General features: G+C 69.9%; 57 protein-coding genes (1 of these 57 running past the window's edge). 26 read left to right on the forward strand and 31 right to left on the reverse strand.

Annotation, left to right across the window (positions count from 1 at the left end):
* The 11 genes from ABZ348_RS18735 to ABZ348_RS18785 all read right to left on the reverse strand — a co-directional run.
* A partial coding sequence (locus ABZ348_RS18735) for a beta-ketoacyl synthase N-terminal-like domain-containing protein (protein ID WP_358934331.1) occupies positions 1–1,883 on the reverse strand: 1,883 nt, incomplete at its 3' end.
* Positions 1,884–2,039: 156 nt separating this feature from the next.
* Positions 2,040–2,936 carry an alpha/beta hydrolase gene (locus tag ABZ348_RS18740; RefSeq protein WP_358934333.1) on the reverse strand — a complete coding sequence of 299 codons (897 nt, stop codon included), beginning with the start codon at positions 2,934–2,936 and terminating at the stop codon, positions 2,040–2,042.
* A 2-nt stretch (positions 2,937–2,938) separates the two neighbouring features.
* Entirely contained in the window at positions 2,939–3,133 is a 195-nt protein-coding gene (locus ABZ348_RS18745; RefSeq protein ID WP_358934335.1) for a ferredoxin, read from the reverse strand.
* Between the two features lie 48 nt (positions 3,134–3,181).
* Entirely contained in the window at positions 3,182–4,408 is a 1,227-nt protein-coding gene (locus ABZ348_RS18750; protein WP_358934337.1) for a cytochrome P450, read from the reverse strand.
* Positions 4,405–5,574, reverse strand: a complete 1,170-nt coding sequence (locus tag ABZ348_RS18755; RefSeq protein ID WP_358934339.1) for an acyltransferase — start codon at positions 5,572–5,574, stop codon at positions 4,405–4,407. Before ABZ348_RS18755 ends, ABZ348_RS18750 begins: the two co-directional genes overlap by 4 nt.
* 66 nt (positions 5,575–5,640) lie before the next feature.
* Positions 5,641–7,329, reverse strand: a complete 1,689-nt coding sequence (locus ABZ348_RS18760; RefSeq protein WP_358934341.1) for an ABC transporter ATP-binding protein — start codon at positions 7,327–7,329, stop codon at positions 5,641–5,643.
* A complete protein-coding gene (locus tag ABZ348_RS18765; RefSeq protein ID WP_358934343.1) occupies positions 7,326–8,213 on the reverse strand; it encodes an ABC transporter permease in 888 nt (295 codons plus the stop codon). Before ABZ348_RS18765 ends, ABZ348_RS18760 begins: the two co-directional genes overlap by 4 nt.
* Positions 8,210–9,160, reverse strand: coding sequence for an ABC transporter permease (locus ABZ348_RS18770; RefSeq protein WP_358934345.1), 951 nt, complete (start codon positions 9,158–9,160; stop codon positions 8,210–8,212). Before ABZ348_RS18770 ends, ABZ348_RS18765 begins: the two co-directional genes overlap by 4 nt.
* Complete coding sequence (locus ABZ348_RS18775; protein WP_358934347.1) at positions 9,160–10,800, reverse strand: ABC transporter substrate-binding protein; 1,641 nt, start codon at positions 10,798–10,800, stop codon at positions 9,160–9,162. Before ABZ348_RS18775 ends, ABZ348_RS18770 begins: the two co-directional genes overlap by 1 nt.
* A 56-nt stretch (positions 10,801–10,856) precedes the next feature.
* Positions 10,857–11,909, reverse strand: coding sequence for an LLM class flavin-dependent oxidoreductase (locus ABZ348_RS18780; RefSeq protein ID WP_358934349.1), 1,053 nt, complete (start codon positions 11,907–11,909; stop codon positions 10,857–10,859).
* A 155-nt stretch (positions 11,910–12,064) separates the two neighbouring features.
* Positions 12,065–13,513, reverse strand: a complete 1,449-nt coding sequence (locus tag ABZ348_RS18785; RefSeq protein WP_358934351.1) for a DHA2 family efflux MFS transporter permease subunit — start codon at positions 13,511–13,513, stop codon at positions 12,065–12,067.
* A gap of 79 nt (positions 13,514–13,592) precedes the next feature.
* Between ABZ348_RS18785 and ABZ348_RS18790 the strand changes: the two genes are divergently transcribed.
* Positions 13,593–14,264, forward strand: a complete 672-nt coding sequence (locus tag ABZ348_RS18790) for a TetR/AcrR family transcriptional regulator (protein ID WP_358934353.1) — start codon at positions 13,593–13,595, stop codon at positions 14,262–14,264.
* Here the strand turns inward: ABZ348_RS18790 and ABZ348_RS18795 are convergent.
* From ABZ348_RS18795 to ABZ348_RS18830, 8 genes are all read right to left on the reverse strand, one after another.
* On the reverse strand, positions 14,254–14,754 hold the full coding sequence (locus ABZ348_RS18795; protein ID WP_358934355.1) for a flavin reductase family protein: 501 nt from the start codon (positions 14,752–14,754) through the stop codon (positions 14,254–14,256). The genes ABZ348_RS18790 and ABZ348_RS18795 overlap by 11 nt on opposite strands.
* Positions 14,751–15,836: an alpha/beta hydrolase gene (locus ABZ348_RS18800; RefSeq protein ID WP_358934357.1), complete on the reverse strand. Its 1,086-nt coding sequence runs from the start codon at positions 15,834–15,836 to the stop codon at positions 14,751–14,753. Before ABZ348_RS18800 ends, ABZ348_RS18795 begins: the two co-directional genes overlap by 4 nt.
* A complete protein-coding gene (locus tag ABZ348_RS18805; RefSeq protein ID WP_358934359.1) occupies positions 15,833–16,618 on the reverse strand; it encodes a 2-oxo acid dehydrogenase subunit E2 in 786 nt (261 codons plus the stop codon). The genes ABZ348_RS18800 and ABZ348_RS18805 overlap by 4 nt, the downstream gene beginning before the upstream one ends.
* A complete protein-coding gene (locus ABZ348_RS18810) occupies positions 16,615–16,842 on the reverse strand; it encodes an acyl carrier protein (protein WP_358934361.1) in 228 nt (75 codons plus the stop codon). The genes ABZ348_RS18805 and ABZ348_RS18810 overlap by 4 nt, the downstream gene beginning before the upstream one ends.
* Positions 16,839–18,833 (reverse strand): HAD-IIIC family phosphatase, encoded by a 1,995-nt coding sequence (locus tag ABZ348_RS18815; RefSeq protein ID WP_358934362.1) that lies wholly within the window; start codon positions 18,831–18,833, stop codon positions 16,839–16,841. Before ABZ348_RS18815 ends, ABZ348_RS18810 begins: the two co-directional genes overlap by 4 nt.
* Before the next feature lies 1 nt (position 18,834).
* Complete coding sequence (locus ABZ348_RS18820) at positions 18,835–19,869, reverse strand: 3-oxoacyl-ACP synthase III family protein (RefSeq protein ID WP_358934364.1); 1,035 nt, start codon at positions 19,867–19,869, stop codon at positions 18,835–18,837.
* A gap of 25 nt (positions 19,870–19,894) precedes the next feature.
* On the reverse strand, positions 19,895–20,299 hold the full coding sequence (locus tag ABZ348_RS18825; RefSeq protein ID WP_358934366.1) for a hypothetical protein: 405 nt from the start codon (positions 20,297–20,299) through the stop codon (positions 19,895–19,897).
* Positions 20,300–20,362: 63 nt separating this feature from the next.
* Entirely contained in the window at positions 20,363–23,056 is a 2,694-nt protein-coding gene (locus ABZ348_RS18830) for a DUF6531 domain-containing protein (RefSeq protein WP_358934368.1), read from the reverse strand.
* Positions 23,057–23,367: 311 nt separating this feature from the next.
* Between ABZ348_RS18830 and ABZ348_RS18835 the strand changes: the two genes are divergently transcribed.
* Complete coding sequence (locus tag ABZ348_RS18835; protein ID WP_358934370.1) at positions 23,368–26,244, forward strand: AAA family ATPase; 2,877 nt, start codon at positions 23,368–23,370, stop codon at positions 26,242–26,244.
* Here the strand turns inward: ABZ348_RS18835 and ABZ348_RS18840 are convergent.
* From ABZ348_RS18840 to ABZ348_RS18855, 4 genes are read right to left on the reverse strand one after another with little or no spacing between them, the layout of a single operon-like run.
* On the reverse strand, positions 26,181–26,894 hold the full coding sequence (locus ABZ348_RS18840; RefSeq protein WP_358934371.1) for a 4'-phosphopantetheinyl transferase superfamily protein: 714 nt from the start codon (positions 26,892–26,894) through the stop codon (positions 26,181–26,183). The two genes, ABZ348_RS18835 and ABZ348_RS18840, sit on opposite strands and share 64 nt — an antisense overlap.
* 22 nt (positions 26,895–26,916) lie before the next feature.
* A complete protein-coding gene (locus tag ABZ348_RS18845) occupies positions 26,917–27,750 on the reverse strand; it encodes a metallophosphoesterase (protein ID WP_358934373.1) in 834 nt (277 codons plus the stop codon).
* Positions 27,747–28,490, reverse strand: coding sequence for an alpha/beta fold hydrolase (locus ABZ348_RS18850; protein WP_358934375.1), 744 nt, complete (start codon positions 28,488–28,490; stop codon positions 27,747–27,749). The genes ABZ348_RS18845 and ABZ348_RS18850 overlap by 4 nt, the downstream gene beginning before the upstream one ends.
* Before the next feature lies 1 nt (position 28,491).
* The gene (locus ABZ348_RS18855; protein ID WP_358934377.1) at positions 28,492–29,187 is read right to left on the reverse strand and encodes an AfsR/SARP family transcriptional regulator; all 696 of its coding nucleotides are present in this window, start codon (positions 29,185–29,187) and stop codon (positions 28,492–28,494) included.
* A 477-nt stretch (positions 29,188–29,664) separates the two neighbouring features.
* On the opposite strand from ABZ348_RS18855, the gene ABZ348_RS18860 reads away from it, so the two are divergent.
* From ABZ348_RS18860 to ABZ348_RS18870, 3 genes are all read left to right on the forward strand, one after another.
* Positions 29,665–30,324 (forward strand): helix-turn-helix domain-containing protein, encoded by a 660-nt coding sequence (locus ABZ348_RS18860; protein ID WP_358934379.1) that lies wholly within the window; start codon positions 29,665–29,667, stop codon positions 30,322–30,324.
* 297 nt (positions 30,325–30,621) lie between these two features.
* A complete protein-coding gene (locus tag ABZ348_RS18865) occupies positions 30,622–31,518 on the forward strand; it encodes a universal stress protein (protein WP_358934381.1) in 897 nt (298 codons plus the stop codon).
* Between the two features lie 31 nt (positions 31,519–31,549).
* On the forward strand, positions 31,550–32,569 hold the full coding sequence (locus tag ABZ348_RS18870; protein ID WP_358934383.1) for a zinc-dependent alcohol dehydrogenase: 1,020 nt from the start codon (positions 31,550–31,552) through the stop codon (positions 32,567–32,569).
* A gap of 53 nt (positions 32,570–32,622) precedes the next feature.
* Here the strand turns inward: ABZ348_RS18870 and ppk2 are convergent, their stop codons facing one another.
* Positions 32,623–33,441: a polyphosphate kinase 2 gene (ppk2, locus tag ABZ348_RS18875; RefSeq protein ID WP_358934385.1), complete on the reverse strand. Its 819-nt coding sequence runs from the start codon at positions 33,439–33,441 to the stop codon at positions 32,623–32,625.
* 413 nt (positions 33,442–33,854) lie between these two features.
* On the opposite strand from ppk2, the gene ABZ348_RS18880 reads away from it, so the two are divergent.
* Both ABZ348_RS18880 and ABZ348_RS18885 read left to right on the forward strand, forming a co-directional pair.
* Positions 33,855–35,066 carry an MFS transporter gene (locus ABZ348_RS18880; protein WP_358934387.1) on the forward strand — a complete coding sequence of 404 codons (1,212 nt, stop codon included), beginning with the start codon at positions 33,855–33,857 and terminating at the stop codon, positions 35,064–35,066.
* A 307-nt stretch (positions 35,067–35,373) separates the two neighbouring features.
* On the forward strand, positions 35,374–36,120 hold the full coding sequence (locus ABZ348_RS18885) for a class E sortase (protein ID WP_358934389.1): 747 nt from the start codon (positions 35,374–35,376) through the stop codon (positions 36,118–36,120).
* 47 nt (positions 36,121–36,167) lie between these two features.
* Here ABZ348_RS18885 and ABZ348_RS18890 read toward each other — a convergent pair whose 3' ends face one another.
* Together ABZ348_RS18890 and ABZ348_RS18895 are read right to left on the reverse strand one after the other, a co-directional pair.
* Positions 36,168–36,563 carry a VOC family protein gene (locus ABZ348_RS18890; RefSeq protein ID WP_358934391.1) on the reverse strand — a complete coding sequence of 132 codons (396 nt, stop codon included), beginning with the start codon at positions 36,561–36,563 and terminating at the stop codon, positions 36,168–36,170.
* Between the two features lie 73 nt (positions 36,564–36,636).
* A complete protein-coding gene (locus ABZ348_RS18895) occupies positions 36,637–37,680 on the reverse strand; it encodes a PHP domain-containing protein (protein WP_358934393.1) in 1,044 nt (347 codons plus the stop codon).
* Positions 37,681–37,967: 287 nt separating this feature from the next.
* Here ABZ348_RS18895 and ABZ348_RS18900 point away from each other — a divergent pair, with 287 nt between their 5' ends.
* The 11 genes from ABZ348_RS18900 (at position 37,968) to ABZ348_RS18950 (ending at position 44,797) form a co-directional block, all read left to right on the forward strand.
* Entirely contained in the window at positions 37,968–38,288 is a 321-nt protein-coding gene (locus ABZ348_RS18900) for a gas vesicle protein (protein WP_358934395.1), read from the forward strand.
* A gap of 116 nt (positions 38,289–38,404) precedes the next feature.
* Positions 38,405–38,860, forward strand: a complete 456-nt coding sequence (locus ABZ348_RS18905) for a gas vesicle structural protein GvpA (RefSeq protein ID WP_358934397.1) — start codon at positions 38,405–38,407, stop codon at positions 38,858–38,860.
* Complete coding sequence (locus ABZ348_RS18910; protein WP_358934399.1) at positions 38,857–39,573, forward strand: GvpL/GvpF family gas vesicle protein; 717 nt, start codon at positions 38,857–38,859, stop codon at positions 39,571–39,573. Before ABZ348_RS18905 ends, ABZ348_RS18910 begins: the two co-directional genes overlap by 4 nt.
* Before the next feature lie 3 nt (positions 39,574–39,576).
* Positions 39,577–39,822, forward strand: coding sequence for a gas vesicle protein GvpG (locus ABZ348_RS18915; RefSeq protein ID WP_358934401.1), 246 nt, complete (start codon positions 39,577–39,579; stop codon positions 39,820–39,822).
* Positions 39,819–40,439, forward strand: coding sequence for a DNA primase (locus tag ABZ348_RS18920; RefSeq protein ID WP_358934402.1), 621 nt, complete (start codon positions 39,819–39,821; stop codon positions 40,437–40,439). Before ABZ348_RS18915 ends, ABZ348_RS18920 begins: the two co-directional genes overlap by 4 nt.
* Entirely contained in the window at positions 40,432–41,628 is a 1,197-nt protein-coding gene (locus ABZ348_RS18925; RefSeq protein WP_358934404.1) for an SRPBCC family protein, read from the forward strand. Before ABZ348_RS18920 ends, ABZ348_RS18925 begins: the two co-directional genes overlap by 8 nt.
* Positions 41,628–42,002: a gas vesicle protein gene (locus ABZ348_RS18930; protein ID WP_358934406.1), complete on the forward strand. Its 375-nt coding sequence runs from the start codon at positions 41,628–41,630 to the stop codon at positions 42,000–42,002. The genes ABZ348_RS18925 and ABZ348_RS18930 overlap by 1 nt, the downstream gene beginning before the upstream one ends.
* The gene (locus tag ABZ348_RS18935) at positions 41,999–42,853 is read left to right on the forward strand and encodes a GvpL/GvpF family gas vesicle protein (protein WP_358934408.1); all 855 of its coding nucleotides are present in this window, start codon (positions 41,999–42,001) and stop codon (positions 42,851–42,853) included. The genes ABZ348_RS18930 and ABZ348_RS18935 overlap by 4 nt, the downstream gene beginning before the upstream one ends.
* Positions 42,850–43,056 carry a gas vesicle protein gene (locus tag ABZ348_RS18940; protein ID WP_358934410.1) on the forward strand — a complete coding sequence of 69 codons (207 nt, stop codon included), beginning with the start codon at positions 42,850–42,852 and terminating at the stop codon, positions 43,054–43,056. Before ABZ348_RS18935 ends, ABZ348_RS18940 begins: the two co-directional genes overlap by 4 nt.
* Positions 43,053–43,334, forward strand: a complete 282-nt coding sequence (locus ABZ348_RS18945; RefSeq protein ID WP_358934412.1) for a gas vesicle protein K — start codon at positions 43,053–43,055, stop codon at positions 43,332–43,334. Before ABZ348_RS18940 ends, ABZ348_RS18945 begins: the two co-directional genes overlap by 4 nt.
* A 230-nt stretch (positions 43,335–43,564) precedes the next feature.
* Positions 43,565–44,797: an aromatic acid exporter family protein gene (locus ABZ348_RS18950; protein ID WP_358934414.1), complete on the forward strand. Its 1,233-nt coding sequence runs from the start codon at positions 43,565–43,567 to the stop codon at positions 44,795–44,797.
* An 82-nt stretch (positions 44,798–44,879) separates the two neighbouring features.
* Here ABZ348_RS18950 and ABZ348_RS18955 read toward each other — a convergent pair whose 3' ends face one another.
* Entirely contained in the window at positions 44,880–47,522 is a 2,643-nt protein-coding gene (locus ABZ348_RS18955; RefSeq protein ID WP_358934640.1) for a SpoIIE family protein phosphatase, read from the reverse strand.
* Positions 47,523–47,733: 211 nt separating this feature from the next.
* On the reverse strand, positions 47,734–48,129 hold the full coding sequence (locus tag ABZ348_RS18960; RefSeq protein WP_358934416.1) for an ATP-binding protein: 396 nt from the start codon (positions 48,127–48,129) through the stop codon (positions 47,734–47,736).
* A 600-nt stretch (positions 48,130–48,729) separates the two neighbouring features.
* On the opposite strand from ABZ348_RS18960, the gene ABZ348_RS18965 reads away from it, so the two are divergent.
* The 3 genes from ABZ348_RS18965 to ABZ348_RS18975 all read left to right on the forward strand — a co-directional run bounded on the left by ABZ348_RS18965 (position 48,730) and on the right by ABZ348_RS18975 (position 50,051).
* Complete coding sequence (locus ABZ348_RS18965; RefSeq protein ID WP_358934418.1) at positions 48,730–49,125, forward strand: STAS domain-containing protein; 396 nt, start codon at positions 48,730–48,732, stop codon at positions 49,123–49,125.
* 11 nt (positions 49,126–49,136) lie between these two features.
* The gene (locus ABZ348_RS18970; RefSeq protein ID WP_358934420.1) at positions 49,137–49,601 is read left to right on the forward strand and encodes an ATP-binding protein; all 465 of its coding nucleotides are present in this window, start codon (positions 49,137–49,139) and stop codon (positions 49,599–49,601) included.
* A 279-nt stretch (positions 49,602–49,880) separates the two neighbouring features.
* Positions 49,881–50,051 carry a hypothetical protein gene (locus tag ABZ348_RS18975; RefSeq protein ID WP_358934422.1) on the forward strand — a complete coding sequence of 57 codons (171 nt, stop codon included), beginning with the start codon at positions 49,881–49,883 and terminating at the stop codon, positions 50,049–50,051.
* Between the two features lie 140 nt (positions 50,052–50,191).
* On the opposite strand, the gene ABZ348_RS18980 is transcribed toward ABZ348_RS18975, so the two are convergent.
* Positions 50,192–50,629, reverse strand: coding sequence for an ANTAR domain-containing protein (locus ABZ348_RS18980; RefSeq protein WP_358934423.1), 438 nt, complete (start codon positions 50,627–50,629; stop codon positions 50,192–50,194).
* Between the two features lie 286 nt (positions 50,630–50,915).
* Positions 50,916–51,719, reverse strand: a complete 804-nt coding sequence (locus tag ABZ348_RS18985; protein ID WP_358934425.1) for a VOC family protein — start codon at positions 51,717–51,719, stop codon at positions 50,916–50,918.
* Between the two features lie 331 nt (positions 51,720–52,050).
* Here ABZ348_RS18985 and ABZ348_RS18990 point away from each other — a divergent pair, with 331 nt between their 5' ends.
* Both ABZ348_RS18990 and ABZ348_RS18995 read left to right on the forward strand, forming a co-directional pair.
* Positions 52,051–52,308: a DUF6158 family protein gene (locus ABZ348_RS18990; protein ID WP_358934427.1), complete on the forward strand. Its 258-nt coding sequence runs from the start codon at positions 52,051–52,053 to the stop codon at positions 52,306–52,308.
* A gap of 247 nt (positions 52,309–52,555) precedes the next feature.
* Positions 52,556–52,780 (forward strand): DUF6458 family protein, encoded by a 225-nt coding sequence (locus ABZ348_RS18995; protein ID WP_358934428.1) that lies wholly within the window; start codon positions 52,556–52,558, stop codon positions 52,778–52,780.
* Positions 52,781–53,155: 375 nt separating this feature from the next.
* On the opposite strand, the gene ABZ348_RS19000 is transcribed toward ABZ348_RS18995, so the two are convergent.
* Entirely contained in the window at positions 53,156–53,326 is a 171-nt protein-coding gene (locus tag ABZ348_RS19000) for a hydrophobic protein (RefSeq protein ID WP_358934429.1), read from the reverse strand.
* A 278-nt stretch (positions 53,327–53,604) separates the two neighbouring features.
* Here ABZ348_RS19000 and ABZ348_RS19005 point away from each other — a divergent pair, with 278 nt between their 5' ends.
* From ABZ348_RS19005 to ABZ348_RS19015, 3 genes are all read left to right on the forward strand, one after another.
* Entirely contained in the window at positions 53,605–54,393 is a 789-nt protein-coding gene (locus ABZ348_RS19005) for a SigB/SigF/SigG family RNA polymerase sigma factor (RefSeq protein WP_358934430.1), read from the forward strand.
* A gap of 67 nt (positions 54,394–54,460) precedes the next feature.
* Entirely contained in the window at positions 54,461–54,982 is a 522-nt protein-coding gene (locus ABZ348_RS19010) for a DUF6328 family protein (RefSeq protein ID WP_358934431.1), read from the forward strand.
* Between the two features lie 340 nt (positions 54,983–55,322).
* Positions 55,323–55,421, forward strand: the start of a protein-coding gene (locus tag ABZ348_RS19015) for a carbonic anhydrase (RefSeq protein WP_358934433.1). 390 nt of this gene lie beyond the right edge of the window; only the first 99 of its 489 coding nucleotides appear in the window; it begins with the start codon at positions 55,323–55,325; its stop codon lies beyond the right edge, outside the window.

Here is a 55,421-nt window from a genome sequence, read left to right on the forward strand (position 1 = left end):
AAGAGGGCGGGTTGGGTGTATTGGGTTTGGTTGAGTTGGGTGGGGTCGGGGTTGAAGATGATGGTGTGGAGGGGTTGGTCGAGGTGGGGGTCGAGGGCTGCGCAGGCTTGGTCGAAGGCGTGGGCGTAGGCGGGGTAGGTGTCGTAGAGTTCCCGGCCCATGTTGGCCCGCTGGCTGCCCTGACCGGTGAAGAGGAAGGCGATCTTCGGCGGTGTCGATGCCTTCCCCCGCACCACACCCGGATGCTCCAGCCCCTCAGCCAGGGCAGCGGTCGCCGCGATCAGTTCCGCTCGATCGGCGCCGACCAGTACGGCCCGCTCGTCGAAGTGGGTCCGATGCGTCGCCAACGAGTGGGCCGTGTCCACGCCTCGACGGCCCTCACCCGCCCGTTCCGCAGCGACTTCCCGCTCGTGGAGCCGGGCGGCCTGCTCCCGCAACGCCGCCTCCGAGCGCCCGGACACCACCCAGGCCAGCGGGCCGCCGCCCGGATCTGCCTCCTCCACGGACGGACCGGATGGCCCCGATGGACCAGACGGTACGAAGCCCGTACCGGACGAGCCGGCGAGGTCCACGGTCGACCGGCCCGGGGAAACCGACTCCTCGTCGGGTTCGCCGGGACGGACCGGGGCGTGGTCCGCCACCACCACATGGCAGTTCGTGCCGCCCATGCCGAACGAACTGACTCCGGCGATCAGCCCGTCCGGCCCGGGCCAGTCGCTCTCCTGCGTCTGCACCCTCAGCCCGAGTTCGGCCAGCGGAATGGCAGGGTTGGGCTCCCGGTAGTTCAGGCTCGGCGGGATCCTGCGCCGGGACACCGCCAGGGCCGTTTTGAGCAGGCCCACCAGCCCGGCCGCGCCCTCCAGATGACCCACATTGGTCTTCGCGGAACCCACCAGCAGGGGTGCGGCCGGGTCTCGACCCGCACCCAGCACGGCCCCCAACGCCGATGCCTCGATCGGGTCCCCCACCGGTGTACCGGTGCCGTGCAGTTCCACGTACTGCACGGCGGTCGGTTCGGTGCCCGCCCGGCGGTGCGCTTCCCGCAACACGGCTTCCTGCGCTGCCCGGTCCGGGACGGTCAACCCGTCCGATGCGCCGTCGTTGTTGACCGCGCTCCCCAGAATGACGCAGTGCACCCGGTCCCCGTCGGCGACGGCCCGGTCGAGCGGCTTCAGGACGACCGCCACCCCGCCCTCGCCCCGCACATAGCCGTTGGCCCGCGCGTCGAACGTGAAGCACCGTCCGTCGGGTGACAACGCTCCGAACTGCGTACTGTCGGCGCTGCTGCCGGGTGAGAGGATCAAGTTCACCCCACCCACGATCGCCAGATCGGCATCGCCGTGCCGCAGGCTCTCGCAGGCGAGGTGCACGGCCACCAGGGACGACGACTGGGCGGCATCGACCGTCAGGCTCGGCCCGTTCAGACCGAGGACGTAGGAGAGCCGATTTGCCAGGATGCCGCGGTGCAGACCGGTGACGGAGTGCCGGCCGGCAGCGGCCTCACCCCGCCGGTGGTGCAGTGCGGCGTAGTCGTCCCAGATCGCACTCGCGTACACCGCGGTTCGGCTGCCGGCCAGCGTCGACGGGACGACGCCCGACTCCTCCAGGGCCTCCCAGCCCAGTTCGAGCAGCAGCCGCTGTTGTGGATCCATCGCGGCGGCCTCCCGTGGGGAGATCGCGAAGAACTCGGCGTCGAAACGGTCCACACCGTCGAGGAAGCCCCCGTGTGCGGGAGCCCCGGTGGACCAGCGGTCCGCCGGGGGTTCACCGATGGCGTCCTCCCCGCGCTGGAGCAGCTGCCAGAACCCGGCGGGATCGGGCGCCCCCGGCAGCCGGCAGGCGAGTCCGACGACGGCGATCGGTGCGGAGTGGGGCTTGACCATGGTCTGTCAGTACTCCCTCGTCGAGGACGAATGCAGGACCAGGCTCACCACCTGCTCTAACGGGGCTCTTTCGGCGTTCTAAATCCGTTCCACCCAAGCGCCCCGTCCCGATTCATGCAGGCCCCCGAGCCGTCTCACGCAGGACCCTGGTCCGATTCACGAAGGTCCCCACAGCCCGTCGCGCAGCACGGTGAGGTGTTCGACGGCAACCCTTCGCTGCTCCTCGGGTGTCAATCCGCCCCCGAACGCATGGAACGCACCCGGAAAGTTGTGCACTTCGGTGGGCACACCCGCCTGGCTCAGCCGTAGGCCGTACAGCAACCCCTCGTCGCGCAGTGGATCGAGCCCCGCCGTGGAGATGTACGCGGCGGGCAGCCCGGTGAGGTCCCCGGCCCGGGCCGGTGCCGCGTACACCGAGCGTTGCCCGTCGCGTGCGCCCGCACCCAGATAGAGCTCCCAACTCTCCGCTGCCAGCCGGCGGTTCCAGACCGGTGTGTCCGTGAACACCGCCATTGAGGCGGTCTCCAACCGATCGTCCAACACCGGCGTGCTCAGATGCTGGAAACACAACGAGGGCCCACCGCGGTCACGGGCCAGCAGGGTCAGCCCGGCCGCCAGGGCGCCGCCCGAGCTGGCCCCCGCGACCGCGATCCGGGCCGCGTCCACACCGAGCTCGGCGGTGTTCCCGGCCGTCCAGGCCAGTGCCGCCCAACAGTCATCGAGCCCGGCCGGGAACGGATGCTCCGGAGCGAGCCGATAGGACACCGCCACCACCAGGGCCGACGCACTCACCGCGGCCTGCGCCGCACCCCCGTGCACCGAGTCCACCGTGCCCAGACAGAAGCCACCGCCGTGGATCCACACCACCGCGGGCAACAGCGAGGTGACCTGGCGCGGCCGATAGACCCGCACGAGCACCTCGGGTGCCCCCGACACTCCCGGGATCCGGCGTTCCTGAACCACGACGTCAGGTACCGGGGGCAGCTCGTCGAGGCGACACAGCCGTCCGCGGTGGTCGGCCAACGCGTCGACCAGACGTCCCTTCACCGGCATGGTCAGACCTCCAGAGCGAGTGCTTGGGAAGGACACAGGGCCACGGTCTCGCGTGCCCGGGCCTCCTCCGACGAGCCGTCCACCTCGCCCTCCAGGACGAGGACGATCCCCTCGTCCGACTGGTCGAAGCGATCGGGGTCGGACAGGACGCACTGCCCCGCGCCCAGACACCGTTGGGTGTCAGCGGTGATGCGCATGATCCTTGCGCTCCTTCTCTCTTGTGCCGCGCCCTCGATGGCGTCGGCTCACCAACTCACCGGCAGCTTCCAGATGCCCTGGACACCGCCGGGTTCCTTGAGCGGAAGTTCTTCCGCGGGTACGGCGAGCCGCAGCCCGGGCAGCCGTCTGAAGAGGGTCGACAACGCGATTTCCATCTCGGCCCGCGCCAGGTTCTGCCCGATGCACTGGTGCACGCCGTGGCCGAAGGAGATGTGATGGCGCGCACCCCGTGCCACGTCGAACGAGTCCGCACCGGGGAAGGCGCTCTCGTCCCGGTTGGCGGTGGAGATCACCACGATCACACCGTCCCCTGCCCGTATCCGATGACCGCCCAACTCGGTGTCACGAGTGGCGAAGCGGGCGACGCCGTCGGCGATGGCCGTGTAGCGGAGCAACTCCTCAACCGCGCCCGGCAGCAAGGCGCTGTCGGCACGCAACGCGGCCAGTTGGTCCGGGCTCTCCAACAGGGTCAGCACCCCGAGCGCGATCGCGCTGGCCGTCGTCTCGTGGCCCGCGACGAGCAACAGCAGGGCGATGTCCACCAGATCACGGTGCGAGAGGTGCCCGGGAGTGAGCTGCTCGGCGATCAGTGTGTCGAGGAGACCGTCGTCGGGGCTCTGCTCCTTGCGTCGGATGAGTTGGTCGAGATAGCTGCTGAGCTGGGCGAACGCATCGACGCTGTCTTCGAGGGAGGTGGTGCCCGTGACCACCCGGCGCGACTGCTGCTCGAAGAAGGCGTGGTCCGAGTACGGCACTCCCAGCAGCTCGCAGATCACGATGGATGGAACGGGCAGCGCGAAGTCAGCCACCAGATCGGCGACGGGTCCCTTGGCTTCGAGGCCATCGATCAGTTCGTTGACGAGCCGCTCGATGCCCGGCCGCAGCGCCTGCACCTTCTTGACGGTGAAGGTGGACAGCAGCATCCGGCGCTGAACGGTGTGTTCCGGCGGGTCCATGCCGATGAAGTTGCGGACCTTGCGGGCCGCTTCGAAGCGGGGAGCGGTGGCCGGGTAGTGCGGATGCACCCGGTCGGAGGAGAAGGTCTCCGCATCGAGCAACACCTTGCGGGCCTCCGCATGGCCGCTGACGGCCCACACCCGGCGCCCGTTGTAGAGCTCCACCAGGGAGACCGGGCCCTCCTCGCGGTAGCGCTGGTAGCCGGTGGGCGGCTGGTAGGGGCATCCGCGAGCCTGCGGATAGGCGGCGAGCGGCCGGGTGGATCCGGCCGTGTCGATGCTGTCGGCTGTGGTCATTCCTTGGCCTCCAGTGCGGGTACGGGCGCGGCCGTTGTGACCGGCGGGAGCGGTACGGGGCGGGGCGAGCCGAATCTGCGGACGAAGGGCGACTCCACCCAGCGGAACAGGACGTACGCCAGGGCCAGGCTCACCAGCAGTGCTGCGAGGAGCAGTGCGGGTCCGGCCGGGGTGGGCAGTGCCTTGCCGGCCACGAGCCAGCGATGGCCGTAGCCGACGACCAGCCCGTGGAGCATGTAGAAAGCGAAGGAGAGTTCCCCGAGCCGGACCAACACCCGTCCACGGAACGGTGACCACGTCCCGTCGCGATCCGCCGTCGCAGCCGCGGCCACCAGCGGAGTGAGCCAGAGGGCGGCCGTCCCGGCGATGCCCAGGAGATACGGCACGTTGGAGTTCACGACGTATCCGACGGCGGCTAGCGCTGCGGCCGGCAGGACACCGACCCGGGGCCATATGCCCTCGATCACCAGGCGCGCGGCCACCATCCCGAGGACGAACTCCAGCGCCCGCACCGGTGGGAAGAAGTACACGAACCAGATCTGCTCGAAGGACAGGGTCCCGTCGTCGATGAACGGCAGCGGCGTACCCGTGATGGCGTACTGACCCACCAGTGGTGCGACGACGGTGAACACACCGAGGGCCGCCGCGAGGGGACACAGTCGGTGCACCGGTACCCGGGACAGTCCTCGCCACAACAGGGGGAAGCTCAGATAGAAGAACAACTCGACCGAGAGCGACCAACTGACCGCGTTCATGGTGTTGGGGACGGTGAGGTCGGGGAACCACGCCTGGACCAGGAAGAGGTTGGCGAGTGTCCCCTTGGCGGTGAACGGGTCCGCGGCGATCCACATGACCACCCCGGCGAGGACGAAGGTGACCAGGTGGTTGGGGTAGATCTTGGCCAGTCGGCGGCGCCAGATGCGGGGAGCGCTGTCGTCGGAACGCGCTGACCAGGTCAGGACGAAACCACTGAGGACGAAGAAGAAGCTGACACCGTAGAAACCCGCGTTGGCGAAGGCGTCCGCCAGTGGCTCGGACGCCTCGCCCTCGATGTAGCGGGTCTGCCAGGTGGTGTGGAAGGCGAAGACGAGCAGGGCCGCGATGAATCGCAGCCCTGTCAGTGAGGGAAGCCTGACGGCGCCCGTCGGTGCTGGCGGCAGGTGCATGAGCGGTGACCTCCGGCTGTGCGAGCAGTGGGAGCGTCCAGGCTGGCTGCGCCATGTTGACCGGATCTAAAGCCGCTCTTGTGTCAGCTCGCCGCCCGTGCGCGGGACGGGCCCGCCGTCCCGCGCCGTGCCGCGCACCCGACTGGGCACCGCTTCCAACAGGGTGCGGGTGTATGGATGCGAGGGCGTTGCGAACACGTCCTCCACCGGCCCCTCCTCCACGACCTGCCCGTCTTTCATCACCAGCACGCGCGCACAGACCTCCCGCACCACCGCCAGATCGTGGGAGATGAAGAGCAGGGCCAAGCCAAGGGACTCCTGGAGTTCCCTCAAAAGTCCGAGGACCTGCGCCTGTACGGACACGTCGAGGGCCGACACCGGCTCGTCGCACACGAGTAGTTTCGGCCGCGGTGCGAGGGCCCGGGCGATGGCGACCCGCTGCCGCTGCCCACCGGACAGCGCGAGCGGACGGCGTTCCAGGTGTTCCGGGCCGAGCCCCACCCGTTGGAGCAGTTCCACCGTTCGGGCGTGCTGCCGGGCGTGGCCGAGCCCGGCGGGTGCCATGCCCTCGGCGATGATCCGCGCCACGTCCCAACGGGGATCGAAGGCGCTGAGCGCATCTTGGGGAACGAGTTGGATGTCGTGCCGTCGGGCCCGCCGGTCCCGTTCGCGCACCGAGCTCCACGGCGCGGAAGCGAGCCGGATGTCACCGCTGTCGGGTGGAGTGAGCCCCAGGATCATCCTGGCCAGTGTCGACTTGCCCGATCCGGATTCGCCGACCAGCCCCAGGGCCTCACCGGGCCGCAGATCGAGCGAGACATCGGCAACGGCAGTGCGTCGGGTCCCCCGCGGGCCCGGGAACACCTTGTCGACGCTGCGCACCTCCAACAGGGGTGCAACATCGGCCGGCGTCGCGGCCGGTGTGCGCACCCGGGCGCCGTTGCCGGGCACGCTGGCCAACAGCGCCTTCGTATACGGGTGCCGGGGGTGGTCCAGCACCTGTGCGGTCGCGCCGGATTCCACCATCCGCCCGTCCTTCATCACCGTCACCTCATCGGCGAGTGCCTCCACCACGGCGAAGTCATGGCTGATCAGCAGGAGCGCGGTACCGGCTTCCTTGAGTTCGCCGAGAAGGGCGAGGATGCGGGCCTGTACGGAGGCGTCCAGAGCGGTGGTGGGTTCGTCGGCGATCAGCACTCCGGGGCCGGCGGCGAGAGCGGAGGCGATGAGCGCCCGTTGGCGTAACCCCCCGGAGAGTTGGTGCACATGACTTGCCGCCCGCTCCCGCGGTTCCGGTACGCCGACCCGCTCCAGCAACTCCACCACGCGATCGGCCACGGCGGCCCGCGGTACAACACGATGGGTGAGCAGCGGTTCCGCGATCTCCTTGCCGATCGGGCGCAGTGGGTCGAGTGCGACCAGTGCGTCCTGGGCGACCAGTCCGATCCTTCGCCCCCGTACCGACCGCCACTGTCGGTCCCGAAAGCCGCGGGCGTCCCGGCCGAACAGCTCCAACCGTTCGGCGGTGACGACGGCGGTCGGACCGGTGAGCCCCAGCAGGCTGCGGGCGAGGGCGCTCTTGCCGGACCCCGATTCGCCGACCAGCGCCAGACAGCGGCCCGGTGCCAGGGCCAGGGAGGCCCCGCGCACCGCATGGACCTGGCGGGGGCCCGATCCGAAGCGCACGTCGAGTCCGCTGACTTCGATCAGCGGCGGGCCGCCGTTCGGGTCGGTCACGGTCGTGCCCTGTGTCATGAGGCGGCCCGTCTTTCGGCGTGGGTCTGTAGATGGCGGCCCACCACCGTGACGGCGAGGACCGTCGTCAGCAGCAGCAGTCCGGGGAACAGGGCGATCCACCACGCCTGGTCGAGGAAGCCCTGGCCTTCGGTGAGCATCGCCCCCCACTCGGGTGTCGGCGGTTGGGCGCCGAGCCCCAGATAGCTGAGCGCGGCTCCCGTCGAGATGGACGCCCCCAGGGTCACGGTCGCCAGCACCACCACCGGCCCGAGCGTGTTGGGCAGGACGTGGCGTACGACGATCAGTGCGCGCGGCACCCCGAGGGCGACCGCTGATTCCACATAGCCGGATCTGCGGACCACCAGTGCCTGCGCCCGCACCACACGGGCGAGTCCGGGCGCGGTCCCCACGGCCACGGCCGTGGTGGTGCCCGCGACCCCCTTGCCCGCGATCAGGATCACGAGCAGGGCCAGCAGCAGCCCCGGCAGGGCGAGGAGGACATCGGCGAAACGGGTGAGCAGGGCATCGCCCCACCGCCCCGAGAGCGCCGCGGCCAGGCCCCAGACGACGGCCAGGGCGACTCCGGCGCCCGTGGCCGCGGCCCCGATCGCCAGGGAGTACCGGGTGCCGTGCACCACCCGGGCGAACACGTCCCGGCCGAGTTGGTCCGTACCGAACCAGTGGGAGCCGTCGGGGCCGCGCAGGGCGTTCAGCGGATCGGTGTCGGTGGGGCCCGTCGATGTGAGTGCTTCGGGTACCGCTGCCGCCAGCAGGATCAGCAACAGGACGCCGCCGGCCAGGGTCACTCCGGGACGCGCTCCGAGAACGGCCGCCCCGGCCGCCTTGGCCCGGGCCCCGACACGGGTTTCGGCACGCGTTTCGGTGTGTTGTTGCCCGCTCATGCGGCCGTCACCCCCGTCCTCCTGCGCAGACGGGGATCCGCGACGGCGTACAGCGCTTCGACCATGGCGCCGATCGCGACGAATGCCACCGCGGAGAGCGTCACCACGCCTTGGACCACCGGCAGGTCCCGCCCGGTCACCGCGTCCAGCGCCACCCGCCCTATGCCGGACCGTGCGAACACGCTCTCCACCACCACGGCACCGCCGAGGAGGGTCCCGGTGAACCAGCCGGCCAGGGTCAGTGCGGGCAGCGCGGCATGGCGGAGCGCATGGCGCGAACGCACGGTGTGTTCCTTGAGCCCCCGGGCCCTGGCCGTCAGGGCGAAGGGCTGCTCCAGTGCCGCCAGGAGGCCCTCGCGCATCACTTGGGTGAGCACGGCCGCGATCGGCAGGGCCAGGGTGATCACGGGCAGGACCAGTGAGGCGGGGTCACCGCTGTCGGAGACGGGGAACCAGCCGAGGCGGAAGGAGAACACCGTCAGCAGCATGATCCCGAACCAGAACGACGGGGTGGAGACCACGACGAGTTCCAGGAGCTCCGCTAGCCGGCGCGGCCACCGGGCCCGACCGGACGTGAGCACCGTGACCGCCACCGACAACACGATGGACAGCACCGTTGCGTACAGGGCCAGCTCAAGTGTCGGCGTGAGCTGTTCGGCGAGCACTGCGGAGACCGGCTGCTGCAACCGGTACGAGTCGCCGAGGTCGCCGGCCGCCAACCGGCCCAGATAGGAGGCGTACTGGACCAGCAGCGGATCGTCCAGGCCGTAGCGGTGCCGGATCTCCTCGCGCTGGTCGGCGTCGACGAGCGTGTTGCCGCCGACCACCGCGTCGACCGGGTCGCCCGGCACCAGTTGCAGCACCAGGAAGGCACAGGTCGCCGCACCCCAGACGACCAGCACCGCCGCGAGCAGTCGGCTGCCGGCGTAGCGGAGTGCCACGGGCATCAGCGGGCCTCGACCCAGGCGCCGTAGAACTCGGGCCAGCCGGAGATGGAGAGCCGGAGACCGTGGACGCGCTGGTGCACGCCGACCGTCGACTTCTCAACGTAGGCCGGGACGACGGCTGCCTGGTCCAGCGTCCACTTCTGCACCTTCTCGTAGGCGATGGCGCGCTTCTCGGGGTCCTGTGCCGCCTGGGCTTCCTTCAGCCAGGCGTCGACCTGCGGATTGGCGACCCGGGAGAAGTTGTGACCGCCGCCCACGGAGGTCTCGGTGGAGAGGAAGAAGTGGGTCAGGATGTCACCGTCGGCCCGTGCCCAGGACGTTTCGACCACGTCGTACCGTCCGCTGTCCAGCCGGCCGGACACCTCGACGGCGTCGGTGGAGGCGGCAAGGTCGAGCTTGATCCCGGCCTTCTTCAACTCTCCCTGATACGCCTGCGAGAAGACGCTGGCCTTGCCGTACACGGGTGCGACGACGGTGAGTACCTTGCCTCCCTTGGTGCGGTACCCCTCGGCGTTGCGACCGGTCCAGCCGGCCTGGTCCAGCAGTTGCGCCGCGCGCTTCGGGTCGTGCGGCCAACTCTTCTCCAGCGAGGCGGCGTAGCTGTTCGGAGTGGCGGGGGAGAGCGTGCTCCAGGCGCGGGTTCCGGTGCCCTGGAAGACCGAGGCGACGACGGCGTCGAGGTCCACGGCCAGTTGGAAGGCCCGCCGCACCCGTACGTCCGAGAACAGGGCTCCCGTCGTATTGAGGTAGAAGGCGTCGACGGCCCCGGGAATGTCCTTGGTGACCAGCGAGAGCTTTCCGTTGCGCTTCACCAGTGCGGTCTGCTGCGGCGGAACCGCGGCGGCGGCGTCGACCTGACCGGAGGTCAGGGCCCCGACACGGGTGGCGTCCTCGCCGATGAACCGGAGGGTGAAGGAGCCGAGTCGGGTGCTCCCGGTGTGTCCTGCGCCCTGGGGAGCCCAGGCGTAGGCGGGGTTCTTGGCGTAGGTGCGCTGCTGACCGCGGGTGTAGGCGCCCGCTTTGAAGGGACCGCTGCCCACCGAGTCGCTGCCCGCGCAGAGCTTGTCCGCGCCCGCCTTGAGGGAGGCGGGCGCGGCGATGCCCAGATAGGTGGTGCTGGCCGCCTGGAGGAACGGCGCGTACGGACGGGTGAACCGCACCTCCACCGTGCGCGGGTCCTTGACGGTCGTGCTCTGGTACGGGCCGAGGAGCCCGGCCGCGTACTGCGATTGGGTCGCCTTGTCGGTGATGTGGTCGAAGTTCGCCTTCACGGCTGCGGCATCCAGTCGGCTGCCGTCGTGGAAGGTGACGTCGTCGCGGAGGGTGAAGGTGTAGGACTTGCCGCCCTCGCCGGTCTTCCAGGACTCGGCCAACCACGGCTTCAGGTCACCGTCGGGCGTCTGGTAGAGGAGCGAGTCGAACACGGGCCGCTGGACGAAGGCGGTCACGTCCTGGGCGCTCGTGTGCGGGTCCCAGCAGTCCGGTTCCTGCTCCGATGCGTAGGTGAGGCTGCCGCCCGACACCGGTTTGGTGCTCGCCCCCGTGCTGCCCGGGTCGTTCGAGGTGCAGGAGGTGACGGCGGTGAGAACGAGGGCGGTGACGGACAGGACGGCTCTGCGTGGGGTACGGCGCGAGTGCAATGCGGGCTCCGAAGAGGCTGGGAGGAGCGGGAACCTGCCCACCTTCAGCGCCTCGACTAAAGCGGAACTGAAGCTTCCGATTCGCTGTCGGACCGTAGCTCCGAAGCCGCTGCCGCCAACAGTTCGAAGGAACGCAGCCGCTCCTCCTGGCCGTGCACCACCGTCAGGGCCATGACCTCGTCGGCACCCGTGCGCGCCAGCAGGGCCGACAGCTTCTCGCGGACCGTCTGCGGCCCGCCGATCAGCTGGGGTTCGGCCAACTCGTCCAGGAAGCGGCGCTCGGCCGTGCTGTAGGGGTGGGCGAGCGCGGTGGCAGCGGTGGGGAAGGAGGTGAACCGACGAGAGGTGCGCATCAGTATCTTCCCGAGCAGATAGGGCGCGGCCACCTCGAAGGCCGCCTGATCGCTCTCGGCGACCGTGGCCAGCACGGCGATCAGGGTCCGCGGCCGGGCGAGATGGGCCGAGGGGCGAAACGCACTGCGGTAGAGCTCCAGGGCGTACGCCGAGGCATCGGGGTTGATCTGGTGCGCGAAGGCGTACGGAAGCCCCAGTGCGCCGGCGGCCTCCGCGCTCGCCGGGCTGGAACCCAACATCCACAACTCGGGCCTGGCGTCCGCCGCGGGCACTGCGGTGATGCCGGAGTCCGGATCGCCGGGCGCGAAGTAACCGTCGAGCTCCGCGATCTGCCGGGAGAAGTCGTCCGGTCCCCGCTCCGGCGAGCGGCGCAGGGCGCGTGCGGTGAGGGAGTCGGCACCCGGTGCCCGACCGAGCCCGAGGTCGATCCGGCCCGGGTGTAGTGCCTCCAGGGTGCCGAACTGCTCCGCCACCACCAACGGCGCGTGGTTGGGCAGCAGCACGCCGCCGGAGCCGACCCGCAGGGTGTCGGTGACCGCCGCCAACTGTCCGATCAGGATGCCCGGCGCGGAGGTGGCGAGGCTGGGGGTGTTGTGGTGTTCGGCCACCCAGTAGCGGTGGTAGCCGAGTGCTTCGATGCGCGGCGCGATCGCGACGGTGTCACGCAGCGCGCCCGTGGCCGAGCCGTCCTCGAAGACGGGCACCACGTCGAGCACGGAGAGCGGAACGCCGGTGGAGCGGGAGTGGGTGGTCATGGTCAGGCCCTGTCCTTGTCCCAGTCGGTTGGGTGGAACGGTCGGTTGGATGGAGCGGTCGGTCGGCTGGAGGGCCGGCCGTCCGTGGAGACGGCCGGCCCGATCGGGAGCGGTGCCGCGGCACGCCTGGGGGAGCAGGGGTGCCGCGACACCGCTCAGGCGGTGACGTCGGCGGTGTCGACCGTCTCCGTTGCCGGTGTGGCCTGGACCTTTCCCGGCAGGAGCAGTCCGGCCAGGAAGACCACGACCCCCGCGGCAACGACCCACCAGAAGGCGTTCGCGAACGAATCGGTGGTGGGCGTCGCCCCCGAACCGCCGCCCTGGAGGATGAGTGCGACCACGGCGATGCCGAGCGAGGCACCGATCTGATTGAGGATGAAGACCGCTCCGGTCGCCCCGGCCACCGCGTCCCCGGGTACCGTTCGATACACCGACCCCATCGTCGGCGCACCCACCAGACCCATGCCGAAGCCCGCCACGAATTGGGCCACGGTGAGCACGAGTTGTGAAGTGTCCGGTCCCGACTGGGTGAAGACCAGTGCACCCGCCCCGATCAGGAACGCACCTGTGGGGACCAGCCGCCGCGCACCGAACTTGTCCGCCAGATTGCCGGCCACCGGCATGCCGATCAGTGTGCCGAGACCCAACGGGGCCAGCAGCAGACCCGACTGGAGCACGCTGTGGTCATGGACCTGTTGGTAGTAGAGGGGGAGCAGGAAGAGCAGGGAGAACAGACCACCGCCCAACAGGAACATGGTCGCCACACTGGCGCTGAAGCCCCTGTTGTTGAAGAGTCGCAGATCCAGCAGCGGAGTCTTGGTCGTCCGCAGCGCGTGCACGGCGTACGCGGTGAACAGGGCGATCCCCACCAGGAGTCCCACCACCACCCGCGGGTCGCCGAAGCCGTGGCCGCCGGCCTGGGACAGCGAGTAGACCAGCGCGGCGAAGCCGGGCGAGAGCAGGGCGACACCCACGGCGTCCAGGGGGACGGGCTCACCGCTGGGCGGTGGATCGGCGGGCAGGATCTTCACCGCCAACACGATGGCGGCGAGGGCGAACGGAATGTTGACCAGGAACAGCCACTCCCAGGAGAGGTTCCCGAGCAGCAGCCCGCCGACGATCGGACCGACCACCGGTCCGAGCGTGATGGGTACGGAGATGAGGCCCATCACCCGGCCGATCCGCTCGGGTCCGGCCGCTCCCGCCACGATGGTCATCATGATCGGGTCGACCATGCCGCCGCCGAGGCCCTGGATCACTCGGAAGGCGATCAGCGACTCGGTGTTCCAGGCGAAGGCGCACAGGGTGGAGCCGATGAGGAACAGCGTCAGCCCGAGCAGCCACATCCGTTTGGCGCCGAACCGTGCGAGCGCCCAGCCGGCGACCGGGATGGCCAACGCCACGGCCAGCAGATAGCCGGTCGTCACCCATTCGATGGTGCCGAGCGTGGCGTTGAACTCCCCGCTCAGGGTGCTGATTCCGACGTTGACGATGGTGGCGTCCAGATAGGACATCATCCCGCCGAGCACCATGACGCCGATGAGCGTGAGTAATCCGGCGTCGAGCCGCGCGGGCCCGTCCTTCGCCGCCTTCGTTACAGACACGGCAACTCCTTTGAACCCAGTCGCTTATTAATTTGAACTAGGTAGTTCATTTTGATGGGTGGGACGGTAGCATGACGGCATGAGTGGTGGCGAGACCCCGAAAACAACACCGGCCCCGACGGACCGGGGCCGGATGGACAAGCGCCGGGCCATCGTCGACGCGGCCCTGCGAGTCTTCGCACGCGTCGGCTACACCCAGGCGAGCCTGGACCTGATCGCCGCCGAAGCCGGGGTGGCGAAACCCACGATCTACAACCATCTCGGCTCGAAGGAGAAGCTCTTCCGGTACGTGATGACCGAGACCGCGGCGCGGTCCAACGCCAAGACGCTCGATGTGCTCGACGCCTTTCCCACCGGCTCCGACGGGCTGCGCCCCGGCCTGGAGAACGTCGCCCACAAGCTCATCGACTGCTACTGCGACGAGAAGTCGGAATCCGTGCGCCGACTGCTGTACGCGGAGGCCGTCCGCTTCCCCGACCTCTTCGACGAGGTCCGGGCCAGCGGCCCCAACCAGTTCACCGACGCCCTGGCCGGACGGCTGGCACGCCTCGCCAACGCCGGCCATCTGCGGATCGAGGACCCCGAACGGGCCGCCAACCAGTTCATCGCCCTCGTCTACGAGGAGTTGGCCGGCCTCTCCGCCCTCGGCACCCGACCGCTCGACCCCGACCGGGTCGTGCAGATCGTCACCGCCGGCGTGGACACCTTCCTCCGGGCCTTCGGCAGCCGAAGCCCCGAGGTCAGTGGCTGAACCCCCCGAAAGCACCCCGGAAGAACAACAGCGGTTCACCCTCACCGGACGCATCGAGGCGGAGCACCCGGCAGACCACGATCACATGGTCACCGGCGGGATGCTCCGCCTCGATCGCACACTCCAGCCAGGCCAGCGCGCCGTCCAGTACCGGTGCACCGCCGGGGGACCCCTCCCACGACAGGTCCCGGAACTTGTCACCACCCCGCTGCGCCAACCGTGCGGCGGCCTCCCGCTGATCCGCTCTCAGGATCGAGATGCCCAGCAGCCCCGCCGACCGCAGCGCCGGCCAACTGGTGCTGGTGTGCGCCACGCAGAAGGAGACCAGCGGCGGATCGAGCGAGACCGAACTGAAGGAGTTGGCCGCGAGCCCCGACCGCCGCCCCGTCACGGGATCCTGCGCCGCCACCGCGATCACCCCGGTCGCGAACCGTCCCAACACACTGCGCAGACATCGAGTACCGCCGGCCAGTGCCGTCACCTGTGTCATTCCGGTGTTCCCCTTCCATAGCGCAGCCGCGCGAACTCCCGCGTGAGCGCCGTACGCTGCGGGCCGTACCCGCCCCGCATCCGCAGAACCGACAACAGGGTCCACAGCCGTGTCTGGGCGAAGTGCGACGGCGCGCCGTGCACATCGTCGTGCGCGAGCAGCCGTACGCGCCTGATCTGCTCGCGCAGCAACTGCGCCTCGCCCGGCGGCACGATCTCGTCGCGCAGACTGGTGACGTGGGCCACCGGGATCTCCAGCGCCGAGAGCTCGTCGGACGTCAGTGCCCAGTCTCCGATGAGCGGATACACCGTGTCGGGTGTCGTCCCGGTCAGATGCGCCAGGGTGTCCGTGGTGACGCGCGGTACCGATCGCTGCCACTGTTCGTCGGTGAAGAAGTCCCGTACGGGGGTGCCCGCCCCCACCACTCCGCGGATCCGGCGGTCGTGCACCGCAGCCCGTAGGGCCAGATGGCCGCTGAAGCTCAGGGCCAGTGCATAGGTCCGCGAGGTGTCCGCGCGATCCCCCACCGCGTCGAGCACCGCGGAGAACATGCCGTGACTCCCGGCGTCGTAGGGGAGGGTGTTCTCGCCTACCCCCGGCATCTCGGTGACCACTCCGGCGAGGTCCAGCGCCGCGAGTTGCAGCAGGACGGGTGCCCACTGTTCCTTGACGGAGACGATTCCGCCCGTCATCAGGAGCAGTGGCTTGGGATCGGCGCTGTCGAGTCCGGTGCTCCAGCAGCGGACCCGGCCCTGCGGCAGTTCCACGTCCCATCGGGACAGGGCCGGGACGTCGGCCGCCCACCGGGCGAAGGAGTCCGTGCACCGTTCGAGGGCCGTTGACCTGGCCGGTCCGTCCACGAAGGGGAAACGCGCCATGTTGAAGTGCACCGACGCTTCGAGGAGCCGTCCCGAGGCCGCCAGCCGTTCGGCTTCCGCGCTCCACTCGGACACCCAGGACCCCGGGGTCCCGTCCCCGTCGTGCCGGATCCGCGACAACAACGGGTCGTAGTGCTCGGGCGGCAGCCCCTGGGAGCGGGTGTGGGCCACCACGAACCGTTTGAGTTCCGCGAGGTCGTTCACAGGCCCTCCAACGCTTCCTTCACCTCGGTCAACACATCGGCGGCCTCCGCACCGTCGATCGCCCGGTGGTCGAACGTCAGGCTCAGCCGCATGACAGGGGCCACCGTGATCTCGCCGTCGCGGACGACGGGACGGTCCACGATCCGGCCGACGCCGAAGGTCGTGGTCGTACCGCCCACCGAATGGAATGAGTCGACGGCCCGATGCCCCAGCGAGGTCACGGAGAAGGTGCCGGTCAGATGGGGACGCAGGGCCAGTGACCGGGCCGCGTGCCGGAATCTGCGACGCCCCTCGGACCAGGGCAGACCGTGCAGTTTCCGTACGCCGTCGAACTCGGCCGAAGTCGCCGGGTCGCTGCTTCGCACCCGGTCCAGATGCGCCTGGATCTCGGGCAACCCGCTGTCCTGGAGTCCGGGCAGCACCGTGCCGAGCACCACCCGCCGTCCGTTCAGCGTGCGGTCCAGTGCCAACTTGCCGTTGACGAAGGGGTAGTGGGCGATACGGGGACGCAGCAGGCCGCCCTGGACCGCGGCATTGGCATCCGGATGGCGGGCCAGCACTCGCCCGGCGGCGTGCAGCACATAGGCGGTTCGTGCGTAGTGCACTGCTTCGGGGCCGGCCGCCGCAGCCGCCCTATGGGCCAGTACCCGTCCCATGTCCACCTCCGTGTCCAGGAAGACCGGCGAGAAGTCCCGGATCACCTCCAGGAAGAACAGCGTGTGGTGGCGCTCCCGGGGGAGCGGCCGGCCCGGCAGTTCTTCGGTGGACCGGACCTCGGTCACGGTCCCACCGCCAACCGGTAGAGGGCCGCGAGGCTCGGTGCCTCCAGGGCGGCGGCGAGCGAGAGCTGCCGGCCGGTCTCCCGTTCCAACAGGGTGCACAACGAGAGCAGGTGCACCGAGTCCCAGCAGTCGACGGTGTCCCAACCGGAGTCCAGGTCCTCGGCGGTCACCGGGAGCGCCAGTTCGTCCCTGAGCAGTGCGACGAAGTCCTCGACACTGTTCACAACGTTTTCCCTTCGACGGGCACGGTCTCCATGACTGGCTTGGACTCAGGAGCTGTCACTGTTTCGGACTCGGACTCGGACTCGGACTCGGACTCGGACTCGGACTCGGACTCGGACGGTGGCTCCGGCTCCGGCTCGAACCGGGCCGAGAGCCGGATGTGGGTGGGCGCCTCCGGAAGCGAACCGAGGTCGTGCCGGAAGGTGATCAGCGGCTCCTCCGCCGACACCGTGGCGAAACCCCACCGCGGATAGAAGTCCGCCACCACACCGTTCCTCGCGGTGCGCCGGTAGTCGGCCACCACCTGGGCCGCGCCGCCGGCACGGGCGTCGCGCAGCAGGGCCCCCAGGACGCTCTGCTCGATGCCCCGGGAGAACACCCGACAGCTGAGAAGGAAGTTCTCGATGCGCAGGGTGTCGTCGCTGCGTCGTACGATGACCGCACCCACCAGCCCGTTGCTCCCGAACCGGTCCGCGGAGCTGATCGTCAGCACGTCCGTATCCGGGCCCTCGGCCAGGGCTCGGATCTGGGCGGGCTCCAGCCTGTGCGTGGTGAGGTTGAACTGATTGGTGCGCAGGGTCAGTTGTGACACCCGCGCGTACTGTGCGGGCACTGCGGGGGCCAGTTCCACCCGGACGTCGAGCTCATGCAGATACCCGTCCAGCGAGTCGAAGCCGTCCAGGAAGTCCAACCGGGCCTGCTCCTGTTGGTAGCGGGCGGGCCTGGCGAGATCGTCGGCCGTCAACTGGCGCACGTCGAACCAACCGTCCGCCAACAGGCGCTCCACATGGCGGGCGGGCTCCTCGTCCACCTCCACCACGGCCACGCCGGGCAACTCCCTGCGGACGAGACCGCATTCAAAGGAGCTGTCGTCGACGAAGACGACACTGTCGACACCGACATTGAGATCCCGTGCCAGCTCGACGAGATTGTCGTGCTTCGGGCGCCAGTTGGCCCTGATCTGGAGGAAGTCATCCGTGCGCAGTACGAGATCCGGATGCTCCCGCAGTGCGTCGAGCACCGGCTCCCGGTCGTTCTTGCTGACCGCAGCGATCAGTACGCCCTGGGAGCCGAGTTGCTTGACCACGCGCTGGAACCGGCGGAACGCCTCGCCCCGATAGCTCCCTCCCGTCTCGATGCCCTCCCTCCCCACCTCGCCGAGGATCCCGCCCCACACCGTGTTGTCCAGATCCAACGCCAGCACCTTCTTGCCGCCGCCGGCCGACTGTCGGGCCAGATGCCCCACCTCACGTGCGTAGGCGGCCAGCAGCGCATCGGAGAGATGGGCCTTGGCGTAGACGCTCTGACGGATCTCCCGCGCGGGGGTGCCTTCCGCGAGCAGGGGGTCGAGGTCGATCGTGATGACCTCGGGCCGCTCCTCGGAGAGCCTGAGCAGCCGGGCGTTGGCCTCCCGCCACACGGCACCCAGTACGGCGCGCTCCCGCAGGTCGACGAGTTGCGCGGTCAGCTCGCGGGGCAGGGGCAGGGTGTTGAGCACGAGCGTGCCGGCGTCCGCGGTGGTGGCGAAGACGGCCGCGGCCCGTTCGACGAGGGCGAGCTTCTCGGCGAGCACCCTCTCAACGTCCTTCGTCCGCCACACCACGGGCAGTTCGTCCGTGACCACGGCCGCATCCAGCACGCACAACACCAGATCCGGCCGGGACGCGTACAGCGCACTGTGGGGGTCTGCGAGATCGAACACCCAACCGTCGAAGTCCGACGGCCGTATCCGGGGCAGCAGCCCGTGCCGGGCGAACTCCACCGTCAGCGCGGGCACCACGGCCGCGAGCGTGCCGTGCCCGGTGACGGCGACCACGGGCGATGCCACCGCGGGGTGCGCCGCCAGGACCTCCTGCGGGTCGATCCGGGCGAGCAGCCTCCCGGCCCGGAGCAGTTCGGCGGGGGTGAGACCGGCCAACAGGCCACGGATCCGGGGGTATCGGGCGGCGAGCTGTCCGTCCCGGTGGAGGTCGGCGAGGGAATCCCCGGCCATGTCAGTTCCCTTCCAGGGCGAAACCGGCCTTGAGCCACTTGCTGGACTCGATGGAGACTCCGACCGCACGACGGCCGGGACCGAGCAGTCCGGCCAGGGCCCGTTCCAGTTGCAGAAAGACGATCGCGTTGCCGCAGTTGCCCGTGTCGTCGACGCAGGAGACGTCCACTGCACGGGGCAGGGCCAGCCGGTCGGAGATCAGCCGGGTCATCCGGCCGGAGAGCTGCGGCGGCAGCAGGAGGTCGACGTCCTCCGGCTGCCAGCCCACCGTGTCCAGCAGCTCGGCGAGCACCTCTTCGGTCATCCGGGGCACATGCTCCTCGATGGCCTTGTAGTCCTCGCCGGCGGCGGGCCGGTCGGTGTTCCGGTCGGCGGGCCCGAACCACTCCAGGAAGGCTGCGGGCTCACGACCGAGCCCCACCAGCCGTGTGAACAGACCCCGTACGGTCGCGGACCCAGGCCCGGGATCCACACTGAGCACCGCCGCCCCGGCCGCGTCGCCGAACAGGACGTAGTTGACCAGTTCGGCGGGTGCCGCCTTGCGCAGATCGGCTCCCACGTCGAAGAAGCGGGCGATCACATCGCCGCCGAGCACCAGCACGGTCCGACCGCTACCGCTGCGCAGGATCTGCTGGGCCACGTCCAGTGCCTGAACCGCGCCCGAGCACCCTGACTGGAGTTGGAAGCTGCGGACCCCGTCGATCCCCAGCCGGTCCGCGACCACGTTGACCGTGGCGGGCATCAGCCGGTCCGGCGTCGCGGTGGCCAGCACGACGGCGTCCACGTCCGCCGCGGTGATGCCGGCCGCGGTCAGTGCGCGCCGTCCTGCCTCCTCCGCCAGGTCCACGAGCGGGACCGTCAGCTCTCCCGACTCCAGGTCCAGTGCCAGATGGCGGGACCGGGTGCCGATGAAGACGTCCACCCACTGCTCCCACAGGGGGTCCATCCCCAGTCGCCTGGCCAGCGCCGCGTTGTCCAACGCCGGCCCGGGCAGGGCGGAGGCCGCCGAGCGTACATGTACGTCCGGAATGCTCATCGGGGCTCCTTCGCGGTGTGGACCGTCAGTCGGACAGCAGGATGCGGGCCTCGGCGGACTTGCGCACTCCGGTCATCCGCCAGGTCCTGAAGCCGGTCAGTCCCTCGTAGCGTCCGCTGGTGCCGGTGGCCGGGTAGTGCACCCACTCGCTGGTGCGCACGTCGTTGAAGTCGGCCCAGCCCTCGGCGTGGATGGTGCCGTCGGGGAAGGTGATGTCCTCCGTGTAGTAGGTCAGCAGGCCCCCGTCACCCGGGCGTACGTACTCGATCCGGAAGGACCCGTGGGAGGTGCCGATCAGTGCGCCCGACTCGTCGAACAACTCGTCGTCGAAGGTGCCCGTCTGCCCGGGTTGTGGATCGGAGACCTCGACGTCGTCGACGACCTTGACGACGATCTCCTTGGGCACGCGGATCACGATCTGGTCTGCCATGGGTGCGGTTCCTTTCACGGGCCGGAGGCTTGGAGTCGGGAGGTGCGTCGCGGAGCGGAGGGGTCAGAGCGTCCTGGACGGTTGTGTTCCGGTGACCGAGGGCGGCTCGACCGCGAAGGCGCCGGGGCCGGTGAGGTGTTCGCCAGGAGTACGCGGGCGTCGGACCGGCGAGGGCAGGAACACCTGCGCGGCCGGTTCGAACGGTCGCGCGAGGACGCTCCAGAAGTCGGCGCGCGTCCAGGTCCCGCTGTTCACCGGGTCGTTGTCGGAGAACGTGTACGTCGCGTACCGGCGGCCGGTCGGATCCGGTTGGGTGAAGCGCCCCCAGAACCCGTTGTACAGGTGGTGGTCGAGTACGTGGGCGCTCCGCAGCAGTTGGTACGCACCGCGGTAGCGGAAGGGGTTGGCGCCGGCCGCGGCACCCGATGCGGTCACGGCCCCGTGCGGTGTGTAGTGGTAGCGGGCGGCGATCGCGCCGGTCTCGTCGACCAGGGCGAGCACCGAGCCCTGCTGGTCGGTGACGGCCCAGTACCGTCTGCCGTCGGCGGTCAGCACGGCCAACAGCGTGCCGTCCGGTGCGCGCACGAAGTCGGTGGGCACGCCGTTGTCGGTGACCCGGACGACACCGAGCGGGCTGTGGGTCAGCACATGGGTGACCGTGTGGCCGTCCACCGTGGTCTCGGTGATGCGCCGCGGCGTCTCCTGTCCGAGCCCGTCGTAGGCGATGTCCACCACCTGTTGTCCGCCGAACACCCCCGTCAGCGTCTGCCGCGTGGGGCTGTAGGCGAACCGCCCGTCGGGGTTCTGCTCATCGGTGAAGCTGCCCGCCCCGTCGTAGCCGAAGAGGGTCTCGCCGAAGCGGGTCACCTGCCCGGCTTCGTTGAGGTCGAAGTGGATGCCGCCGAGGCGCACCAGATGGTGGGCGTCGTCGTAGGCGTACTCCGTCTCACCGGCGCGCACCAGGCGTTTCAGCCCGTCGTAGCCGTAGCCGGTGAAGGTGCCGTCGTCCACGGCGTGGCGCAGTACATCGCCGTCCGCGCCGCTGCCGGAGGTGTAGGAGTACGACGTGGTCAGCAGGACCTTGCCGGATTCGGTGCGCAGGGTGAGCCCGGTGCGTCGGCCCGAGGCGTCGTGGGTGATGTGTTGAACCGTGGAACCGTGGTCCACGGACGTCAGCCGTCCCGCCGCGTCGTGGCCGAACACGACCGTGGCACCGCCGGGCGTGGTGACGGACGCAGGGCGGCCCGCGTCGTCGTAGCCGTAGTGGACGACGCCCCCGGGAGTGGTCAGCGCCGTCAGCGAGCCGGCGCCGTTGTACACCGCGCTGACCTCCTCGGATCCCGCCGCGTCGGAGCGGACGGCCGAGGTGAGCCGGTTCCCGCCGGCCGTGCGCAGCCATTGGAAGGCGTACGACCAGTCCGCGCCCGACTTGCCGACCACTCGGCCCACCGCGTCGTACGCGAGGGAGAGCAGAGGGGTGTCCGTGTCCTCGTCGACGACCTCCACCAGTCGGTCCGCCGCGTCGCGGCGGTGGCCGATGGTCTGACCGTTGCCGTCGGTCACACGGGTGATCCGGGACAGTTCGTCGCGCCCGTAGCCGACCTCCCCCAGCGGGGCGGGCGGCCGGACCCGGATCAGGTTTCCGTGCGTGTCGTAGTCGAAGTGGGTGTTGGCCCCGTTGCCATGGGTCAGTTCCGTGATGCGGCCGTGCTCGGAGTCATAGGCGCGGGTGTCGAGGGGCAGGGGTCGCCCCGGGGTGTGACTCCGCTCGATCCGGCCTGACTTGTCCCGCTCCAACAGGAGTTGGTTGCCGGCGGCGTCCTGGAGCGCCGTCGGCAACCCCGGGTGGGTCGGATCGTCGTAGGCCACTGTGAGCACGGCCGTTGTGGGGAGTCTCAGCGAGATGGGTCGTCCCAACGCGTCGTACGCATAGGTGTGTTCGGCGCCGGTCGCATCGGTGTAGCGGACCAGCCGGCCGTGCTCGTCCCAACCGCGCTCGACGGTGTGCCCCAGTGGGTCCGTCTCCGAGCGGAGTCGGCCCGCGGAGTCGAAGACGTACACCGTGTTCTTCCCGGCGGGGTCGGTGACGGTCGTGCGGTCGCCGTCGTAGGCGAGCCGGACGACGGTCGGGCCGTCGGTGCCCGTCCACTCCACGGAGACCACCGAGTCCCGCTCGTCGTACCGCAGCCGAACGGGTCCGTCCTCGGCCGGAGTCACCCTGACCAATCGGCCCTGTGTGTCCCAGTCGAACTCGACGCCGGCTCCGGTGGCATCGACCTGGCGCACCAAACGTCCCGCCGGGTCGTAGGTCAGCAGCGCGACCGACACGCCCGTCGGATCGACGACGGCGGTGAACCTGCCGTCACCGGTGCGGTCCACCGTGGTGGTCCGCCCCTGGTCGTCGATGATCGTGACTGGCCCCGATGCGCGGTCCTGCACCTGGGCGGAGCCGGTGGACAGCGACCAGCCGGGACCGAACCCCTCGTCGCGGGGGGACCGGCTCCGGTACTCGCGTACGAGCCGGAGGTGCTCCTTCGTCCCGGCGATCACCAGATCCAGGTGCCGCAACACCAGTTCGCCCGACGCCGGGTCCACCACAAGCTCCGTACGATCACCGAGGGGTACGCGGACGGCCGGCGGGACGGCGGCATCGACGGCGCTCGGGACGCTGGTCGCTGAGGTGCCAGCAGTGGCTGCGGTGGCTGTGGTGTGATTGGTGGCGCCGGTGACTTCGGCGGTATCCCCAGGCGTGGGCACGGGCGGCTCCTCAAGGACGGCACGGTCGGGGAACCGGGCGCCGGGAGGCGGTGGTTCCATCGGATCGCCAGGCTCGATCCGGTGTCTAAAGCTCATCTAAGGCCGCCGCACCCCCTGACCCTCATCCATCACACAGGGCACAACTCCGCCACGACTGCCAGCCGATCACTCCCGGCCCTCGAATCATCAGGAGCCCCCACCGCGGGGCAGATCATGAACCTTCTGTAACGCGCCGGGTGCGGCCGGAAATCGTCTTCTACTGTGGGGCGAGCCCAACTCTTCCGGCTTCCTCGGAGGTAAGGAGACACACCGTGGCTGTCATCACCGCTGTCGGAGCGTCGGTGCACACCACGGTGCGCAGCGCCGAACTGGAGCGCCTGGAGCGGGTCGTCACCAGCACGCGCCACGGCCGCCCCGCGGTCGCCGAACTGGCCGCGGACCCGGGCATGGGCAAGACCCGGCTCCTCACGGCGCTCACCCGTCGGGCCGAGGACCAGGGCGTCCGCGTGCTCCGGGGCCGCTGCACCGAGTCGGCCACCCCCTACCGGCCGATCCTCCAGGCGCTCTCCACCTGGGAGCCGCCCGACGACACCACAGCGCCCATGACACCTGCCACGGCGCTGATCAGAACCCTCGTGGACGGTCCGGGCACCGACGGCGCGGACTTCGGTCGCCGCTGCCACTTCTACGCCGGGGTACGACGTCTGTTCGGCCTGTCCCTCGCCGACGCCCCCGCCGGGCTCCTGCTCGTCCTGGACGACTACCACTGGGCGGACGCGGGCACCGCCGAGCTCCTCGAAGTCCTGACCCACTGGCCCGTCGACGGTGGGCTGGCCGTGATCGTGGCCCACCGCCCGCGACAGATCCCCGCCCAGGTCCGCGGAACCCTCCAGGAGGGAGCCGAGCGGGGCGCGGTGGATCTGGTGGAACTGCCCGCACTCACACTGGACCAGACCGCCGAACTGCTCGCCGGAGCGCCGCGCACCACACCGACGTGGCAGCCACCCCAGGAGCCCCACCCCGCGCGAACGCAGCCGCCGGACCAGGAGCCGCACGGCACCCAACTGCGCCAGTCCGTCCCGCCGACCCACTCCCCGGAGCTGCGGCGACTGCACCTCACAGGAGCCGGGAACCCGCTCTACGTCCTCGCCCTGGCCGCCGCACACGACTCGGCAGCCGGCACCCCACAGGACGAGTGGGCCCACGCTGTGCGTCACCTCGACGTACGTCTGCACACCGAGACCGGACGGCTCGATGCCACCACGCGCACGGTGTTGTACGCGGCAGCCGTGCTCGGCGACGGCTTCAGTGTGGACACCGTGGCCGAGGTCGCCGCCGTCAGCCGTGACGCGGCCTGCTCCATCCTCAGCGAACTGCGCCGCCGGGACCTCCTGCGTCCCACCTCGGTTCCCGGGTTGTTGACCTTCCGCCACCCCCTGCTGCGCAGTGGGCTCTACGAGCGGATGGACGCCTGCTGGCGGGCCGGAGCACACCGCCGGGCGCTGTCGTGCCTGCGCACGCTGGGCACCCCGGCCATCGAACTCGCTCCCCACGTCGAGCGCGCGGGTGCGGGCGCCACCTCGGTGGACCGCGAGGTCCTGACCGCCGCCGCCCGGACCGCGCTGCACCTGGGCGAGCCGTCGGCGGCTGCCCACTGGCTGACCGTGGCCATGCGGCTGGAACGCACCCTGGGTGCGCAGGGCCGCCCTGCCGATCCGCCGGAGCTCTGGCAGCCGGTCGTGCAGGCACTGGCGGCGGCCGGCGACGCGAACGGCGTCAACCGACTGGTGCGGGAGATCCTGCCCGCGCAGGCAGGCGCCACCGCGCGCGAACGGGCGACGACCGTCTCCTATCTGTCCGGAGTCATGGCCGCACTCGGCCGTGACGAGGCGGCACAGGGCCTGATCGCCGCCGAACTCTCCGCCACCGGCGCGCTCGACCATGCGGCCGTGGCGCTGCTCCAGGTGCAGCAGCAGGTGTCCAAGGTGCTCGCGGGTCAAGTGCCGGCCCGGGCCGACATCGAAGCGCTGGTCCGGCGCACGAGGGACGGCGAGACGGTGACCGCGGCCGGAGCGCTCGCCCTGCGCGGACTGTGCGCGGTCGTCGCCGGCGACACCTGCTCGGCCGAATGGCCCTTGGTCGCCGCTGCGCAGGCGCTCGACGACCTGGACGACGGCACGCCGGCGAGCGACCAGGAGAATCCGCTGCTCCTCGTCCTGAGCTGGGCCGAAGCGCTGATGGGTTGGTACGGCCCGGCCCACGGCCATGCCGAACGCGCGCTCACCTCCGTGCGCGAAAGGGGCGACATCCATCTGCTGCCTCCCCTGTTGGACACCCTCGGTTACGTCCACTACCAGTCCGGGCGGATGCCGGAGGCACTGGCCATGGCGCGGGAGTGCCGTGAGACGGCCGACGCCGCGGGGCGGGCGGACCACGTGGGGCTCTCGGACGCCATCGTCGCGGCGGCATGGGCACAACTGGGCCGGGTCAACCCCCAGGTCCGCAGCCGCCGCCCGCGGCCGACGTCCCTCTCGGGCGAGTTGGCCGCAGAGCCCCGTACACCGTTGAACGCACTGCTGCTGGCCGAGGCGCTGCTGGCCGGTGGTGACGGAGGCGCCGCACTGGCCCTGTTGTTGCCCAGGAGGGAGGCGTGGCGGGTGTCGGAGCCGGTCGCCGTCCTGGCCGCCCGCGGCTATGAACTGCTCGCCGCTGCGGCGCTGGCAGCGGGGGACGACCGGCTCGGGTTGGACGTGGCCGACATCGACGAATGGGCCGCCCACGCCGCCGATGCGGCCCGCGCGGTGGGCATCGCCGAACAGAGCGGCCATGCCCTACTCGCCCGCGGCCACGCCCTCGCCAGTCGGCGTCAGAACGCGGAAGCGGCACGGGCCTACGAGGAGGCGATGGAACTGCTCGGTGCGGAGAGCCCGTCCGGGGCCCGCGCCCGTGAACTGGCACGGGCCGCCGGTCACGATCCGGTCGGCGGTACGGACGGTGCGTTCGCCGAACTGACCCATCGTGAGAAGGAGGTGGCGGCCCTGGCGGGGGAGGGGCGCAAGACCAGGGAGATCGCCGAGCGGCTGATGGTCAGTCCCCGCACCGTCGACGCCCACATCACGCGCATCTACAGCAAGTTGGGCGTCAGCTCACGGGCCGAACTCGCCCGGCTGGTCGCCTTGGCCGGCTGAGCGATTGCCACCGCCGTGACGAGCAAGCCCCTGCCGGCGCTCCACCTGCCCGTCATCCGGCCCAGCCGCCGACCGCCGACGATGGGTCCCGGCACCAGGAGCTCGGCGCTCCAGGTCCCCTGGCCGGCGTCGAAGGAGATCTCCGCCTGGTGGAAGTCGAGCAGCCGCCCGGCGAGCGGGAACCACGCCTTGTAGACGGCCTCCTTGGCACTGAACAACAGCCGGTCCCAGCGCGGTCCCGGCCGGTCGGCGGACAGACGGTCGACGTGCTCCAACTCCCCGGGCAGGGAGATCACCTCCAACATGCCCGGTGGCAGGGGCGCGTCCACCTCCGCGTCGATGCCGAGCGACAGGGCGTCACCCGTGCGGGCCACCGCCGCCGCCCGGAAGCCGGGGCAGTGCGTCATGCTGCCCACGATCCCCTGCGGCCAACTCGGCGCCCCCCGTACGCCGGGCAGCAGGGGACGGTAGCCGACGCCCAACTCCCGCAGGGCCAGCCCGGCGCAGTGGCGCACGCTGGTGAACTCGCGGCGGCGCGATTCCACCGCATGGCGGATGACGTCCTCCTCCGCCGGGTGCAATCGCGCCTGCGGCGGATCGCCGTACGTTTCTGCGGACACCGCCCAGGACGGCAGCAGTCGATCCAACATGTGCGTCTCCTTCGATCGGGCGTCACGGCCGGCCGCGCAGGATCAGTCGAGGCCCGCCCGGACGGTCGCCCCTGGCCCGCCACTCCCGGGGGTAGCCGATGGACACCTCCTCGAAGCGGACCCCGTCGTGCCAGGTCGTCCGGGGGATGTGCAGATGCCCGTAGACCACCGCTTGGGCCCGGAACCGCAGGTGCCAGTCGGCGGTCCCGGCGCTTCCGCACCAGAGGGCGAAGTCGGGGTGGCGCAGGACGCGGGTGGGCCCTCGGACCAGGGGGAAGTGGTTGACCAGGACCGTGCGCACGTCCGGGCCGAGCGCGGCCAACCGCCCCTCGCTCAGCGCCAGCCGCGCCCTGCACCAGGCTTCGATGCCGGGGTACGGGGTGGGGTCGAGCAGTGTCTCGTCCGCACAGACCACGCCCCGGCCGGCGGCCAGTCGCAGGGCTTCTCGGACGGAGTCGACACCGGGTTGCCGGAACGAGTAGTCGTAGAGCAGGAACAGCGGAACGACGGTGACGGGCCCCGACGGTCCGGACCACACGGGATAGGGGTCCTCCGGGGTGAGCACCCCGAGCCGCCGGCACACGGCCACCAGATGGTCGTACCGCTCCACCCCGCGCAGCGTGAGCGGATCCGTGGGGTGCGTCCAGAGCTCGTGGTTGCCGGGCACCCACACCACCCGCGCGAACCGTTCGCTCAGCAGTCGCAGCGCCCACTCCACGTCCGCGGCCACCTCGCCCACGTCTCCGGCGACCAGCAGCCAGTCGTCCGGGTGCCGGGGGCGCAGGGCGCGCAGGGCCGTGCGGTTGTCCTCGAAGGCGATGTGCAGATCGCTGACGGCCAGCAGGCTCCCGCTCACGCGGGCAGCGGAAGCAACTCGTGGACCAGGTCCGCCACCGACGCGAAGTTCTCGGTGAGGAAGAAGTGTCCGCCCGAGTAGGTCCGCAGCTCGAAGGCGCCTGTGGTGTGCTCGCCCCAGGCGCCGACGTCGTCCGGCGGAGCCTCGGGGTCCTCGGCGCCCGCGAGGCCCACGACGGGACAGGAGACCGGCGTCCCTGCCGTCGGTTCGTAGCTGGCGAGGGCCTGGTAGTCGCCGCGCAGCACCGGGAGGACCAGACCCAACATCTCGTGGTCGTCGAGCAGTCCGGTGCCGGTGCCGCCGAGCGAACGCACCTTCGCGAGCAGCGCCCGGTCGTCCACCAGCCGGTCCGCGTCGGCCCGGTGCCGGGACGGTGGCCGGCGACCGGAGAGCAGCAGGGCGGCGGGACCGCCGCCGGGGGTGCGGGAGTGCCGTGCGGCGACCTCGTACGCCAGGGAGGCGCCCATGCTGTGTCCGAGGAAGATGCGCGGCCGGCCGGGGGGAAGCGCGGCTGCGATGCGGTCGGCCAGCGTGTGCAGTTGGGTGAGCGGCGCCTCCCGATGGCGCTCCTGGCGTCCCGGGTACTGCACGGCGAGCACTTCGACGCCCGGGGTCAGCCGCTTGGACAGGGCGAACCAGTAGGCGGCGGAACCACCGGCGTGGGCGAAACAGACCAGTTCCACGGGTGCCCCGGACACCGGGTGGAAGCGCCTGATCCAGCGTTCCTGGTCCTCGGACATCTCAGCCCGCCAAGGGGAGGTCGAGGAGCGAGTCGGAGGTCAGGATCGCCTGGTGCAGTCGGCGCAGTGAGCGGCAGGGCTCCAGGCCGAGTTCGGCCCGCAGCACCTGTTGGGCCGAGCGGTACACGCGCAGCGCCTCCGCCTGCCGTTCGGAGCGGTAGAGGACCAGCATGAGCTGTCGGTAGAACGATTCGCGCAACGGGTACTCCTCGATCAACCCCCGCAAGAGGCTGATCACTTCACGGTGCCGGCCCAGCGCGGTCCGCGCCTCCACGCACAGTTCGATGCAGCCGAGTCGCTCCTCCTCGGCCCAGGTGGCGATGGCGGAGAGCGCCGGTCCTTCCGCCATGCCGTCCAACACGGGACCGCGGACGAGGAGCAGGGCGCGTTCGAAGGCTTCGAGGGCGGCTTCGTGACGGCCCTCGTGGTGGTGTGCCCTGCCGGTGCGTATCAGGGCCTGGAAGTCGGACACGTCGTAGCCGGCGCCGTGGAAGCGGAACATATAGCCGGACGGTTTGGTTGCGATGGCCTGGCCCTCGTGGTCTCCGGCGCTGACGAGGAACTTTCTCAGTTGGGAGAGGTAGACATGCACAGCGGCGGATGCCCGGCGCGGCGGTTGCGCGATCCACAACTCCGCGACGAGCTGTTCCTTGGAGGTGATTCTTCCGGCGGTGATGAGGAGCGTGGCCAGCGTCATCTCCATCTTGGGGGCACTGAGTGAGAAGCTCCTCCCCCCGTGCGAGACGCGAAGCGGACCGAGCAGTTCGTAGCGCATCGACACCCCGTGAAGTCGTGGGAACACTCTTTCGTGTCCGTCCGCCTTCACTGTCCGAGATCCGTCCCTGTCCACACATCGGGGAAAGTACGTACGTAGTGGGAATGGCTGAAAAGTGACCGTTGCTGAGCTGGGGCTTTGTGATGGCTTTGGTGGGTGGGGTGAGGATTGACGGTCCTTTCGTCCAGGTCGGTTCGCGCTCCCCTGGAGCGGGGAGCGTGCCGGGAGGCCGGATCTGATCCCCCGCTTCCTCGGGACGCCACGATGTTCCGGCCCATCGCCCGAAGGGTTCCCTTCGCCCGTGCGTCCAATGCGCCTGCAGAACAAGCGGATTGACGGTCCGTCTGATGACACCCGTCGGTGGCGGGCGCGCCGAGGCGGTGTGCGACGATCGGCCGTATGGGGGCCACCACGGGACGACGAGTCGGCCGGCCGCGCGCGGTTCCGCGAGCCGAGAGCGGGCTGACGGTGCGGGAAGAGCTGCTTTGGGCCGCAGCCCGACTGTTCACCACGCGCGGCTATGCGGCGACCACGACGCGAGCGGTCGCCGAAGGCGCAGGGATGCGCCAGGCGACGATCTACCACTACTTCCCCGCCAAGGAAGACCTGCTGGCGGAGCTGCTGGAATCGACCGTCGCGCCGTCGTGGGAGCTCGCCCGCAAGCTCCTGGAGGAGGTCGAGAGACCCGCGGAAGAGCGATTGCGCGAACTCTGCCGAGCGGATGTCCAACTGCTGTGTCAGGGGCCGTACGACCTGGGGGCCCTCTACCTCCTGCCCGAGGTGCAGGGCGAGCGCCTCGCGGAGTTCCGGAGGGTGCGCGCCGAGCTGAAGGGCGCGTACGGACGTCTGCTCTCGGCCACCCGGGCGGGGCGGTCGCTCGACGGTGCGGAGCGAGCACTCCGCACGGACATGGTCTTCGGCCTGGTCGAGGGGGTCATCCTGATCCACCGTACGGATCCGGACCGACCGTTGGACGCCTTCGCTGACGCGGTGGCGCGGGCCGCGCTGAGGATCGTGGGAGTGGCCGACGAGGACGGCGCGGCCGAGCCCGGGCGGTGAGGCGCGAGGGGCGCAGGGGCTGCCCCGGGTGCATCCGAAACCCCCACGGGTCTCCGCAGCGCCATGACCTCGGCCGCTCCTGCCTTGCGAAGTTGAAGAGGCAACCACCCGGCGGGTTGTCGGGTCCGCCCCGGTTCGTCATGATCGTCGGGCCTTTTGGACAGGGCCGGTAGGCCCAGGTCAAAGGACCTGCGGCCGGCTCTGAGGGACCTGCGGCCCCTCGCACACATGCGTGGAGACGCTCATGCTGGATAGCGGGATCACTGACGATCGCATCCGCTTCTGGAGGTACCTACCATGTCTCGCACCGTCATCGCCGGACTCGACGGCTCCCGGGAGAGCTTCGCCGCCGCGGAATGGGCCGCCCATGAAGCGAAGCTGCGGGGTGCATCGCTGAAGCTGGTGAACGTCTGGGAGTCGGTGCCCCTGGTCCAGGCGCCCTTCCTGAGCGCCGAGAACGAACAGCAGTGGGCCGAACAATTGCCCCGCGAGGCCGGCGAAGAACTCCGCAAGGCCCATCCGGAGCTGGACATCACCGTCGAGCAGCTGACCGGCCGCCCCGCCGACGTCCTGCCCGAACTCTCCAAGGACGCGGAACTGCTGGTCCTCGGCTCCAGCGGCCTCGGCGGCTTCACCGGCTTCCTGGTCGGATCCGTGGGGCAGGCGGTGGTCTCCCGCGCCGAAGGCCCGGTCGTCCTCGTCCGTGCCCTGACGGCCACCGAGGGCACCGAAGCCGGGGCGGCCGACCAGGAGGTGCAGGGCGATCCCCAGGGCCCCATCGTCCTCGGCCTGGACGCCAACGAACCCGACGACGCCCTGATCCGGTTCGCCTATGACGCCGCGCAACGCCACGGACTGCCCCTGAAGGTCGTCCACAGCTGGAACCTGCCGCCCTACTTCGCCTACGGACTTCCCCCGGACCCGCAGTTGAACGCGGAACTCGGCCGGATCGAAGCCGAGACGCTCACCGAAGTGCTCGACGCCTGGCGGTCGACGTACCCGTCGGTGGAGGTCCTGGAACAGGCCGCCCCCGGCAAGGCCGTCGAGCAGTTGGTGGAAGCCTCCCGGGGAGCGTCCCTGGTCGTCGTCGGACAGCGGATGCGCCGGGCGCCCTTCGGCGGTCGCATCGGGTCGGTCGCCCACGCCGTACTCCACCACGCGACCGCACCCGTGGCGGTCATTCCCCACCAGTGAGCGTCTCGCGTACCAGTTGAGGAGCACGCACATGAAGGCAGCAGTCGTACGGGAACTGGGTGCGCCCCTCGTCATCGAGGAGCGCCCCGACCCGGAGCCCGGGCCACGCCAGGTCCGCATCAGGCTTGAGGCGTCCGGACTCTGTCACACCGACATCCACGCGGCGCGCGGCGACTGGCCCGTCAAACCCTCGCCACCGTTCGTGCCCGGTCACGAGGGCGTCGGCATCGTGGAGGCACTCGGCGACGAGGTGGAGCACCTCACCGTGGGCCAGCGGGTCGCTGTGCCCTGGCTCGGCCGTGCCTGTGGCCGCTGCGAGCACTGTCTCTCCGGCTGGGAGACCCTCTGCGAGCAGCAGATCAACACCGGCTACGCCAACGACGGCGGGTACGCCGAGAAGATGCTGGCCTGGGCCGACTTCGCACAGGCGGTTCCGGACGGCATCAGCCCCCGCGATGCGGCGCCACTGACCTGCGCGGGAGTGACGACCTACAAGGCGCTCAAGGTCGCCGACGTGCGCCCCTCGCAGCTGGTCGCCATCTCCGGCATCGGCGGCCTCGGCCATCTGGCCCTCCAGTACGCCAAGATCGCCGGGGCGACCGTGGCCGCCATCGACGTCACCGACGCCAAGTTGGCGTTGGCGAAGGAGTTGGGCGCGGACATCCTGATCGACGCCCGTAAGGAGGACCCGGCCGCACGGTTGCAGGAGTACGGCGGTGCCCATGCCGCGATCGCACTGGCCGTCAACGAGCAGGCGTTCGCCGCCGCGTACGGCGGGCTGCGCCGCGGTGGGAAGCTCGTGCTGGTCGCCATGCCGGCAGAGGGGACGATCGAACTGCCGATCTTCCCGACCGTGCTCAACGGGGTCAGCGTCATCGGCTCCATCGTGGGCACCCGGCAAGACCTCGCGGAGGTCTTCCGGCTCCACGCTGCCGGCCGCACCCGGGTGATCTCCGAGGTACGCGAGCTGGATTCGGTCAACGAGTCGTTCGAGGACGTGCTGCGCGGCGACGTGGACGCCCGGATCGTGTTCGAGTTCCCCGACAGCTGATCGACACGCGACCGGGTCCCTGCCCACGGGGAAGGCGGAGACCCGGTCGACGGTCAGGACGTCAGCTTCGCCGCATGGTCCGGGACGTACGTCTGGAGGTCGCGCGGCGGTCGCACGTACCCCGTCGACGGCGGCCGGGCGGGAATCTCGATGACCGGCCTGGGCACCTCGGAGTAGGGCACTGTTGACAGCAGATGGGCCATCATGTTCAGGCGCGCCCGGCGCTTGTTGTCGCTCTCCACCACGTACCAGGGCGCCTCGGGAACGTCGGTGTGGACCATCATCTCGTCCTTGGCCCGCGAGTACGCCTCCCAACGGGTGATGGACTCCAGATCCATCGGCGACAGCTTCCACTGCCGGGTCGGGTCGCCCAGTCGTTTGCGGAACCGCAGTTCCTGTTCGGCGTCGCTCACCGAGAACCAGTACTTGCGCAGCAGGATCCCGTCTTCGACCAGCATCCGCTCGAAGATGGGGCACTGGTGGAGGAAGCGGCTGTGCTCCTCCTTGGTGCAGAAGCCCATGACCTGCTCGACCCCGGCCCGGTTGTACCAACTGCGGTCGAACAGGGCGATCTCCCCGGCGGACGGCAGATGCTCGATGTACCGCTGGAAGTACCACTGACTGCGTTCCCGCTCGGTGGGCTTGGGCAGGGCCACCGTCCGCGCGACCCTCGGATTCAGATGCTCGGCCACCCGCTTGATGGTGCCGCCCTTGCCGGCGGCGTCCCGGCCCTCGAACACCACCACCAGCCGGACGCCCTCGACGCGCACCCACTCCTGGAGCTTCACCAACTCCGTCTGGAGCCGCAGCAACTCCTTCTCGTACACCGCACGAGGAATCTTCGCCGCGGCCTGCGTCGGTTCGTCGCCCATACCGCTGTCGCCTCCCGGTCGATGTCGTTCTTCCGATGATCTTACGTAATCGGACTCCTGGGGGCTTCGGCACGCGCCACCGAGCGACCGATCCGGCGGTCCCGGGCACCATCTCGATCAACGGCAGTGGCATCGGGATGCGCTACCACTGCCGCCACCGCCGTACCGAGGCCCGGCCCGCTCCCGCTGTCAGCGGTCACTGCTGCCGACCCCCATGCCCTGCCAGCACGGAGACCGCAGCTGCTACTTTCATCGGGTGTTCATCGTGATGTTCAGCTGACGGTCCCGGGTCCCTCCCGCCCGGGTTCTGATCCGTCGAGGGTGTGCTCCGCCGTGCCCTCCGGACCTCGACAACCGTCGGCCCTCTGCGGCCCGCGCATACGACGCCGGTCGCACATCATCGGAGCTCCTTCATGCTCGCAGTGCTTCTGCTTCCCGGCGCCCTTCGCGCCTTCCTGCCGGCCCTGATCGGGCGGTCCGCTCTCGCGATGGGTGGTCTCGCCCTCCTCCTCGCGGTCGAGGACAGCACGGGTTCCTACACCCAGGCCGGTTTCGCAACAGCGGCGTTCGGAATGGCCAATGTCGTCGCCGCACCCTGGCGGGCCCGGGCCGTCGATCGATTCGGACAACGCATTGCGCTCATCGCCATGGCATCGGGCCAGGCCGCAGGATTCACCGCCCTCGCGCTCAGCACGGAAACCGACCGGGTCGCGGACGTCTGGTTTCTCGCACTGAGCACGGTGATCGGCCTGACAGCGCCACCCCTGGGTGCTGCGATGCGCATGATCTGGGCATCGCTCACAACGGCCGGTGACCAGCGAACGAAAGCGTTCAGCATCGACGCCGTGTGCGAAGAGCTCCTCTTCGTCGGTGGCCCCGTCATCATCACCGCGGTCATCGTGGCCACCTCTCCCGGCATCGGGCTCCGGGTGACTGCGGCAGTCGTCTTCCTCGGCACGGTCGCGATGACGTCCAGCCCGTCGTCGGGGGCGCTCCGCGGAACGGGAAGGGGCGTCACGCGAGGCGATCGCCCGCTGCGACAACCAGGTTTCGCAAGGGTGCTGACCGTCCTCCTCGGCGTCGGCGCGGTACTCGGCGTTGCGGAGATCGCAGCACCGGCAGTCGCTGCGCAACGTGATGCCGCCGCGGCTTCGGGCTGGCTCCTGGCGGCCTTCGCCGGGGGAAGCGCTGTCGGCGGACTCCTCTACGGGCAGCTGAACCTCAAGGCGGGAGTCGGGAGGAGACTGTTCGTCCTGTGCGTCAGCATGGGACTCGCCGCGGTGCTCGTCTCCCAGCTGGACCCGCTCGGTCTCTTCGCCGCGGGCCTCGCCCTCGTCGGCCTCTTCCTCGCTCCGTCCCTGATCACCGGGTACCTCATCGCCGACACCATCGTGCCGGAATCCAGCCGGACGGAAGCGTCCACGTGGATCAACACTTCCGTGAACCTCGGCGCATCACTGGCATCCGCAGCGGCGGGAATCGTCATCGACCGTTCGGGTGCCTGGCTCGCCCTCCTGCTCGTGGGGGCGATCGCTCTCGCGCTTGCCGCAGCCGTGCCCTTCGGCCGGCTGCGCGAGAGCGAGCCGCCCGCGGTTCACGCCCCTGACCGTTGCGAGCTCGGCTGATGGACCCGGCCGCCCGAAGCCACCGCCGGATTCCTTGCCTGATCCCCTCTCGTCTCGAAGATGCAGAGGAACCCGCCCCTTGCACCGCCCTGACCAGCACAGACACCCAGCCGAAGCAGCCCGCGCGCCGACCCTCACGGCGGTGCCGCGTTGCCGTGCCCGACCGGGTTCGGCATGGTGGAAAGGTCGTACGGGAGTGACGCCCCGGCCGGGAACGCCGAGCCGAATCGGATCGTTCTCCCCGCAACAGACCCACCGCGGCGCCGGCCGCGGCCCATCCACCACCTGCCGTCGATGCGGACCAGATATGGCTGCTTCCCGAGTTTTCCCGCTGGCGCTCGTCGGAGCGCTCATAGCCGTGCTCGCGGGCTGCTCCCCGGCCGACGCCACAGCCGAGGCCACCGGTTCCGCGAGCGCACGCCCCGGCGTCGCCGCCCCGCCCGGCGCCGTCCCCCTGCCGTCCGATGCCGCGCCGGCCCCATCCCCGGCCCCATCTCCGGCCGTATCTCCGATCGGGCAGGCCGCGCCGACACCCGTCGACGACCCGCCGAAGGTACAGCCGGCGACCTTGACGATCCCCGCGATCGGTGTCGAGGACCTCCGTGTCGTGCCCTACGAGGGCACCACGGACGACGCACCGGGTACGGCCATCCAAAACCGTGGCGTCGCCGCCAGCCCGTACGGCGACGAGGGCGGGGTCGGGCCGGGGGACCTAGGGAACTACCTGGTCACGGCCCATCGGCTCTCCGCAGGGGGTCCGCTGCGTGATCTGCCTGACCTCCAGAAGGGCGATACGGTCCGGGTCACCGCGGGCGGCACGACCTATGAGTACGAGATCACCGAAACACGAAAGACGTCCTTCCGATCCGCGGACTCACTGGCCGAACAACGTGCCGCCGTACCCGGTCACCCCGGTGAGAAGCCGACCCAGGCCATGATCACGATATCGACCTGCGCCACGCCCGAGGACGATGCCGCGGGCAACTTCTGGCGGGACGGCTTCGGCAATCCCGAGCACCGCATCGACAAGATCGGCGTGCTCACGTCCGGTTGACCGTCGGCGTCACGCACCCTTCCTGTGTGCGTGCACTCCGATGGCCGTCACCGCTGCGGGGGCAGCGGTGACACCGCGAGGGAGAAGGAGTGTCCGGCCGGATCGGAGTAGATCCGTACATCGCGTGGGCCGCTGTTGTCCTTGGTGTCCACCGGTCGCGCACCGAGGCCGATGACCTCCCGCTCGGCCTCGTCCATGTCTCCGTGCGCCACCAGGATCCGCAGATGCGCCTGCTGGGAGTCCTCCGGGCGGGGCCAACTCGGGGGTGCATATCCGAAGTCCCGACGGATCGCGAGGTGCACCCCGCGATGACCGATGATCTCCACGAAATCGGGGTCACTGCCGATGTGCACCTCGGCGCCGAGCAGTTGGGCGTAGAACTCCGCCAACTCCATCGGCTCGGCGCAGTCCAGGACCAGCACACTTGTCTTCTCGACCGTCATGGCCGCTCGCCTACCCCCGACTGGGTCAGCCATACGGGCGTACGGGCCGGTAAACGGCGCTCCCGGACACCTCTCAGGCGCGGGTCCACGCCAGCAGATCGGCAGCGCTCCACGTGTTGATGATCCGGTCCGCGGGCACCCCTGCCTGCTCGGCCCGGGCACAACCGATGATCTGCCAGTCCAACTGCCCCGGCGCGTGGGCATCCGTGTCGACGGCGAAGTGCACACCTGTTTCGACGGCCAAACCCAGCAACCGCATCGGCGGATCGAGCCGCTCGGGCCTGCTGTTGATCTCCACCGCCGTACCGTGGGCCGCGCACGCCTCGAAGACCCGCTGGGCGTCGAACTGCGACTCGGGCCGCCGGCCGTCCCCGCTCGTCGACCGCCGCCCCCGGTGCTCGCGCGCGATCAACAGCCGACCGGTGCAGTGGCCGAGCACGTCCACCAAGGGATTGGACACGGCGGTGACCAGCCGATGGGTCATCTTGGCCGACTCCATCCGCAACTCGGAGTGGACGGAGGCCACCACGAGATCCAACTGGTCCAACAACTCCGGCTCCTGATCGAGGGAGCCGTCGGTCAGGATGTCGCACTCGATGCCGGTGAGGAGCCGGAAGGGCGCCCACCGCGCGTTGAGTTCCGCCACGACCCCCAACTGCTCCCGCAGTCGCTCGGGCGACAGCCCGCGAGCGACGGTCAGCCGCGGTGAATGATCGGTCAGTACCGCCCACTCGTGCCCGAGGGCGATCGCCGTGCGCCCCATCTCCTCGATCGGGCTGCCTCCGTCCGACCAGTCGGAATGCAGATGGCAGTCGCCCCGCAGCGAGGCGCGCAGGGACTCCCCGCCGTCCGCGAGCGGTACTGCCGCCTCCGTCTCAAGCTTCTGGAGGTACTCCGGCACCTGGCCGAGGAGCGCTTCCCGCACCACCAGAGCGGTCTTGGGCCCGACACCCCTCACCCGCTCCAGGGAACCCGTCGCACTGCGCCGAGCGACCTCATCCGACGGCATCCCCGCCAGAACGGCTGCCGCCGTGCGAAACGCCTGTACGCGGTACGTCTTTGCGCGGGAGCGCTCCAGCAGGAACGCGACCCGCTCCAGCGCCTCCAACGGTTCCATCCGGGGCTCCTCCGGCAACAGTGACGCACCTGGTGCGTCGGCATGTGCACATCGCTTTGAATCCGGCATCTCCACTGTGGCCCCGACCGCCGTCGACGGCACGCCGAGAGGGGTCTTGGTCCGCCTCGCACACCGCCCGTCCGACCGGTGGCGAGGTTCCTCCGACCGATGTTCGCAGGCTCTGTTCGAACGGGTGAGCTGCGCGTTCGTGGGGTGCTCGAACGGTAGACATCGCGGACCGGGGGTTTGGAAGCGCGCTGGCGTGCAACACGCAGTCGGGAGGCGCTATGGCTGATGGAACCCAGAAGACGACGGAACAGACGCAGGGTCAGGAACGGCGTGAGACACCTGCACCGGGACCGATGAAAGTGCTGCGCGGGGCCTGCGCCCAGCTCGCCGAGCTCACCGGCAGAGAGGCCGAATCGGTCTCTTCGTTCGAACGGAAGGAAGGCGGTTGGGTGCTGGAGGTCGAGGTGCTGGAAATGGCACGCGTCCCCAGTACGACCAGCCTGCTCGCCACGTACGAGGTGACGCTCGACGAATCGGGCGAACTCAGCGGCTACCGCCGCATCCGCCGCTATCAACGCGGCCGGGCCGACGCGGACTGACCGTACGGGACCCCAACACGGTTTTCCGTACCCGTACGGACTGCCGCACATCCCCCCGTCACAAATCGCCAGAAACCAAACAGGAACCAATAGGAACCGATAGGAAGGGCTGGCAGATGACCGTGGTACCGGCACAACAGCAATCGCGAGGCTCGGGAGGCGGCTCCAGCGGTCTCTACGACGTTCTCGAACTCGTCCTCGATCGCGGACTGGTCATCGATGCGTTCATTCGGGTTTCCCTCGTGGGCATCGAGATCCTCAAGATCGACATCCGGATCGTGGTCGCCAGTGTCGACACCTACCTCCGTTTCGCTGAGGCGTGCAACCGTCTCGACCTCGAAGCGGGACCGCGCAAGGACCCGGGTCTGCCCGATCTCGTGGGCGAGATGACCGAGTCCGGTGCGCGCGGCAAGACCAAGGGCGCGCTCTCCGGAGCGGCGCAGACCATCGCTGAATCGTTCCAGCAAGGCCGGGACGAAGAGGACGACCAGGGCGAACGCTCCGAGTCGAAGCCGCGCGCCACACGCACCCGGCGGACCGCGACCCGCAAGCCGAAGGAGGAGTCAGCATGAGTCTCTACGTCTACGGCATCGCCCGCAGCTCACATCCTGACCTGCCCGAACACGCGGCGGGGGTGGGAGACCCACCGCGGCCCGTGCGCGTTGTCAGCCAGGGGCGCATCAAGGCACTGGTCAGCGATGCGCCCGAGAAGGTGCGTCCCAAGCGCCGCGATCTCCTCGCCCACCAGGAGGTGCTGCGCCAGGCAGGGGAGTCGGGTCCGGTCCTGCCGTTGCGGTTCGGCGGAGTGTCACCGGACGACCGGACCCTCCTGTCCGTACTCGCGGACAAGGAGGAGTTCTACGTCGAGCGACTGGCCGCACTCGACGGCAAGGTCGAGTACAACGTCAAGGCCACCCACGACGAGGACGCCGTGCTGTACCGCGTGCTCTCCGACGATCCCGCGCTGCGCGAGAGCGTCGAAGCCGGACGGCGGTCGGGCGGCGGATCGCACGAGGAGAAGGTGCGGCTCGGCGAGCGCATCGCCCAGGCGGTGCAGACCAGGGAGGGGCACGACGCCCACGTGGTGCGGACGTCCCTTGAGGGCCTCGCCGAGGAGGTGAGCGCCGGGCCGCAGAGCGTCGGGTGGCTGAGCAACCACTCCTTCCTGGTGGCGCGGGACCGCGGCGCGGAGCTGCTGAATGCGGTGGACACGCTGCGCCAGGACCTACCGCACCTCGTGCTCACGGTCACCGGCCCGCTCCCTCCGTACAGCTTCGTGGAGTGAGCGATGGGCCTCATCGGTGAGTTGCTCCTGCTCCCCGCCGCCCCCGCCCGCGGCTCCCTGTGGGTGCTGCGACGGGTGGTGGAGGAAGCGGAACGGCAGTACTACGACCCCGCTGCCATCCAGGGCGAACTCGGGCGACTTTCCGAACAGTTCGAGGCGGGAGAGATCGACGAAGACGCGTTCGACCGCCGGGAGGACGAGCTCCTCGACCGGCTGGAGATGGCGCAGAACAGAGAGCAGGGACGATGAACAACAGGGTGGCACTGGGACTCGCCGTGGGTGCGGGATACGTGCTCGGGCGTACGAAGAAGGCGAAGCTGGCCTTCGCGGTCGGCACCATGGTCGCGGGCCGGCGGATGAGTGCGAGCCCGGGGGCGCTCGGCCAGCTCCTCACACGTCAGTTGGGTGACAACCCGCAGTTCAAGGCGTTGCGGGAGCAGCTGCGTCAGGATCTCGGTGGTGTGGGCAAAGCCGCGACCGGCGCTCTGGTCAGCAGGCAGCTCGAAGGGCTCGCCGACCGCTTGCACGAACGCACGGCAGGTGTGCAGGACCGGGTGAAGAACGCCATCGCCCCCTCCGATGCCGATGCCGAAGATGACTCGCGGGATGCGCGGAAGCCGGCGAAGAAGGCCGACGACACCGAGAACCCCGAGAGCAGCGAGAGCAGCGGGAACACCGAGAGCACTGCAAGCGCCGACGAGACCGACGGCTCCGAGGAGTCCGAACGCCCGGCGCGGCGTACCGCAAAGAAGCCGGCGACGCGGGCCCAGCCCGCCAGGAAGACGGCTGCCCGCAAGGCGGCGAAGGCCCCCGCCAAGCGGGTGGCCCGCAAGGCGGCACCGAAGGAAGGGCGCAACCGTGGCTGAGAACGCACGTCTGCTGAGCGCGGACCATCCCGCGGTGCAGCGCATCAAGGAAGAGGCGCAGGACTATCTGGCTGCGCGCGCCGAGCAGGCGCTGTCGTCCACGGGGCGGATGCTCGGCCGGGCGACCGCCCGACTTAACGACATCGCCGACGGAGGTGGCCCGGGTCTCGCCACGTTGGCCAAGGAGAGCGGGCGGAAGACCGCCGAGGGGAAGGGGCCGGTGCGTACCGCGGTCGAGGTGGGCGCCTCCCATCTGCGGGGGAAGGTCACCGATGCGCTCAAGGGGTTGGGCGGCAAGCGGGGCAAGGGAGGGGGCGGCAAACACCCGGTCGTCATCATGGAGTCCGTGGACGTGGGCGTGCCCGCGCGGACGGCGTATGACCAGTGGACCCGCTTCCAGGACTTCGCCTCCTTTGCGAAGGGGGTGCGGAGCGCGACCGCCGCCGATGACACCTCGTCGGACTGGCAGGTCAAGGTCTTCTGGTCGAGTCGGAGTTGGAAGGCCCGTACGACCGAGCAGATATCCGATTCCCGCATCCAGTGGACGTCCGAGGGAGCCAAGGGCAGCACCAAGGGCGTGGTCACCTTCCATCCCCTCGGCGAGAACCTGACCCGGGTCCTCCTGGTGCTGGAGTACTACCCGAAGGGCCTGTTCGAGAAGACCGGCAACATCTGGCGTGCCCAGGGTCGCCGGGCTCGGCTCGACCTCAAGAACTACGCCCGCCACATCACGATGCGCGGGGAGGTCGATGACGGCTGGCGCGGTGAGATCCGTGACGGGGAGGTGGTCCTGAGCCACGAGGACGCCCTGGCCGAGGAGGAGTCCGAGGATTCGACCCGCCCGGATGCTGAGGGGGACGGGGAAGCGGTCGGCGACGACCCCGAGGGGGACGAGGCCGCCGAGGAGGATCCGGACGCCGAGTACGAGTACGAGTACGAAGACGCGTACGACGATGAGTACGGCGAGGGTGACGCGGAGGACGACGAGGCCGAGGACCCCGAGTTCGTCGATGACGCCGATGAAGGCGCTGACATGGACGAGGGCGCTGACGCGGATGACGCCGAGGAGGACGGAGCGGACCCCGACGACCCCGAGTACCTTGAGGACGCGGAGGACGACGAGGTTGAGGACGATGAAGCCGAGGACGAGCCCGCGGAACCCGCCCGGTCCGGAAGCCGTGACCGCTGATGAGCATCTCCGGCGGTCTGCCCGACCCCTACGCCTCCCAAAGCGGCGGTGCGAATCTCGCCGACATCCTCGAACGGGTGCTTGACAAGGGGATCGTGATCGCGGGCGACATCCGCATCAACCTCCTCGACATCGAACTCCTCACCATCAAACTGCGACTGGTCGTCGCCTCCGTCGACAAGGCCAAGGAGATGGGTATCGACTGGTGGGAGCGCGACCCCGAGCTGTCCACGGGCGCGAGGGAGACGGAACTCGCCGCCGAGAACGAGCGGTTGCGTCGACGCGTGGCCGAACTCGAACCCGCTCGTACGGCGCCGGCACCGGCACAGTCCGGGACCGAGGAGCCCGCAGCCAGGTCGGAGGAATCAGCGTGAACGAGCTTCGCTATGTGTACGCCGTCACCCGGCCCTTCGCTGCTCCCCTCCCCGTCGATCTGCGCGGGGTCACCGGCAGCCAGCCCTATCAGCTCCGTCACGACGGGCTCTGCGCCGTGGTGTCGAATGTGTCAGCAGCCGACTTCGACGCCGACCCCCTCAAGGAACGGCTTGAGGACCTCGACTGGCTCAGCGACACGGCACGGGCCCATGCGGCCGTCGTCGCCGCCCTCGTCTCCCTGGGCTCACCCCTCCCGTTGCGGCTCGCAACGGTCTGCCGGGACGACGACGGGGTACGGCGGCTGCTCGACTCCGGGCGGGACCGGTTCCTCGCCACCTTGGAACGACTCGACGGCAGGGTGGAGTGGGGGGTGAAGGTGTACGCACGCGATCAGGGCGCGGAGCCGTCCTCCCGCCCCGTACGGAACAAGGACCCGCTCGATCACGCGCCCGGCGCGGGCCGTGACTTCCTTCGCCGCAGGCTCGGCGAGCGCCGTAGGGAGGAGCACACCTGGCAGTCGGCGTTCACTGCGGCCCGGCGGCTCCACGAGGAACTGTCCGGACGGGCGGAGGGCGCGCGCCTGCACCGACCGCAGGAGGCCCGGCTGTCCGGTGCCAGCGGCCAGAACGTCCTCAACGCCGCCTACCTCGTCCACCGTGACCACAGCGCCGACTTCATCGGTGCGGTCCATCGGCTGCTGCCGAACGACTCCGGTCTCAGCGGAGAGGTCACCGGGCCGTGGGCTCCCTACTCCTTCACCGACGACGACCCCACCTCCCGTGCGGAGTCGCTCGACGGGGCCCGGCGGAGCGACTCCGCGCGTACGGCGGGGGAGGGGGAGCGCCGATGACGTCCTCCACCGGCATCGACCCCCTGGCCGAACGGCAGGTCGCCCTGGTCGACCTCCTCGACCGGCTGCTCGCGGGCGGTGTGGTGATCAGCGGTGACCTCACCCTGCGGATCGCCGACGTGGATCTCGTACGCATCGACCTCAAGGCCCTGATCAGCTCGGTCTCCACCGAAGTCCCCTCGCCTTGGGAGGGCAACCGATGAGCCGTGAACGCGCCGTGGAACTCGGCCCCGACACCGTGGAACGGGACCTCGCCCAACTCGTGCTCACCATCATCGAGCTGCTCCGTCAGCTGATGGAACGTCAGGCGCTGCGCCGGGCCGAAACCGGTGAGCTCACCGGTGAGCAGGAGGAGAGGATCGGTTTGACCCTGATGCTGCTGGAGGACCGGATGGACACCCTCCGGGAACGCTTCGGTCTGGAGCCGGGTGACCTCAACATCGACCTCGGCCCGCTCGGTCCCCTGCTTCCGAGGCAGTGAGGCGTCCCCCGCACGCTCGAAGAGGACTCCAGATGGCCCACGACGCCGCTCACGATCTCGTGCATTCCATGGAAATCGCTCGCGACCCGTGCTCACGGCGCCCCCAACGGGAACGGCAGTACTCATGAGCCACATGAATTTGGAGCCCCAAGGAGGCGGGGCGCGCGGGCGCCCGAATGCTCCGCACCGCTCCGCGTCCCACCGCCTCCGCTCCATCCGGGTGGTCGCCCGTGCCTGAGGCGCGGTCGGCCACCGGCCGGTTGGCGAGCTCCGTTCGCCGCATTCGCAGCGAGCCCGCGGTCACCCAGACCCTGCGTTCCACCGCAGCCGCGACCATCGCCTATATCGTCGCGCTCTGGCTGAGCAGCGAACCGGCACCCCTCACCGCCCCCCTCACCGCGCTGCTCGTGGTCCAGGTGACCCTGTACTCCACGCTCACCACGGGCGTCAGACGGGTGAACTCGGTCGTTGCCGGGGTGTTGATCGCGAGCGCCTTCAGCCTGTGGGTCGGCCTGAGCTGGTGGAGCCTCGGGCTGATCATCCTGGCTTCCCTGATCGTCGGGTACGTGGTCCGCGTCAGCGAGTTCGTCCCCGAGGTGGCGATCAGCGCCATGCTGGTCCTCGGCGTCACCCGGGTGGCCGACACCGCCTGGGACCGGGTGCTGGAGACCTTGATCGGCGCGACGGTCGGGCTGCTGTTCAACGTGCTGTTCGTCCCCCCGGTGTGGATCGGTACGGCCGGGGCGTCCATCACCGACCTCGCCCGCAGGATGCGACAACTGCTCGTCCGCATGGGCGAGGAACTGAGCGACCACGTCCCGGTGGAGACCGCCGCCGCCCGACTGCACGAGGCCCGTCGGCTCGACAACGACGTGGCCGAGGTGGACGCCGCCCTGCGTCAGGCGGAGGACAGCGTGCGGCTCAATCCACGGGTGAAGGAGGGGCTGCTCAACCGGGTGGTGCTCCGCACCGGTCTGGACACCCTGGAGATCTGCGCGGTGGTGCTGCGGGTGCTGGCCCGGACCATGACCGATTTGGCCCGCGAGCGCGACGGCGCACTCTTTGACGCCGAGGTCGGGCGCTCGCTCCAGGAACTGCTCGGGCATGTCGCCGACGCCTTGGTGAGCTTCGCCGTCCTCGTCACCTCGCAGGTCAGCGAGAGCGCCCAGGCGGCCGAGGACCGGTTGGCCGGAGAGTTGGCCGCAGCGCTCACCAGTCGCGAGCGAGCAGCGAACCTCCTGCTCGACGGAGTGCGTCACCATCCCGACCACTGGCAGTTGCACGGTGCGCTGCTGACCGAGATCGATCGGATCCTCGATGAACTCGATCCCGCGCACCGCTCGCGACGGCTGATGGAGGAGTTGGACCGCAGCGCCCGCGAACAGCGTGAGAAGTACCCGCGGATCGCGCGGATCCGGCAGTGGTCGAGCGCCAAACGGCAGGACCGTACGGCGACGCGCTAGCCCCGGCGCACTCGCACTCGCACCTGCCCCGGCCGTCGGAGCTCTCGGCGGTGAGCAACAGCAGGAGGGGCGGGGCGGTGGGCTACGCGTCCCACTGGTCGAGCAGGTCGTCGACCGTGGCCGACGGCGGCCCCGGCGCGTGGAGTGCCTGTTCCGTCCAGAGCACCTTGCCCGTGGCGGTGTAGCGGGTGCCCCACCGCTCCGCCAACTGGGCGACGAGGAACAGTCCGCGTCCGCCTTCGTCGGTGACAGCGGCCCGGCGCAGGTGCGGGGCGGTGCTGCTGCCGTCGGACACCTCGCAGATGAGGGTCGTGTTGTGGACCAACCGGACGGTGATGGGCTGCGCGGCGTAGCGGATGGCGTTGGTGATCAGTTCGCTGAGGATGAGTTCGGTGGTGAACGCAATGTCGTCGAGGCCCCAGGCCGTCAACTGACGGGCGCACGCATTGCGGGTCACGGCGACGGCGGCGGGGTCGGACGGCACCTCCCACTGCGCCACCAACCGGGGTTCCAAACGGCGGGTACGGGCCACCATGAGCGCGATGTCATCGCTGGGGTGCTCGGGCAGCATCGTGTCCAGGATCTCCTGGCAGGTCTCCTCTGGCCCGAGGCCGGCCTTGCCCGACACCGCCGCCCGGAGGAGGGCGAGCCCCGAGTCGATGTCCCGGCGCCGGTCCTCGACCAGACCGTCCGTGTAGAGGATGAGCCGTGACCCCTCGGGCAACTCGATCTGCGTGCTCTCGACCGGGAGGCCGCTGCCCGCTCCCAGCGGCGGCGACGGGGACAGCCGTGGGTAGTACGCGGTGCCGTCGGGGAGGGCCACGACCGGTGGGGGGTGGCCCGCGCTGGCCAGGGAGCAGTTTCCGGTGATCGGGTCGTAGACGGCGTATAGGCAGGTCACCCCGGTGACCTCCTGGCTCTGCTCACCGATGGTTCGGTCCAGGTCCATCTGTTCCACCAACTCGTCCAGATGGCCGAGGATCTCGTCCGGGGCGAGGTCCAGCGACGAGAAGTTGTGCACCGCGGTCCGGAGACGCCCCATGGTGGCGGCGGCGTGCAGACCGTGGCCGACCACATCGCCGACGACGACGGCGACACGCGTACCGGGCAGCGGAATGACGTCGAACCAGTCGCCTCCGACCCCCGCCTGCGCGGGCAAGTACCGGTGGGCGACCTCCAGGGCGGTCTGGGCTGGCAGTCCCCGCGGCATGAGGCTGCGTTGCAACGTCACGGCCAGGGAGTGTTCCTTGGTGTACCGGCGGGCGTTGTCGATGCACACCGCTGCGCGCGCGGTGACCTCCTCGGCGAGCGCGAGATCGTCCTCCTCGAAGGGCTCGGGCTTCTCCGAACGCCAGAAACTCGCCACGCCCAGCACCACGCCCCGCGCGGAGAGGGGCGCGCTGATCAGCGAGTGGATGCCGTAGTCGACGATGCGTTGGGCTCGCTCGGGGTCCTGGGCGCGCCAGCCGGCGGCCGTGTCGAGATCGGGTTCGACGACGGCCCGTCCGCTGGCGAGTCCCTGCACCTGGGGGCTCGTGTCCACGAGCCGGATCAGCTGGCCCTGGGGAAAGAGCGGATGGTCGTCCCGGATGCCCGTGACCGCGGTCCTTCTGAGCACGCGCTCGGTCCCTTGGAGTTCCTCGCCCCGCAGGACGGGTTCCGCCAGATCGACGGTGGCGAAGTCGGCGAACTGGGGTACGGCGGTCTCGGCCAGTTCCTGGGCGGTTCGGGGGACTTCCAGGGTGGTTCCGACCCGTACGGAGGCGTCGTAGAGGACCCTGAGACGGCGCCGTGCCGCATCGGCGCTGCTGGAGAGGGCCAGCAACTCGGTCGAGTCCCGCAGGGTGGCGACACTGCCAGCGGGACCGTAGCGCGAGGTGGGGCGCTGGTTGACCGCCAGGAGTCTGCCGCCCGCTTCGTGCATTTCGTCCGCCACGGCACGACCTGACGACAGGAGTTCGGCGATGCCGTCGGAGAGTCCCAGTTCCGACACCTTCCGGCCGTCGGAGCCCGTCGGTAGATCGAGCAGGCGGTGGGCCTCGTCGTTGGCCAACACCATCCTCCCCTCGCGGTCGACGATGACCACGCCTTCCTTGACGGCGTGGAGCACGGCGTCGTGGTGCTCGTACAGACGGGTGATCTCGGCCGGGCCGAGACCGTGCGTCTGGCGCAGGAGACGCCGGCTCAGCAGGGCTGCGCCCGCGGTGGAGACGAGCACCGCACCGGCCGCACCGCCGACGACCAGCGGCAACTGTTCCGCAGCCGCGCTGTTGACCTCAGCGATGGTGACCCCCGCGCCGACAGCACCGACCACCGTTCCGTCCCGCTTCTTGACGGGCACGTACGCACGGATCTGCGGGCCGAGCGTGCCCACTCTGGTCTCGATGACCGTGCGGCCGGCGAGGAGCGGGGTCAGGTCCCGGGAACTCGGTTTGCCGATGCGGTCCGGAAAGGGGTGCGTGTAGCGCAGTCCGTCCCGGCCGACGACGACCACGAAGTCGACGTCCGCGCCCTTCCTCGCCTCTTCGGCACCGGATTGGAGCAGGGCCGTGGGGTTGGGCGACTCCAGGGCCGGGGCGACCCCGGGGGCGCTGGCGAATCCCTGGGCGACGGCGAGCGAGCGGCTGGCCGCCTCCTGCTTGCTCTCCCGCTGTGCTAGGAGGAGGAGCAGGGTGACCGCTCCGGCGGCCAGGAGCACCACGACGACGATCTGGAGGACGAACATCTGGCCGACGACGCTCCGGACCCTCAGAAGCAGACGTCTGCGCGGGCCTTGCTCCTGGGCGGCACCGGAGACACGTGCGTTCTCATGCGGAGTGGACGAGCCCTGTGATGCTGCCATGTCGCATTTCTACATGTTTGTGGTCTCTTCGCTCGATAGGGTGAGCTCGATTTTCCCCGTTTCTTGTCCGTGTCCACGACCAACCCGGCGGCGATCACATCAGTCGAAGATGGGCATGAACGGTCTTCCCGGCGACGGAAGGAGTGACGGTCACGACCTCGCACAGCCGCTGTACGAGGGGCCAGCCGTACCCGCCGGGCGCGAAGTCCCGCGCGGGGGGCGTGGCGCGGGGAAGTTCCGGGGAGTGGTCGGCCACGGTGATGCACAGAACGTCTTCACCGTGCAGCCGTGCCGAGAAGGAGGCGACACCACCGCCGTGCCGCACCGCGTTGGTCACCAGTTCCGAGGTGACCAGGAGTGCATCGGTGAGCATCGTGCTCGGCCCCGCGAGCCGGTCGTGCGACCCGAGCAGGTCACGCACCACGTCCCGGGCGGCTGACGCGGTGACCGGGAGTCCGGTCCGCTCGGTGGTGATGTTGTCCGTCGTCACGCGCACCTCCTTCTCCGTGGGTCTGTCCACTCCCTGGTGATCCGTCTGCCCCCGTCAGCCGATCTCATAGGGGCGGGAGGGGTGATTTCCAGCGCACTCCCGTCAGCGCGGTCGCCGCCGGCCACCCGGGTGGATTCGGTGACCCCGGGGCAGTCGGGACAGCGTGCCGCTGACATCGTGCCCGAACGCCGTCCACCTCGGCCACGATCACCTCCCGATCCCCGTTCATGGCGGGATTGTCGCAGCTCAGCGTGGACCGCTGCCCCCTCGGTCCCATCCCCGCCCAACCCGGACCCCTCCCAACCCGCCGCGGTCGCCCTCGCACCCGCCCGCTCCGCCCACCGATGGGCCCGGCGCCCCTCGACGGCCGGCGCGCTCGGAGCCCCTCCACCCGGATGCTCCGACCGACCTTCTCGACCGCTCGTCGGCGGTGGGGGCTTCCCCTCGATTCAGGAGTTTCGTCGAAGGATCCGTGGGCACTTTGGGGACATCCGGAACCAGCCGGATGAAGATCAGCCCAGGGCGGACGGCCAGGTCCATCCGCCCGGGACAGCGCACCCGCTTGTGGGGCGCCGGACACAGGTCAGGAAGGAGAGGCCCATGGTGTCGGGAGTCTCTGGGCACCCCCGCGAAGGGGAGGCGGCCACGCGCCGCTTCGGCATCGAGGTGCGCCCCGCTGCTGGCGCACTGGTCGTCGTGCTGGCAGGCGAGCTCGACCACGACACGGCTCCACCGCTGCGTGATGCCCTTGCCGAGGGCGTCACCGCAGGACGGGGCAGGATCGTCGTGGACTGCGCAGAGCTGGGGTTCTGCGATTCGACCGGCCTGAATGTGCTCTTGCGGGCCAGGATCGAGGCACAGGAGTCGGGCAGCGTACTGGAGCTGTCCGCACTCCAACCCCAGGTGGCCCGAATGTTCGACATCACCGGTGCGGACACCGTATTCACGGTTCACGACAGCCTGGACGCGGCACTGGCGGATCGGCGGCAGTCATAGCGGAGGAGCTGATGGGCACACACGTCCGCGGGCAGGGACAGACCCGACGGCTCCGGCTGTTCGGGACCAGAGGGGTGGTGGGCCGCTGTCGGGACTTCGCCACCGGGGCGCTCGCCGACTGGGGCTGGACCCCAGCGGCGGGCGAGGCCGCCCAGCGGGCCGACGATGTGCTCCTGGTCGTCTCCGAACTCGTGACCAACGCCTGCCTCCACGCCGGCGGCCCCACCGAACTGGTCCTGCGCCACACCTCGGACGGGGTGCGCATCGAAGTGGCGGACCGGAGTCCCCAGCCGCCGCAGCCACGGGCCCGCGACGTCCGGCTGCCCGGTGGCCACGGCCTGCTCGTCCTGGAACGGCTGGCGGACGGTTGGGGCTCGACACCTCTCGGGGAGGGCAAGGTCGTCTGGGCGAACCTCGCCGCGCCATCCCCTCTTCACGGGCCGGGCGCTCGCCCCGGCCCATCGGGACCTGACTGAGGGCACGGCTCAGCGGCTCACCGCCCCGGCGCGGACCCGTCGACCGGGTCACCGCCCGGTGGCGACCGGCCCGTTGTGAGGTCCCCGTCGGGACGAGGCCGGCGCAGTCGCGCCGGGCGCACCCCGAGCGGGAGCAGGACGAGTCCCCGTCCCGCCGTCCGGTTCGCCTCTGCGCGATTCGAGTCGTACCGTCGGGTTCGAGTAGCCGTACCGGCCCGGACGCCCCGGGCGGGTCAGGGGCATCCCACCGAAACGTTCGCGTCATGGAGGGCCACCGTCATGGGCTGGGTGAAGGCGAAGATCAAACAGGCGATGGGCAGCAAGAAGGAAGCCGATGGCATCGCCCTGCGCAACGAGGAGATGAAGGAGCGCGGGCGTCGCGAACGGGAGCAGGCGCGAGCCGAGGCGGAACGCCTGCGGGAAGGTGCACGGCACCGGCACGAACGGTGACCGACCGCTCCGGGGCCCTTCCGAGCTGCAATCCCGGGGCGCCCCCGGGATTGCAGCCCCGGTGAGGGACCGGCGACCTCGGTGCGGACCCATCACCCACGACGGACGTACGCCAGTCGAACGCCGGTGTGCGGACGTCCTCAGCGCGCCCGTCGGGCGCGGGTGACATAGACCTGCCGTAGCGCCTCGCACACCTGCGGTGGGGGAGGCGGGCCGTGCGTGCCCTCGACGATGTGACGTGCGACCTCGCGCAGCTTGGTGTTGCTGTGTTGGGAGACCCGAACGAGGATCTGCCAGGCGTCATCCGGGGTGCAGGACATCGTGGCCATGACGATGCCACGTGCCATGTCGATCACCGGGTGCGAGGCCAGCGCCTTGCGCAGCCCGGCGAGTTCATCGCGCAACTCTTCCACCCCGAGGTCGGAGGGGTCCGGGTGCGCACGGTGATCCGCGGCTGCCCCGGGGCACGTGGGTGGCGCCGGCTCGCGGGACTTCGCCTCCGCGTACCGCGCGGTTGCGGGCCTGCTCCGGCGCTCGGGACCCCGTGGCTCGTACACACCGGCTTCTTCCGCGTCCATCGAGGCCCTCCGCACTCCCTCGGCACCCCGCGGCCCCTGCGGATGCCACGGTCCACCAGGGCTACTGCCCCGCTGCTGCCACGGGCACTCCCCGGTGCCGGACACGCAATCCGCACGGGCAGTGGCAGTGTGTGAGCACCCAGCACGGGCCGCTGGCCTTCGTCGTCGCCCCATGGCCCGGCGCGAACCCGATCGGCGCCGGTGACACCACGAAGGCTCACGCTCGGCCATGCCCGACGGGGCCTCGCTACTCCCGATGGGTCATACGGGTCGTGCCCTGCGGGGCTCAGGGCCGAGCGGTGACCGTGAACAGCGCCCCGTCCGGATCGCGCAGGGCGGCTTCCGCACTGCCTTCCCTGGTGGTACGCCGTTCGAGCACCACTCCGCCGCCCTCTTCGGCTGCCCGCGCCGTGGCCTCGACGTCGTCGACGGGGAAGTGCACGTCCCAGCGCGGCCGGATCAGTGGATCGGGTGCGGCGCCCAGGGCACCCGAACTGAGCCGCGCGAGCACATGACCGTCGCTGACCAGGACGACCTCGTCGTTCTCGTAACGCACGTCGCAGCGCCCCGGGTGCTCAGTCGCCCAGTCCAGCACCTCTCCGTAGAAGATCGCCGCCTCGAACGCACTGCGCGTACGCAGCAGCAGCCATGCGGGTGCGTCCTTGTGACCGGACTGCCAGTCGGGAAGCCGCGCACCCTCCCAGATGCCGAACACCGCGCCGTCGCGATCTGCTGCGAGCGCCCCGCGTCCCAAGGAGAAGGCAAGCGGTCCCACCGCCACCGTTCCACTGCGCTCTCTGATGCGTGCCGCGGACACATCGGCGTCGGCCACCGCGAAGTACGGGGTCCAGGAGATGGCCATTTGGAGCCGGGGTGCGAGTGCGCCGATGCCCGCGACGGGAAAGTTGTCCCGGAGTGCGACTGTGAACTCGTCGCCGAGCCGTCCCTTGCGGAAGGACCAGCCCAGGACATGACCGTAGAAGTCCTTTGAAGCCTTCAGATCGCGGGCCATGAGACTGACCCAGCAGGGCGCTCCGATGACCTCCGCGCTCGATGCCATCGCGGGAGCGGTCTCTCTCTTCTCTGTCATCGCGATCATGTCCTGGGGGCTGGGTCTCGGCACACTCCCGGCACGGAAGCAGGCCCCGGGGTACGGCTCCCTCATCCTGCCTTCACCCCGGCGACCGCGCGAGTCGCTGGCTGCTGTGCGTGGGGGGCGACCGGGCCCGGTGACACGGCGCCGGCCGGAGCGGCCGAGTTGCACGGCTCCCCTCCAGAGTGCCGGATGGTGCGACGGACCCACGAGTACCCGCCCCGGCGTTGTGACACTGCGATCGACACCACCGACCGCAGTGTGTCGATGCGGACGAGCGGGGCGCCGTCGGCATCAGGGCTGAGGAGAGCGAAGGAGTGCGGGTGCCATGACAGAGGCTGCGAACCACCACCAGGGGATCGAGGCCGCCCGGCTGGGGGACCAGGAATTGATAAGGGAACTGGAGACCATCCACCGCAGCAGGCACGACACACTGCTGTACGGGTCGCCCGCCGCGCTCTCCGCCCACACCACCCGGATGGCCGAGCTGGAGGAGGAGTATGTGCGGCGCCACCCGGACCGCCGCGTCTCGGCAGGCAGGACGCGCGAGGGCGCCCGTGCCCGCACCCCGCGCAAGCAGTCCTGACGTCCGTTTCCACCGCCGGGCCCGTGCGGAGTCGAAGCGGTCGGGCTCGTACCGTACGGCGCTTCGACCGCCGATCCATCGGCGCACCCGTGGCGCGCGCCAACTCCCCGGTCCACGAGTGGCGATGGCGTCCGGGGCGACAGTTTGATGGGTCTTCATCTTGGGACGCAGACCGCGGAATGTTCGGCCCGGCCCCGGGTACCTGCGAAACACCAAGCGTCCGTCCCGCAACAGGAAGGTGAGACCTATGGGCCTGGGAGGGTGCATCATCCTGATCGCCGTCGGGGCGATCCTGACATTCGCCACCGACTGGGAGATGAAGGGAGCCAACCTCGATGTGATCGGCCTGATCCTGATGGCCGTCGGATTCATCGGGGTCGTGACCTTCGCCAGCATCGCCAAGCGCCGCCGGGTCGTGGTGCCGCAGGCGACCCCTGTCATCGAAGAGGGGCGGGGCGACCGTCCGTACTGAAGCCCCGGAGGGAAGCCGACCGGCGGCCGGTGGAGTGCGCCGGTACGCACTGCGGCCCGGCGGGCATGAACCCGCTCGGGTGATCGCCGCCCGCTGCCTGTCCACCTGACGACCGAACCCCGTGGCTGGACCAACCCCCGATGGAGCGTGGGGCCGGTCCAGCCGCGGGGTTTCGCGCGGGGAGCAAATCTGTCCATGCACCGATCTACCTGCCCGAACCGCCTGATGGGTGGGGAGCGGGCCGCAGGGGAGCACGGGGCCGGGGCGCTGCCGGTCGCCATGGCGACCCACGATGGACCTCGGCCGACGCAGCGCAGTGGGAGGGCAGACGACCCAACTCGTCTGCCCTCCCACTGCGTTGCGTCGCTTCAGGGGCTACCAGCGGTACCAGCGCGACCTGCCGCCCGCCGGTGTGGTGCTCCGCATGGCGAACCCCAGCAACCAGATGACGAGAACTGCCAGCGCAATCCACCACAACGCCTTCACCGCAAATCCCACACCGAAAAGGAGAACGGCGAGCAGGAGCACGATCAGAATGGGAACCATAGTGTTTACCTCCGCAGAAGCGGCTTCCCTCATTCAACTTCCCCATGCGCGGCCCGATTCGAAGAATGCACTCGGCCCGATTGAGTTTGCCGGGCGGCCCCCGGGGCAGACGCGCCACGTGCTTCGGACCGGAGGCACGCCCGCGACGTGGTGATCGCCCCGTATGCGCCCGATGCTCGGGAGCGCTCCACGCTCCCTGCCCGGGATTGTTCGGGACGGTCATATGCATTTCGCGGTCGCCCACATCCGTCCGCACCGTTGAGGGAGTGGCGCACACCATGCCCACCCATGCGAACGCCCTGCACGCGTACGACGACACGCCCGACACCGAGGCAACTTTCGCCCGCTTGGCGAATACACCACCGGGCCCGGAACGGGACGTGCTACGACAGGAATTGATCCGGGCCTGGCTGCCGATGTCCGAACGGCTCGCCAGCCGGTTCAAGAACCGTGGCGAAACGTTCGAGGACCTCTGCCAAGTGGCGGCACTCGGACTGGTCAAGGCCGTCGACCGCTACGATCCCGATCGCGGTAGCGCCTTCGTCAGCTTCGCCGTGCCGACCATCACCGGCGAGGTGAAACGGCACTTCCGGGACCACATGTGGACCCTGCACGTCCCGCGCCGCGTGCAGGACCAGCGCAATCGGGTCCGCGCGGCCCAGCGCGACTTGCTCCACACCGTCCCCGGCCGCGTTCCCACGGACGTCGAGATCGCACGGCGAGCCGGCCTGACCGTGGCCGAGACCAAATCCGGAATGGAAGCCCTCGGCTGCTACAGCGCCCTTTCCCTCGACGCCCAGCCGCAGGGCGACCGCGGTGTCGCCCTCGCCGAGGTCCTCGGCGCCCCCGATCGCGCGCTGGACGTCGTCATCGACAGGGAAGCGGTCAAGCCCCGACTACGGAAACTGCCCGAGCGGGAACGGAAGATCCTCTACATGCGGTTCTTTCGCGATATGACCCAGAGCAGCATCGCGAAGGATCTGGGCATCTCCCAAATGCATGTATCCCGACTGATCAGCAACTTATGCGATCGACTACGGCAGGAAATCACCCACGACTCCGTGTAGGGGTCGATCAACTTGATATCCGACTCAGGACTATCCTCGCGTCAGAACTTTCCCGGAGGGTCCTGCTGTGGAGTCCAGTGATCAAGCAAAGAGATACGGCCGACAAGAGTCCGAGGAGGAACGCGCGGACAGGAGGTGGAGCGATCTCCTTCAGGAATTGCGCGTCGCCCAGACCGGAGTGCAACTCCTCTTTGGGTTTCTGCTGACAGTGGTCTTCCAGCCGCGCTTCACCACCCTCTCGCAGACCGACCAGAACATCTATCTGGCCACCGTGCTCCTCGGCGCATCCGCCGCCGGTGCACTGATCGGACCGGTGTCCTTCCACCGCCTCCTCACCGGGCGTCGGCTCAAACCGGAGACGGTCGTCTGGGCCTCGCGACTGACGATGACCGGCCTCATCCTGCTGCTCTTCACCATGACCTCCGCACTGCTGCTCATCCTGCGGGTGGTGCTCCGCAACGAACTGGCGCTCTGGCTGGTCATCGCCATGACGTTCTGGTTCGTCCTGTGCTGGTTCATCCTGCCGCTGTGGACCCGGGCCCGGCACGCACGGGAGATGGAGGAACCGCCGGCCGGTGCCGAGCGCTGAGGCCCGTACGTGCCCGATGGTGATGCCCGGGTCACCCGCCTCCCGGGTCACTCGTCTCCGTGGCCGCTCGTCTCCGTGGCCGCTCGGCCGTGGAGTGGAGTGGACGTCAGTTCTGCCCACGGGCGTTGTGTTGGTGAACGCCCGGTGTCGAGCACCCTTCGTACACACGTCCATCGATGGTGCATTCGGTCGCGGCAGGCCGCCCCAACTGCCGGTATGTCCTCGATCCACGACCCTTGTTGCCGGCACATTGCGGTCTTGTGGCGAGTACGGAAGGGACGTTCCGGTCGGTACGGGGCGTCACTACGTTGGACGCTTCGTCAAGAGAGAGCGAGACGAGATGTCCGTCACCGACCGGTACCTCGCCAACAACGAAACCTACGCGGCCTCCTTCAACGGGCCGTTGCCGCTGCCTCCCGCCTCCGGTGTCGCCGTCGTC

Origin of the sequence: Streptomyces sp. NPDC005963 (assembly GCF_040638655.1) — a bacterium.
Taxonomy (GTDB): Bacteria; Actinomycetota; Actinomycetes; order Streptomycetales; family Streptomycetaceae; genus Streptomyces.

What these genes read in the sequence shown, in the direction of transcription:
- ABZ348_RS18815 (WP_358934362.1), bottom strand. Translation starts at nt 18,833, where the DNA reads ATGGCCGGGGATTCCCTCGCCGACCTCCACCGGGACGGACAGCTCGCC.
- ABZ348_RS18990 (WP_358934427.1), top strand. Translation starts at nt 52,051, where the DNA reads ATGACAGAGGCTGCGAACCACCACCAGGGGATCGAGGCCGCCCGGCTG.
- ABZ348_RS18865 (WP_358934381.1), top strand. Translation starts at nt 30,622, where the DNA reads ATGTCTCGCACCGTCATCGCCGGACTCGACGGCTCCCGGGAGAGCTTC.
- ABZ348_RS18795 (WP_358934355.1), bottom strand. Translation starts at nt 14,754, where the DNA reads ATGACACAGGTGACGGCACTGGCCGGCGGTACTCGATGTCTGCGCAGT.
- ABZ348_RS18995 (WP_358934428.1), top strand. Translation starts at nt 52,556, where the DNA reads ATGGGCCTGGGAGGGTGCATCATCCTGATCGCCGTCGGGGCGATCCTG.
- ABZ348_RS18985 (WP_358934425.1), bottom strand. Translation starts at nt 51,719, where the DNA reads ATGACAGAGAAGAGAGAGACCGCTCCCGCGATGGCATCGAGCGCGGAG.
- ABZ348_RS18890 (WP_358934391.1), bottom strand. Translation starts at nt 36,563, where the DNA reads ATGACGGTCGAGAAGACAAGTGTGCTGGTCCTGGACTGCGCCGAGCCG.
- ABZ348_RS19005 (WP_358934430.1), top strand. Translation starts at nt 53,605, where the DNA reads ATGCCCACCCATGCGAACGCCCTGCACGCGTACGACGACACGCCCGAC.
- ABZ348_RS18910 (WP_358934399.1), top strand. Translation starts at nt 38,857, where the DNA reads ATGAGTCTCTACGTCTACGGCATCGCCCGCAGCTCACATCCTGACCTG.
- ABZ348_RS18955 (WP_358934640.1), bottom strand. Translation starts at nt 47,522, where the DNA reads ATGTTCGTCCTCCAGATCGTCGTCGTGGTGCTCCTGGCCGCCGGAGCG.
- ABZ348_RS18885 (WP_358934389.1), top strand. Translation starts at nt 35,374, where the DNA reads ATGGCTGCTTCCCGAGTTTTCCCGCTGGCGCTCGTCGGAGCGCTCATA.
- ABZ348_RS18860 (WP_358934379.1), top strand. Translation starts at nt 29,665, where the DNA reads ATGGGGGCCACCACGGGACGACGAGTCGGCCGGCCGCGCGCGGTTCCG.
- ABZ348_RS18870 (WP_358934383.1), top strand. Translation starts at nt 31,550, where the DNA reads ATGAAGGCAGCAGTCGTACGGGAACTGGGTGCGCCCCTCGTCATCGAG.
- ABZ348_RS18975 (WP_358934422.1), top strand. Translation starts at nt 49,881, where the DNA reads ATGGGCTGGGTGAAGGCGAAGATCAAACAGGCGATGGGCAGCAAGAAG.
- ABZ348_RS18760 (WP_358934341.1), bottom strand. Translation starts at nt 7,329, where the DNA reads ATGACACAGGGCACGACCGTGACCGACCCGAACGGCGGCCCGCCGCTG.
- ABZ348_RS18850 (WP_358934375.1), bottom strand. Translation starts at nt 28,490, where the DNA reads ATGTCCGAGGACCAGGAACGCTGGATCAGGCGCTTCCACCCGGTGTCC.
- ABZ348_RS18750 (WP_358934337.1), bottom strand. Translation starts at nt 4,408, where the DNA reads ATGACCACAGCCGACAGCATCGACACGGCCGGATCCACCCGGCCGCTC.
- ABZ348_RS18915 (WP_358934401.1), top strand. Translation starts at nt 39,577, where the DNA reads ATGGGCCTCATCGGTGAGTTGCTCCTGCTCCCCGCCGCCCCCGCCCGC.
- ppk2 (WP_358934385.1), bottom strand. Translation starts at nt 33,441, where the DNA reads ATGGGCGACGAACCGACGCAGGCCGCGGCGAAGATTCCTCGTGCGGTG.
- ABZ348_RS19000 (WP_358934429.1), bottom strand. Translation starts at nt 53,326, where the DNA reads ATGGTTCCCATTCTGATCGTGCTCCTGCTCGCCGTTCTCCTTTTCGGT.
- ABZ348_RS18770 (WP_358934345.1), bottom strand. Translation starts at nt 9,160, where the DNA reads ATGCCCGTGGCACTCCGCTACGCCGGCAGCCGACTGCTCGCGGCGGTG.
- ABZ348_RS18755 (WP_358934339.1), bottom strand. Translation starts at nt 5,574, where the DNA reads ATGCACCTGCCGCCAGCACCGACGGGCGCCGTCAGGCTTCCCTCACTG.
- ABZ348_RS18820 (WP_358934364.1), bottom strand. Translation starts at nt 19,869, where the DNA reads ATGAGCATTCCGGACGTACATGTACGCTCGGCGGCCTCCGCCCTGCCC.
- ABZ348_RS18980 (WP_358934423.1), bottom strand. Translation starts at nt 50,629, where the DNA reads ATGGACGCGGAAGAAGCCGGTGTGTACGAGCCACGGGGTCCCGAGCGC.
- ABZ348_RS18745 (WP_358934335.1), bottom strand. Translation starts at nt 3,133, where the DNA reads ATGCGCATCACCGCTGACACCCAACGGTGTCTGGGCGCGGGGCAGTGC.
- ABZ348_RS18905 (WP_358934397.1), top strand. Translation starts at nt 38,405, where the DNA reads ATGACCGTGGTACCGGCACAACAGCAATCGCGAGGCTCGGGAGGCGGC.
- ABZ348_RS18790 (WP_358934353.1), top strand. Translation starts at nt 13,593, where the DNA reads ATGAGTGGTGGCGAGACCCCGAAAACAACACCGGCCCCGACGGACCGG.
- ABZ348_RS18740 (WP_358934333.1), bottom strand. Translation starts at nt 2,936, where the DNA reads ATGCCGGTGAAGGGACGTCTGGTCGACGCGTTGGCCGACCACCGCGGA.
- ABZ348_RS18920 (WP_358934402.1), top strand. Translation starts at nt 39,819, where the DNA reads ATGAACAACAGGGTGGCACTGGGACTCGCCGTGGGTGCGGGATACGTG.
- ABZ348_RS18940 (WP_358934410.1), top strand. Translation starts at nt 42,850, where the DNA reads ATGACGTCCTCCACCGGCATCGACCCCCTGGCCGAACGGCAGGTCGCC.
- ABZ348_RS18900 (WP_358934395.1), top strand. Translation starts at nt 37,968, where the DNA reads ATGGCTGATGGAACCCAGAAGACGACGGAACAGACGCAGGGTCAGGAA.
- ABZ348_RS18945 (WP_358934412.1), top strand. Translation starts at nt 43,053, where the DNA reads ATGAGCCGTGAACGCGCCGTGGAACTCGGCCCCGACACCGTGGAACGG.
- ABZ348_RS18965 (WP_358934418.1), top strand. Translation starts at nt 48,730, where the DNA reads ATGGTGTCGGGAGTCTCTGGGCACCCCCGCGAAGGGGAGGCGGCCACG.
- ABZ348_RS18855 (WP_358934377.1), bottom strand. Translation starts at nt 29,187, where the DNA reads ATGACGCTGGCCACGCTCCTCATCACCGCCGGAAGAATCACCTCCAAG.
- ABZ348_RS18840 (WP_358934371.1), bottom strand. Translation starts at nt 26,894, where the DNA reads ATGTTGGATCGACTGCTGCCGTCCTGGGCGGTGTCCGCAGAAACGTAC.
- ABZ348_RS18825 (WP_358934366.1), bottom strand. Translation starts at nt 20,299, where the DNA reads ATGGCAGACCAGATCGTGATCCGCGTGCCCAAGGAGATCGTCGTCAAG.
- ABZ348_RS18880 (WP_358934387.1), top strand. Translation starts at nt 33,855, where the DNA reads ATGCTCGCAGTGCTTCTGCTTCCCGGCGCCCTTCGCGCCTTCCTGCCG.
- ABZ348_RS18780 (WP_358934349.1), bottom strand. Translation starts at nt 11,909, where the DNA reads ATGACCACCCACTCCCGCTCCACCGGCGTTCCGCTCTCCGTGCTCGAC.
- ABZ348_RS18930 (WP_358934406.1), top strand. Translation starts at nt 41,628, where the DNA reads ATGAGCATCTCCGGCGGTCTGCCCGACCCCTACGCCTCCCAAAGCGGC.
- ABZ348_RS18765 (WP_358934343.1), bottom strand. Translation starts at nt 8,213, where the DNA reads ATGAGCGGGCAACAACACACCGAAACGCGTGCCGAAACCCGTGTCGGG.
- ABZ348_RS18970 (WP_358934420.1), top strand. Translation starts at nt 49,137, where the DNA reads ATGGGCACACACGTCCGCGGGCAGGGACAGACCCGACGGCTCCGGCTG.
- ABZ348_RS18895 (WP_358934393.1), bottom strand. Translation starts at nt 37,680, where the DNA reads ATGGAACCGTTGGAGGCGCTGGAGCGGGTCGCGTTCCTGCTGGAGCGC.